General features: G+C 70.0%; 49 protein-coding genes, 1 tRNA gene and 4 pseudogenes (1 of these 54 cut by a window edge). 24 read left to right on the forward strand and 30 right to left on the reverse strand.

Annotated features, from left to right (window positions below):
- The 5 genes from ACFSKW_RS37370 to ACFSKW_RS37390 form a co-directional block, all read right to left on the reverse strand.
- On the reverse strand, window positions 1-1,940 hold the 5' portion of the coding sequence (locus ACFSKW_RS37370) for an FUSC family protein (RefSeq protein ID WP_379578083.1). 94 nt of this gene lie to the left of the window's left edge; only the first 1,940 of its 2,034 coding nucleotides appear in the window; its start codon is at window positions 1,938-1,940; its stop codon lies off the left edge, out of view.
- Between the two features lie 13 nt (window positions 1,941-1,953).
- Window positions 1,954-2,421, reverse strand: coding sequence for a SixA phosphatase family protein (locus tag ACFSKW_RS37375; protein WP_379578085.1), 468 nt, complete (start codon window positions 2,419-2,421; stop codon window positions 1,954-1,956).
- Window positions 2,422-2,800: 379 nt separating this feature from the next.
- A complete protein-coding gene (locus ACFSKW_RS37380; protein ID WP_379578087.1) occupies window positions 2,801-5,119 on the reverse strand; it encodes a sodium-translocating pyrophosphatase in 2,319 nt (772 codons plus the stop codon).
- A gap of 530 nt (window positions 5,120-5,649) precedes the next feature.
- Complete coding sequence (locus ACFSKW_RS37385; protein WP_358128899.1) at window positions 5,650-6,078, reverse strand: ATP-binding protein; 429 nt, start codon at window positions 6,076-6,078, stop codon at window positions 5,650-5,652.
- A 2-nt stretch (window positions 6,079-6,080) separates the two neighbouring features.
- On the reverse strand, window positions 6,081-6,431 hold the full coding sequence (locus tag ACFSKW_RS37390; protein ID WP_183652283.1) for an STAS domain-containing protein: 351 nt from the start codon (window positions 6,429-6,431) through the stop codon (window positions 6,081-6,083).
- 140 nt (window positions 6,432-6,571) lie between these two features.
- Between ACFSKW_RS37390 and ACFSKW_RS37395 the strand changes: the two are divergent.
- The 3 genes and pseudogenes from ACFSKW_RS37395 to ACFSKW_RS37405 all read left to right on the forward strand — a co-directional run.
- A pseudogene (locus tag ACFSKW_RS37395) lies at window positions 6,572-7,270 on the forward strand (DEAD/DEAH box helicase); the annotation flags it as partial.
- Between the two features lie 101 nt (window positions 7,271-7,371).
- Window positions 7,372-7,947, forward strand: a pseudogene (locus tag ACFSKW_RS37400) (pentapeptide repeat-containing protein); the annotation flags it as partial.
- A 196-nt stretch (window positions 7,948-8,143) separates the two neighbouring features.
- Window positions 8,144-9,553, forward strand: a complete 1,410-nt coding sequence (locus ACFSKW_RS37405) for a Zn-binding domain-containing protein (protein ID WP_379578177.1) — start codon at window positions 8,144-8,146, stop codon at window positions 9,551-9,553.
- A 429-nt stretch (window positions 9,554-9,982) separates the two neighbouring features.
- Here the strand turns inward: ACFSKW_RS37405 and ACFSKW_RS37410 are convergent, their stop codons facing one another.
- Both ACFSKW_RS37410 and ACFSKW_RS37415 read right to left on the reverse strand, forming a co-directional pair.
- Window positions 9,983-11,572 (reverse strand): fibronectin type III domain-containing protein, encoded by a 1,590-nt coding sequence (locus tag ACFSKW_RS37410; RefSeq protein WP_379578089.1) that lies wholly within the window; start codon window positions 11,570-11,572, stop codon window positions 9,983-9,985.
- Window positions 11,573-11,857: 285 nt separating this feature from the next.
- Window positions 11,858-12,571, reverse strand: coding sequence for a TIGR02569 family protein (locus ACFSKW_RS37415; RefSeq protein ID WP_379578091.1), 714 nt, complete (start codon window positions 12,569-12,571; stop codon window positions 11,858-11,860).
- 460 nt (window positions 12,572-13,031) lie between these two features.
- On the opposite strand from ACFSKW_RS37415, the gene ACFSKW_RS37420 reads away from it, so the two are divergent.
- Window positions 13,032-13,715, forward strand: a complete 684-nt coding sequence (locus ACFSKW_RS37420) for a GAP family protein (RefSeq protein ID WP_379578093.1) — start codon at window positions 13,032-13,034, stop codon at window positions 13,713-13,715.
- Window positions 13,716-14,106: 391 nt separating this feature from the next.
- On the opposite strand, the gene ACFSKW_RS37425 is transcribed toward ACFSKW_RS37420, so the two are convergent.
- The 8 genes from ACFSKW_RS37425 to ACFSKW_RS37460 all read right to left on the reverse strand — a co-directional run bounded on the left by ACFSKW_RS37425 (window position 14,107) and on the right by ACFSKW_RS37460 (window position 21,661).
- Window positions 14,107-14,670 (reverse strand): Rv3654c family TadE-like protein, encoded by a 564-nt coding sequence (locus ACFSKW_RS37425; RefSeq protein ID WP_379578095.1) that lies wholly within the window; start codon window positions 14,668-14,670, stop codon window positions 14,107-14,109.
- A 51-nt stretch (window positions 14,671-14,721) separates the two neighbouring features.
- Window positions 14,722-15,057 (reverse strand): TadE family type IV pilus minor pilin, encoded by a 336-nt coding sequence (locus ACFSKW_RS37430; protein WP_379578097.1) that lies wholly within the window; start codon window positions 15,055-15,057, stop codon window positions 14,722-14,724.
- Window positions 15,058-15,438: 381 nt separating this feature from the next.
- Complete coding sequence (locus tag ACFSKW_RS37435; RefSeq protein WP_379578099.1) at window positions 15,439-15,687, reverse strand: DUF4244 domain-containing protein; 249 nt, start codon at window positions 15,685-15,687, stop codon at window positions 15,439-15,441.
- Window positions 15,688-15,986: 299 nt separating this feature from the next.
- A complete protein-coding gene (locus ACFSKW_RS37440) occupies window positions 15,987-16,598 on the reverse strand; it encodes a type II secretion system F family protein (protein WP_379578101.1) in 612 nt (203 codons plus the stop codon).
- 296 nt (window positions 16,599-16,894) lie between these two features.
- Window positions 16,895-17,596 carry a type II secretion system F family protein gene (locus ACFSKW_RS37445; protein WP_379578103.1) on the reverse strand — a complete coding sequence of 234 codons (702 nt, stop codon included), beginning with the start codon at window positions 17,594-17,596 and terminating at the stop codon, window positions 16,895-16,897.
- A gap of 309 nt (window positions 17,597-17,905) precedes the next feature.
- Window positions 17,906-19,075 carry a TadA family conjugal transfer-associated ATPase gene (locus ACFSKW_RS37450; protein WP_379578105.1) on the reverse strand — a complete coding sequence of 390 codons (1,170 nt, stop codon included), beginning with the start codon at window positions 19,073-19,075 and terminating at the stop codon, window positions 17,906-17,908.
- Window positions 19,072-20,112, reverse strand: coding sequence for a septum site-determining protein Ssd (gene ssd / locus ACFSKW_RS37455; RefSeq protein WP_379578107.1), 1,041 nt, complete (start codon window positions 20,110-20,112; stop codon window positions 19,072-19,074). Before ssd ends, ACFSKW_RS37450 begins: the two co-directional genes overlap by 4 nt.
- Window positions 20,113-20,875: 763 nt before the next feature.
- Window positions 20,876-21,661, reverse strand: a complete 786-nt coding sequence (locus ACFSKW_RS37460; protein WP_379578109.1) for a Fic family protein — start codon at window positions 21,659-21,661, stop codon at window positions 20,876-20,878.
- Window positions 21,662-21,861: 200 nt separating this feature from the next.
- Between ACFSKW_RS37460 and acs the strand changes: the two genes are divergently transcribed.
- The 5 genes from acs to ACFSKW_RS37485 all read left to right on the forward strand — a co-directional run bounded on the left by acs (window position 21,862) and on the right by ACFSKW_RS37485 (window position 27,190).
- The gene (gene acs / locus ACFSKW_RS37465; RefSeq protein ID WP_379578111.1) at window positions 21,862-23,850 is read left to right on the forward strand and encodes an acetate--CoA ligase; all 1,989 of its coding nucleotides are present in this window, start codon (window positions 21,862-21,864) and stop codon (window positions 23,848-23,850) included.
- Between the two features lie 327 nt (window positions 23,851-24,177).
- Window positions 24,178-25,404: a Na+/H+ antiporter NhaA gene (nhaA, locus tag ACFSKW_RS37470; RefSeq protein ID WP_379578113.1), complete on the forward strand. Its 1,227-nt coding sequence runs from the start codon at window positions 24,178-24,180 to the stop codon at window positions 25,402-25,404.
- A gap of 31 nt (window positions 25,405-25,435) precedes the next feature.
- Window positions 25,436-25,846, forward strand: a complete 411-nt coding sequence (locus tag ACFSKW_RS37475; protein WP_379578115.1) for a phage holin family protein — start codon at window positions 25,436-25,438, stop codon at window positions 25,844-25,846.
- Complete coding sequence (locus ACFSKW_RS37480) at window positions 25,839-26,756, forward strand: alpha/beta fold hydrolase (protein WP_379578117.1); 918 nt, start codon at window positions 25,839-25,841, stop codon at window positions 26,754-26,756. Before ACFSKW_RS37475 ends, ACFSKW_RS37480 begins: the two co-directional genes overlap by 8 nt.
- Window positions 26,753-27,190 (forward strand): DUF309 domain-containing protein, encoded by a 438-nt coding sequence (locus ACFSKW_RS37485; protein ID WP_379578119.1) that lies wholly within the window; start codon window positions 26,753-26,755, stop codon window positions 27,188-27,190. Before ACFSKW_RS37480 ends, ACFSKW_RS37485 begins: the two co-directional genes overlap by 4 nt.
- On the opposite strand, the gene ACFSKW_RS37490 is transcribed toward ACFSKW_RS37485, so the two are convergent.
- A complete protein-coding gene (locus ACFSKW_RS37490; protein WP_379578121.1) occupies window positions 27,187-28,380 on the reverse strand; it encodes a MarP family serine protease in 1,194 nt (397 codons plus the stop codon). The genes ACFSKW_RS37485 and ACFSKW_RS37490 overlap by 4 nt on opposite strands.
- 82 nt (window positions 28,381-28,462) lie before the next feature.
- Here ACFSKW_RS37490 and ACFSKW_RS37495 point away from each other — a divergent pair, with 82 nt between their 5' ends.
- Window positions 28,463-28,975, forward strand: coding sequence for a HEAT repeat domain-containing protein (locus ACFSKW_RS37495; RefSeq protein WP_379578123.1), 513 nt, complete (start codon window positions 28,463-28,465; stop codon window positions 28,973-28,975).
- Here the strand turns inward: ACFSKW_RS37495 and ACFSKW_RS37500 are convergent.
- Both ACFSKW_RS37500 and nth read right to left on the reverse strand, forming a co-directional pair.
- Window positions 28,937-29,584 (reverse strand): NUDIX hydrolase, encoded by a 648-nt coding sequence (locus ACFSKW_RS37500; protein ID WP_379578124.1) that lies wholly within the window; start codon window positions 29,582-29,584, stop codon window positions 28,937-28,939. The two genes, ACFSKW_RS37495 and ACFSKW_RS37500, sit on opposite strands and share 39 nt — an antisense overlap.
- 197 nt (window positions 29,585-29,781) lie before the next feature.
- Entirely contained in the window at window positions 29,782-30,501 is a 720-nt protein-coding gene (gene nth, locus ACFSKW_RS37505) for an endonuclease III (protein WP_379578126.1), read from the reverse strand.
- Between the two features lie 192 nt (window positions 30,502-30,693).
- Between nth and ACFSKW_RS37510 the strand changes: the two genes are divergently transcribed.
- Window positions 30,694-31,374, forward strand: coding sequence for a Crp/Fnr family transcriptional regulator (locus ACFSKW_RS37510; protein WP_358128959.1), 681 nt, complete (start codon window positions 30,694-30,696; stop codon window positions 31,372-31,374).
- On the opposite strand, the gene ACFSKW_RS37515 is transcribed toward ACFSKW_RS37510, so the two are convergent.
- From ACFSKW_RS37515 to ACFSKW_RS37530, 4 genes are read right to left on the reverse strand one after another with little or no spacing between them, the layout of a single operon-like run.
- Entirely contained in the window at window positions 31,356-32,144 is a 789-nt protein-coding gene (locus tag ACFSKW_RS37515) for an MBL fold metallo-hydrolase (protein WP_379578128.1), read from the reverse strand. The two genes, ACFSKW_RS37510 and ACFSKW_RS37515, sit on opposite strands and share 19 nt — an antisense overlap.
- Entirely contained in the window at window positions 32,141-32,944 is an 804-nt protein-coding gene (locus ACFSKW_RS37520) for an NUDIX hydrolase (RefSeq protein WP_379578130.1), read from the reverse strand. Before ACFSKW_RS37520 ends, ACFSKW_RS37515 begins: the two co-directional genes overlap by 4 nt.
- 43 nt (window positions 32,945-32,987) lie before the next feature.
- Complete coding sequence (locus ACFSKW_RS37525) at window positions 32,988-33,443, reverse strand: RidA family protein (protein WP_379578132.1); 456 nt, start codon at window positions 33,441-33,443, stop codon at window positions 32,988-32,990.
- Window positions 33,440-33,595, reverse strand: a complete 156-nt coding sequence (locus ACFSKW_RS37530; protein WP_379578134.1) for a DUF4177 domain-containing protein — start codon at window positions 33,593-33,595, stop codon at window positions 33,440-33,442. Before ACFSKW_RS37530 ends, ACFSKW_RS37525 begins: the two co-directional genes overlap by 4 nt.
- Before the next feature lie 174 nt (window positions 33,596-33,769).
- On the opposite strand from ACFSKW_RS37530, the gene bagA reads away from it, so the two are divergent.
- The gene (bagA, locus tag ACFSKW_RS37535) at window positions 33,770-34,774 is read left to right on the forward strand and encodes an ATPase BagA (RefSeq protein WP_379578136.1); all 1,005 of its coding nucleotides are present in this window, start codon (window positions 33,770-33,772) and stop codon (window positions 34,772-34,774) included.
- A 64-nt stretch (window positions 34,775-34,838) separates the two neighbouring features.
- Window positions 34,839-35,987, forward strand: a complete 1,149-nt coding sequence (gene bagB / locus ACFSKW_RS37540; RefSeq protein WP_379578138.1) for an ATPase BagB — start codon at window positions 34,839-34,841, stop codon at window positions 35,985-35,987.
- 68 nt (window positions 35,988-36,055) lie between these two features.
- Here bagB and ACFSKW_RS37545 read toward each other — a convergent pair whose 3' ends face one another.
- Window positions 36,056-36,352, reverse strand: a complete 297-nt coding sequence (locus ACFSKW_RS37545) for a WhiB family transcriptional regulator (protein ID WP_148036282.1) — start codon at window positions 36,350-36,352, stop codon at window positions 36,056-36,058.
- Window positions 36,353-36,596: 244 nt separating this feature from the next.
- Here ACFSKW_RS37545 and ACFSKW_RS37550 point away from each other — a divergent pair, with 244 nt between their 5' ends.
- Window positions 36,597-38,852 carry a transglycosylase domain-containing protein gene (locus ACFSKW_RS37550; protein WP_379578139.1) on the forward strand — a complete coding sequence of 752 codons (2,256 nt, stop codon included), beginning with the start codon at window positions 36,597-36,599 and terminating at the stop codon, window positions 38,850-38,852.
- A gap of 232 nt (window positions 38,853-39,084) precedes the next feature.
- Here the strand turns inward: ACFSKW_RS37550 and ACFSKW_RS37555 are convergent, their stop codons facing one another.
- On the reverse strand, window positions 39,085-39,537 hold the full coding sequence (locus tag ACFSKW_RS37555) for a GatB/YqeY domain-containing protein (RefSeq protein WP_379578140.1): 453 nt from the start codon (window positions 39,535-39,537) through the stop codon (window positions 39,085-39,087).
- A gap of 30 nt (window positions 39,538-39,567) precedes the next feature.
- On the opposite strand from ACFSKW_RS37555, the gene ACFSKW_RS37560 reads away from it, so the two are divergent.
- Window positions 39,568-40,461, forward strand: a complete 894-nt coding sequence (locus tag ACFSKW_RS37560; RefSeq protein WP_379578142.1) for a metallophosphoesterase — start codon at window positions 39,568-39,570, stop codon at window positions 40,459-40,461.
- A 63-nt stretch (window positions 40,462-40,524) separates the two neighbouring features.
- A tRNA-Pro gene (locus ACFSKW_RS37565) sits at window positions 40,525-40,598 on the forward strand.
- Between the two features lie 103 nt (window positions 40,599-40,701).
- Here the strand turns inward: ACFSKW_RS37565 and ACFSKW_RS37570 are convergent.
- Both ACFSKW_RS37570 and ACFSKW_RS37575 read right to left on the reverse strand, forming a co-directional pair.
- Window positions 40,702-40,884, reverse strand: a pseudogene (locus ACFSKW_RS37570) (tyrosine-type recombinase/integrase); the annotation flags it as partial.
- A gap of 191 nt (window positions 40,885-41,075) precedes the next feature.
- Window positions 41,076-42,005: an SDR family oxidoreductase gene (locus ACFSKW_RS37575; RefSeq protein WP_379578179.1), complete on the reverse strand. Its 930-nt coding sequence runs from the start codon at window positions 42,003-42,005 to the stop codon at window positions 41,076-41,078.
- On the opposite strand from ACFSKW_RS37575, the gene ACFSKW_RS37580 reads away from it, so the two are divergent.
- Together ACFSKW_RS37580 and ACFSKW_RS37585 are read left to right on the forward strand one after the other, a co-directional pair.
- Window positions 42,004-42,954 carry an AraC family transcriptional regulator gene (locus ACFSKW_RS37580; RefSeq protein WP_379578143.1) on the forward strand — a complete coding sequence of 317 codons (951 nt, stop codon included), beginning with the start codon at window positions 42,004-42,006 and terminating at the stop codon, window positions 42,952-42,954. The two genes, ACFSKW_RS37575 and ACFSKW_RS37580, sit on opposite strands and share 2 nt — an antisense overlap.
- Window positions 42,955-43,128: 174 nt before the next feature.
- On the forward strand, window positions 43,129-43,482 hold the full coding sequence (locus ACFSKW_RS37585; RefSeq protein WP_379578145.1) for a hypothetical protein: 354 nt from the start codon (window positions 43,129-43,131) through the stop codon (window positions 43,480-43,482).
- 615 nt (window positions 43,483-44,097) lie between these two features.
- Here the strand turns inward: ACFSKW_RS37585 and ACFSKW_RS37590 are convergent.
- The gene (locus ACFSKW_RS37590; protein ID WP_379578147.1) at window positions 44,098-47,337 is read right to left on the reverse strand and encodes a BTAD domain-containing putative transcriptional regulator; all 3,240 of its coding nucleotides are present in this window, start codon (window positions 47,335-47,337) and stop codon (window positions 44,098-44,100) included.
- Window positions 47,338-47,438: 101 nt separating this feature from the next.
- Between ACFSKW_RS37590 and ACFSKW_RS37595 the strand changes: the two genes are divergently transcribed.
- From ACFSKW_RS37595 to ACFSKW_RS37605, 3 genes are all read left to right on the forward strand, one after another.
- Window positions 47,439-48,077 (forward strand): hemerythrin domain-containing protein, encoded by a 639-nt coding sequence (locus ACFSKW_RS37595; protein ID WP_379578149.1) that lies wholly within the window; start codon window positions 47,439-47,441, stop codon window positions 48,075-48,077.
- 35 nt (window positions 48,078-48,112) lie between these two features.
- Window positions 48,113-48,532: a DUF4267 domain-containing protein gene (locus tag ACFSKW_RS37600; RefSeq protein WP_379578150.1), complete on the forward strand. Its 420-nt coding sequence runs from the start codon at window positions 48,113-48,115 to the stop codon at window positions 48,530-48,532.
- Between the two features lie 69 nt (window positions 48,533-48,601).
- A complete protein-coding gene (locus tag ACFSKW_RS37605) occupies window positions 48,602-49,912 on the forward strand; it encodes an FAD-binding oxidoreductase (RefSeq protein ID WP_379578151.1) in 1,311 nt (436 codons plus the stop codon).
- Between the two features lie 386 nt (window positions 49,913-50,298).
- Here ACFSKW_RS37605 and ACFSKW_RS37610 read toward each other — a convergent pair whose 3' ends face one another.
- Entirely contained in the window at window positions 50,299-51,579 is a 1,281-nt protein-coding gene (locus ACFSKW_RS37610) for an MFS transporter (RefSeq protein ID WP_379578153.1), read from the reverse strand.
- 681 nt (window positions 51,580-52,260) lie between these two features.
- On the reverse strand, window positions 52,261-53,466 hold the full coding sequence (locus ACFSKW_RS37615; protein WP_379578154.1) for an MFS transporter: 1,206 nt from the start codon (window positions 53,464-53,466) through the stop codon (window positions 52,261-52,263).
- A 576-nt stretch (window positions 53,467-54,042) separates the two neighbouring features.
- Here ACFSKW_RS37615 and ACFSKW_RS37620 point away from each other — a divergent pair.
- Window positions 54,043-54,642: a dihydrofolate reductase family protein gene (locus tag ACFSKW_RS37620; RefSeq protein WP_379578156.1), complete on the forward strand. Its 600-nt coding sequence runs from the start codon at window positions 54,043-54,045 to the stop codon at window positions 54,640-54,642.
- Between the two features lie 163 nt (window positions 54,643-54,805).
- On the opposite strand, the gene ACFSKW_RS37625 is transcribed toward ACFSKW_RS37620, so the two are convergent.
- A complete protein-coding gene (locus ACFSKW_RS37625; protein WP_379578158.1) occupies window positions 54,806-55,447 on the reverse strand; it encodes a hypothetical protein in 642 nt (213 codons plus the stop codon).
- Between the two features lie 249 nt (window positions 55,448-55,696).
- Between ACFSKW_RS37625 and ACFSKW_RS37630 the strand changes: the two are divergent.
- A pseudogene (locus tag ACFSKW_RS37630) lies at window positions 55,697-55,807 on the forward strand (D-2-hydroxyacid dehydrogenase family protein); the annotation flags it as partial.
- A gap of 128 nt (window positions 55,808-55,935) precedes the next feature.
- Window positions 55,936-56,490, forward strand: a complete 555-nt coding sequence (locus tag ACFSKW_RS37635) for an NAD(P)-dependent oxidoreductase (protein ID WP_379578181.1) — start codon at window positions 55,936-55,938, stop codon at window positions 56,488-56,490.
- Window positions 56,491-56,648 lie beyond the last annotated feature (158 nt).

A 56,648-nucleotide genomic window follows, 5' to 3' on the forward strand; every position in this document is an offset into this window, starting at 1 on the left:
ACCGCCATGTCGTCCGTGGCGGACGCCTCCTCGATGAGCGCGTCCACCCGCTCGGCCATCTCGGCGAGGCTGGCGTCCAGCTCGTCCGTCTCCGGGGGCGCCTTCTCGTGCCGTACGGCATGAGCCACCGCCTCCATCCTGTCGGCCACGGCGTCGAGCACGGCGACGGTCGCGTCCGTACCGTCGGGGGCGCCCCTCATGACCGCCCCCAGCAGGATCGCGTCGTCCCGCAGCTTGCGGGCGTCGGTCACCGCCTGCCGTAGCCGCTCGGACGCCCGGCCGCCTGGCTCCTTGTCCACCTTGTCGAGCGACTCGTCCAGCCGGTCGGCCGCCTGGCCTGCCGCCTCCGTTCGCTGCTGCAGCTCGTCCAGGCCGCGCCCGGCCAGCGTGCGCACCATGCGCGCGTGCTCCCTCAGCAGGTCGACCACGCGGCCCCTGAGCCTGCTCTGCTCGCCCCTCGGCCACAGCAGCCTGGCCGCCAGCAGGGCGAGCACGCCACCGCCGATCGTGAGCAGCACCCTCGCCCCCGCCGCGCCCCAGTCGAGCGTGATGGAGAAGTCGGACAGCATGAGCGTGAGCGGCGTCGCGACCACCGACCAGTAGGCGTAGCTGACCTCGCGCAGCGCGAACCCCACCGTCGCGAACGCCCACACGACCACCACCAGCGTCGCGTGCCCGGGAACGGCCGCCAGCAGCAGCGCGGCCATCGAGGAGCCGATCACCGTGCCCGCCACCCGCAGGGCCACCCTGTCGATCGTGTCACCGTAGCTGGGGCGCAGCGCCACCAGCACCGTGAACACCAGCCACCTGCCGTAGTGCTCGTGCAGGCCGACCACGAGCGCCACCGAGATCGCGACGGCGATGCCCGACCTGATCGCATGAGCGGTGGCGTCGTTGCTGAGCGAGGGCGCCTGCAGGGTCAGGTGCGGCAGCGTCGTCGGCGCCCGCAGGCCCTCGGTGGCCTGCACCGACACGGCCCTGACCGCCAGCCCGACACGGTCCAGGCACTTGCGGATCTGGGCGAGGATCGCCCGCTGGACGGGGGTCAGCCGATCGCGCGCGTCCGCCACCCGCTCCGCGAAGTGCGCCACCGACGCCAGCGCCGCCTTGATGTCGGGCCTGCCTCCGGGAAGGGCCACTACCCGCAGCGCCTTGGAGAGCGCGACGACCGCCTCGTCCAGCTCCGGCGGGGTCGCCTCCGCCTCCAGTGCCTGGGCGCGCAACGACCGCAGCGCGACGCTCTCGTGGAAGATCCTGGTCAGCGACGACACGAACGCGTCGGGCGAGTGGTCGCTGTCCTCAGGACTGTGGAAGGCGGCCGCGGCGGTCTCCGCCTCCGCCAGCGCGTCCGCCGCCCGCCGGCGGAGCTGCGCCCACTCCTCCTCCGGCTCGTCGAACCCGTCCAGCAGGTCGGCCATCGCCGTACTCGCCGTCGCCAGCGCCTGCTTCAGCGGGTCGAGCCTGCGCACCGGCCACAGCGCCAGGGTGATCGCGCAGTACAGGATCCCGCCGAGCCCCATCAGCAACGGAGGGACGGCACCCGGGGCCAGGCCGCTGAAGAACCCTGCCACCACCGCCAGCACCGGCGGCAACCCGATCATCTTCCACTGCGCGCCCGCCGCCGCGGCCAGACCCACGCCCAGCACGGCGTACCACTCGTTCAGCGCCAAGAAGCAACCGAGCCAGAAGCCCACCATCAGCAGCGGCACCGTGCGGAACAGGGTCTTGGCCCGTTCCCCGTACGGCTGGCCGTACGAGTCGCCGAAGGCGGTGAAATAGGCGCCGAGCGCGACGACCGCGCCCTCGCGTGGCCGCCCGGCCAGCGCGCCCACCGCCAGCGGAAGCGCCACCGCCACGCCGCACAGCAGGCCGTACCGCCAAGGGGGCTTCGCGGGCAGCGACAGGAACCCGTCGCGCAGCGTGGCGATCGCCCCCCGCATCCGATCCCCCGGTTCAGTGCTCCTTGGGATCCCAGTGTGTGACCAGGCGTCCCTCCCCTGGCCACAGGTCTACCCACGGGGCATCGACCTCGACCACGGCGAACGCGCCCGGCTTGAAGGTGAAGTCGCCGCCGGTCAGGCTCATCGCCATCTCGTGCACGGAGGGATTGTGCCCGCACAGGACCAGCGTCTCGACGTCGGGGTCGAGGCGACGAATCAGCTCGTAGAGGTCCTCGGGGTAGGCCTCGTAGATGTCCTGCTCGAAGCTGGTCTCGACCGTGGGGAAGGCCAGCTCGGCCGTCCTGCTGGTACGGCGGGACGGCGAGCACAGGACCAGCTCGGGAGCCAGGCCGAGCGCCTTGACCGCCTCGCCCGCTCTGACGGCGTCGCGCTCACCCCTGTCGGTGAGGGGACGCTCCCGGTCGGCCAGCCCGGGGACGTGGGCGGCTTTGGCGTGCCGCAGCACGATCAGCGTGCGCACGCGCTCAGCCCCCGCTCGACGCCCACACGGCCAGACCGGCGATGACCGCGAGGATCGCCAGCATGGCGAAAAGGATGATCACCAGCGTCTTCGCGCCGGAATTGGCAGGCTCTCCCATGCCCCACAGTCTTCCACCTGGCAGCGCCGCCCCGGTAAACGCCCTTCCCCCTCATGGGCCCGTTTTCCGGCCTCTCCCTCGCGCATCCACCCGACGTTCGCGACTCGCACCAAACCCCACCATCCCCACTCGATGCCCTCCCAATGACTCAACCCCCGCCCGCACGTCCCTCCACGCGGGGTGCAGGGAGCGCATGCGACGGCGCCCGGACATGCGGACGGCCCGCGCCAACGGGTGGCGCGGGCCGTACGGGAAAGCAGGTCAGGAGGAGGTGACGGACTCGGGCGCCCTGTCGCTCTTCTCCGTGGGCGCGACGCTGACCGAGCGACGCTTGGAGACGATGATCGCCGCGACCACGACGATCACGGCGACCGCGGTGACGCCCACCCGGAGGACGGCGTTGTCCGCGTAGACGACCACGGCAGGTGCGATCAGCAGCGCCACCAGGTTCATCACCTTGATCAGCGGGTTGATCGCGGGACCGGCCGTGTCCTTGAACGGGTCGCCGACGGTGTCGCCGATGACGGTCGCCGCGTGCGCCTCGGAGCCCTTGCCGCCGTGGTGCCCGTCCTCGACCAGCTTCTTCGCGTTGTCCCACGCGCCACCGGAGTTCGCGAGGAAGACGGCCATCAGCGTGCCGCACGCGATCGCGCCCGCCAGGAACGCGCCCAGCGGCGCGTATCCGAAGGCGAAGCCGACCGCGATCGGCGTCATCACGGCGAGCAGGCCTGGCGTGGCCAGCTCACGCAGCGAGTCGCGGGTGCAGATGTCGACGACGCGGCCGTACTCGGGCTTGACCGTGCCGTCCATGATGCCCGGGTTGCTGCGGAACTGGTCGCGCACCTCGAACACCACGCGCATCGCCGCCCTGCCCACGGCCATGATCGCCAGGCCGGCGAACAGGAACACGACCGCGGCGCCGATGACCAGGCCGACGAGAACGTTCGGCTGGTCGATGCCGAGGTTGAAGGTCTGGAACGCGCCGAGCGCGCTCTTGACCGACGCGCCGGCCGACGCCAGCTCGCCCTCGACGGCGGTGCGGAACGCGCCGAACAGCGCTGTCGCCGCCAGCACGGCCGTGGCGATCGCGATGCCCTTGGTGATCGCCTTGGTGGTGTTGCCGACCGCGTCGAGGCTGGTCAGGACGCGGGCACCCTCGCCGTCCACGTCGCCGGACATCTCGGCGATGCCCTGCGCGTTGTCGGAGACGGGGCCGAAGGTGTCCATGGAGACGATGACGCCGACCGTGGTCAGCAGGCCGGTGCCCGCGAGGGCGACCGCGAACAGCGCGATCGTCACGTTCCCGAAGCCGAGCAGGAACGCGCCGTAGACCGCGCCGCCGATGATCAACGCCGAGTAGACCGCCGACTCGAGGCCGACGCTGATGCCCGACAGGATGACGGTGGCGGGGCCGGTCAGTGAGCTCTCGCCGATCTCCTTCACCGGGCGCCTGTTGGTCTCGGTGAAGTAGCCGGTGAGGATCTGGATGGCGCTGGCCAGCACGAGACCGATCAGCACGGCGCCGATGGCGATGATCCGCGGGTCGGCGGTGGACTGCACGGACGCGCCCGACAGCTCGCTGAAGCTGGCCGGCAGGTACCAGTACGCCGCGGCCGCCACCAGCACCGCGGAGATCGCCGCGGAGATGAAGAAGCTCCGGTTGATGGCCGCCATGCCGTTGCGGTCCTTGTCGCGCAGGCCGGTGACGAAGATGCCGATGATGGCGGTGACGACACCGATCATCGGGACGATGAGCGGGAAGATCAGGCCCTGCTCGCCGAAGGCGACCTTGCCCAGGATGAGGCTGGCCACCAGCATGACCGCGTAGGACTCGAACAGGTCGGCCGCCATGCCCGCGCAGTCGCCGACGTTGTCGCCCACGTTGTCGGCGATCGTCGCCGCGTTGCGCGGGTCGTCCTCGGGGATGCCCTGCTCGACCTTGCCGACCAGGTCGGCGCCGACGTCGGCGGCCTTGGTGAAGATGCCGCCGCCGACACGCATGAACATCGCCAGCAGCGCCGCGCCGAAGCCGAAGCCCTCGAGCACGCCGGGGGCGTCACCCTGGTAGATCAGGACGACGACGGCGGCGCCGAGCAGGCCCAGGCCGACGGTGAACATGCCCGCCACGCCGCCGGTGCGGAAGGCGATGCGCATCGCCCTCTTCTCACCCGACGTGCGGGCGGCGGCGGCGACGCGGACGTTTCCACGTACGGCCAGCCACATGCCCATGAAGCCGGTCAACGCGGAGAAGCCCGCGCCGACCACGAAGAAAATGGAGCGCCCGATCTTCACATCGGTCGCTCCGGGAAGGAACCACAGCACGATCGGAATCAGGATCACGAAGATCGCGAGGGTCCTGAACTGACGGGTCAGATACGCCGCCGCGCCTTCTTGTACGGCGCGTGCGATGTTCTGCATTCGTTCGGTGCCCTGGTCGGCGGCCAGGACCTCGCGCACGAGGCCGCCGGCCACGGCCAGCGCGATCAAGGCCACCGCGGCGACCACGACGACGATGGTGAGATTGTTTCCGCTCAGGGACAGCGCTGAGGCTGGCTCGGCGGCCAGATAGAGGCTAGACATCCGTTCTCCTCGGCAAGACGGGTACGTCCTGCCCGGACGGCGCTGTGATATGCGGCGGGCGGTTCCAGCGGCGTCCGGGTTATGGGCTGCCGCTTCCGGTTGAGTCCCGCTGTTGTGCCGGATCACCTTGGCCGGTGCCGGGAGTCTACGCAGGGGTTCCGCGGATATGAAGGCTCTTGGGGTCGCCAATTATCGGCGCGTCGACTAAGTCCCTGACAGTGGGCCGATTTGGTATTGACAGGGAAGAATTTCCCGCGCGTTACGGCTGCCGCAGGGTGCTAATTAAGGTCAGACCGAAATGTCGGTGCGCGGCGCGTCACGAAGCCCGGCCCCGTGCGCTGGAGCGGCGTCTCCCTGGAGGGACGCCGGCCCCGCGCGGCGGGTGGGGCCGGACCGGCTTGCCGTACGGGATGGCGGGCGCGGCGCGGTGCCGATCCGCCGCGCCAGCCCACGACGAACACCGCCCACACGGCGGTGACCTGCGGCGCGATCCTCCCGCGACGCCCGCCATCGGCGGGCGGGACGGGCGGCTAGACCAGGCGCGCGTTGGTGGGGGCGGGCCAGCTCATGCGGATGCGCATGCCCTTGGGGCTGGGAAACACCTCCACGTCGTCGGCCAGGCCCGCGATCACCGCGATGCCGAAGCCGGACATGAAGGAATCGGACAGTGCCCCGAGGTCGAGGGGCTGCTCCTGCTTGATCTCGTCACTCGGAGCCTGGTCGCTGACTGTGACCTCGAAGCGCCCCGAGTCGTCCTTGAGCTCGATCCGGATCGGCTCCCCCGGGCAGTGGGCGCGATGCGCCTCCACGGCCCGGGAACAAGCCTCTCCGACGGCGAGCCTGACCTCGTCAAGGAGCGACTCCTCCACGCCGGTGCGACGGGCGATCGCCGTGGCGACCAACCGCGCGGTCCGCACGTGCGCGGGAAGAGCGCTGAACGTCAGCTCGACGGTAGCCATGACTACTTGTCTCGGCCGTGAGCTTCCTTGGCCTCGTCGACCGAAGCGTAGATGCCGAAGACCTTGGTCAGGCCCGTGATCCTGAAGATCTTCAGGATGCGCTCCTGCGTGCACACCAGCTCGAGGGAGCCATCGTGCGCCCGAACCCGCTTGAGCCCGCCGACCAGGACGCCCAGCCCCGTCGAGTCCAGGAAGTCGACCTTCTCCATGTTCACGAGAAGGTGGTAGCTCCCCTTGTTCACCAGGTCGATCAGAAGCTCACGCAGCCTTGGCGCGGTGTAGACATCGATCTCACCCTCGACCTCAACGATGGTGAGTCGGTCGTCCTGGTGGTGATCCAACTTCAGATCCACAGATCCTCCAGCGCCTCGCCTGCGAAAGTACCCTTGCGGGCCTGGCAGTGTGGAACTGCCCGACCCCGACGCGCGGCATTCAACCACGGTCGCTGCTTGTGTCTATACGAAATCACGATTCCCGGCCACTTTGCCCATGGATGTCAGACTGGAAACCAGTGAGTTCCTCCGCTTCCTCCCCACACCGAGTCGGTCCACTCCTCCATCACCTGCTCGGCGTTCCCGCGCGCCGCGAGCGCGTCACCCACGTGGAGCACGTTCCCGCACGTCAAGCGGGTAATGTTCGCTGGCCGGAGTGGGTCCATGACCTTCTGATTACGCGCTTGGCGAACCAGGGGATCGCGGGACTTTGGTCGCACCAATATGAGGCTGCGGACCTGGCCCGGCGTGGCCGAAACGTGATCATTTCCACAGGCACGGCGTCGGGCAAGTCGCTCGCCTACCTCACTCCCGCGGTCACGGCCGCCCTCGAAGGCGGCACGATCCTCTACCTCACCCCCACCAAGGCGCTGGCGGCCGACCAGCTGCGCGGGCTGAGGGAACTGCGGATCGCCCAGCTCCGCGCGGCGACCTTCGACGGCGACACGCCGTTCGAGGAGCGCGCCTGGGTGCGCCAGCACGCCAACTACGTCCTGACCAATCCCGACATGTTGCACCGCGCCCTGCTACCTCAGCATTCACGCTGGTCGTCGTTCCTGCGGCGGCTGCGGATGGTCGTCGTGGACGAGTGCCACGGGTACCGCGGGGTCTTCGGCTCCCACGTGGCACAGATCCTGCGCAGGCTGCGCAGAGTGTGCTCCCGGTACGGCACGGCCCCGGTGTTCGTGCTGGCGTCGGCCACGGCGAGCGAGCCCGCGGCGTTCGGGATGCGGCTGACGGGGCTTGAGATGGACGAGGTGACGTCCGACGCCTCACCGAAGGGTGCGACCACCTTCGCGCTCTGGGAACCGCCCCTGACCGACCTGCGGGGCGAGAGAGGGGCGCCGGTACGGCGGACCGCCACCGCCGAGACGGCCGACCTGCTGGCGGATCTGGTGCTCGCCGAGGTCCGGACGCTCGCCTTCGTCCGGTCACGCCGGGGCGCGGAGACGGTGGCGCTGACGGCGCGGTCCCGGCTGGAGGACGTCGCCTTCAGCACCCCCCGCCACTTCGCCCACACCTTCCCCGTGCCGACTTCCTCCCTCGCACCCCCGTCACAAGACCCCGCCGCACCCGCCTCGCCCCCCGTGTCCTCGCCCAGGTCACCCGAACCCGCGCCACCCGCACCCGCGGCCGCGGCCGCCTCGCTGGGGCCCGCCGCACCCGCGCCCGTCTTGCACGAGCCCACCGTCCCCGCGCCCGCCCCGGAGGAGCCCGATGTCATCGGGCCCGCCTCGCAGGGGCCCGCCGTCCCCGCACCCGCCCCGGAGGGGCCCGATGTTCCCGGGCCCGCCCCACAGGGGCCCGATGTTCCCGGACCCGCCTCACAGGGGCCCGATGTTCCCGGACCCGCCTCACAGGGGCCCGATGTTCCCGGACCCGCCTCACAGGGGCCCGATGTTCCCGGACCCGCCTCACAGGGGCCCGATGTCCCACCGCCCGCACCGCACGAGCCCGCCGTCCCCGCACCCGAGCCGGCGGAGGAGTCGGCCGAGCTGAAGACCGGTCTCACGGATCTCGCCAACCGGATCGCCGCCTACCGGGCCGGGTACCTCTCGGAGGATCGCAGGATCCTGGAGAAGGCCCTCCGCAGTGGCGAGCTCCTCGGCCTGGCCACCACCAACGCTCTCGAACTCGGCGTCGACGTCTCCGGCCTCGACGCCGTCCTCATCGCGGGCTGGCCCGGCACCAGGGCCTCCCTCTGGCAGCAGGCCGGCAGGGCGGGACGCGCGGGCCAGGACGCGCTCGCCGTCCTCATCGCACGCGACGACCCGCTCGACACCTATCTCGTCCACCACCCCGAGGCGCTGTTCGGCCGCCCGGTGGAGGCGATCGTGCTCGACCCCGACAACCCCTACGTCTTGGGCCCGCACCTGTGCGCCGCCGCCGCCGAGATCCCCCTCACCGACGACGACCTCCCGCTCTTCGGCCCGACCGCCGATGGCCTGGCGGCCGACCTCGTGGAGCAGGGCATGCTCCGCCGGCGCCCCGCCGGATATTTCTGGACCCGCCGCGAACGCGCCACCGACCTCGCCGACATCCGCGGCTCGGGCGGCGCGCCGGTCCAGGTCGTCGAGTCGTCCACCGGCCGCCTGCTCGGCACCGTCGACGAACCCTCCGCGCACGCCACCGTCCACACCGGCGCCGTGTACCTGCACCAGGGCGAGACCTTCCTCGTCGAACTCCTCGACCTGGAGGCGGGCGTCGCCCTGGTGTCGTCCGCCGAGCCCGAATACAGCACGTTCGCCCGCGACGTCACGGACATCTCCGTGCTGTCCACCCTCCGCTCCCACGACCTCGGTACGGCCCGCCTGAACTTCGGCGAGGTCGAGGTCACCCGGCAGGTCGTCTCCTACCTCAAACGCCGTCTCCAGAGCGGTGAGATGCTCGGCGACGAACCGCTCGACCTGCCCCCGCGCACGCTGCGCACCCGCGCCGTCTGGTGGACGCTTCCGGCCTCCCAGGTGGCCCCCCTGGCCGAGGAGGGCATCGACCTCGGCGGCGCGGCACACGCGGCCGAGCACGCCTCCATCGGGCTCCTCCCGCTGTTCGCCACCTGCGACCGCTGGGACATCGGCGGCGTCTCCACCGAACTGCACGCCGACACGGGACTGCTGACGGTGTTCGTGTACGACGGGCACGAGGGTGGAGCGGGGTTCGCCGAACGCGGCTACGCCCGCGCCACCGACTGGCTCACCGCCACCCGCGAAGCGATCGCGTCGTGTGAGTGCGAGCGGGGCTGCCCCTCATGCATCCAGTCGCCCAAGTGCGGCAACGGCAACGAGCCCCTCGACAAGGCCGGCGCCATCCGCCTCCTCGACACCCTCCTCACCACCCCGCCGCCCCCCGCCTCCGCGCCCGCCCCTGCGCCCACCGCCGCGCCCTCCGCCGCACCCGCCCCCCGCTCCACATCCGGCTCCGTCTCCCCCAGCGCACCCAGCTCCACGCCGGACCCCTCGGACTCGACTCCCCCACCCCACTAGCGCATTCCCCCGCTCCCACCCTGGCGGAGACACCACAACACCGGCCTGACCATCCCAGCCGGCCCAGGTCTCCTCCCAACGCCGTTCCGCCCACCGCGCACCCCCTCAACGCGGTACGGCCCGCGTCCCACTCTGGGGACGCGGGCCGTACCGGAAGGCGGGCCGAACCAGTAGGCGGGCTAACCGGAGGCGGGCCGAACCCGGAAAGCGGGCCGAACCGGAAGGCAGGCTGAACCGGAAGGCGGGCTAACCGGAGGCGGGCCGAACCCGGAAGGCGGGCTAACTGGACGGCGGCCCGAACCCGGAAGGCAGGCTGAACCGGAAGGCAGGCTGAACCGGAAGGCGGGCCGAACCGGTAGGCGGGCTAACCGGAGGCGAGCCTAACCCGGAAGGCGGGCTAACCGGACGGCGGCCCGAACCGGAAGGAAGTCAGCTCTCGCCGCCCAGGTGCCGGCGTCCGATGTACGCGGCCTCGTCATCGTCCGCCGCCCAGAAGTCGCCCGCGCCAGGCTGCGGACGCTCCCAGAACCCGCTGTCCTCCATCGAGCGAGGCGCCGGCGGCAGGTAGTCGTCCCAGCGGTCCTCGATCCGCACCGCCGCCGGCAGTACCGGAGGGATCTCGGGCTCGGGCGCCACGGTCGTCACCGCCGAACTGGGCAGCGCGAGCCTGATCGGCTCGGGCCGTACCGCGGGCTCGGACGTCTTGGCCTCCTCCGCGCTCATGTACAGCGGCAGGCGCAGCCCCGCACTCTCAGGTCCCGGCTGCTCGGGAACGTGCGGCTGCGGCTTGCGGGTCTTGGCCACCGCCAGCACGACGGCGGGACGGCGCGGCGCGGTCGCGGTGGGCGGGATGCTGTCGCCGGGCTGCGACGTGTCGGCCGTCGGCGGCGCGGGCGCGGCGGCGGGCCCGCCACCGGCGGAGGCGAGCGCCCGCCTGCGAGCCCACGCGCCGCCGTGCGCGGCCAGCAGCAGGAGGAGAAGCCCGCCCGCCACATAGATGCCGTACTGTCCGATGTTCCCGATCGGCGACTGCGACGACTGTGCCCTGACACTGGTGTCGACGGCCTCCGCCTCGGGCTTCTTCGCCGCCTCGTCCTCGCCGGCCGGCACCAGGGTCTCGTCGTCGGACGTCTTGGGCTTGGCGGTGGGGAGCCGGTACTCGCCCTTCTTGTCCGTCTCCGTGGCGGGCAACGCCGGCATCTTGCTCACGCTCTTCGGGACGGTCTGCTGCGGTTTGACCGTCGGCGTCACCCGCTTCTTCGGCGGGATCGACGGCAACGACGCCACGCTCTTCCGCGTGTTCTTGGCCTGCTGGTCGCTCTGTGCCTGCTTGGTCTGCGCCGCCTTCGGCTGCGCGGGCGGCGCCGGCGCGGGGATCGTCACGTACGCCGCGCTCGAGTTGGCCGAGCCGAGCATCCCGCCTTCGCCGTCGCTCCTGAAGGCCTTGACCGTGAAGCCCACCTGCTGGCCTGCGGCCTTGCCCGGTACGGCGAGCGTCGCCTTGCACGAGCCGCCCGAACACGCGCTGTCGGCCGACACCTTGCCCACCGAGCCCGACTGGCTGGTGGAGATCTCGTAGGACTGGAGGTCGGGCTCGGACCCCTTGCTCCACGTCACGACGATCTTGCCATCGCCGGACAGTGCGGCGGCCACGCCCGACGGGGGCTCCGCGGGGATCGCCTGCCGTAACGTCGAGGTGTTCTCGTCCCACTTGCCGCCGAGCAGCTTGCCCTTCTGGACCAGCCGGATCTGAAAGCTGCCGTTGGCGTGCTCGGCGGGGTTCCACGTGTAGGTGACGCGCTGGTTGCCCTTGGCGACCTCGGTGCCGTCGACGTACAGGACGGCGTCGAAGGCCAGGTCGACGGTGCCCTGAATGGTGACCGGCGCGTTCGTCGTCACCCGTGACGGCATGTCGATATCCGCTCGCGCCTGCGCCGGCGTCGCCACGCCGAACACCGCGACGCCGATCACGATCGGCATCACCACGCCTGCGGCCATCAGCCTGCGAACTGCCGTCACGACGCTTCCCCTTCATCGAGAGCCTCGCACCGCCCGACCCCTCGCCCCCGACGAGCGACCAAACGGCGACCGGAAGTGCCAGTTCCTCGAATCCGCAACCGTCAGCCTCGACGGTGTCGTGCAGCCTAGCGACAAAGGTCCGCGAGATTACAGACCTCGACACCAGACGGCATGGACCGAAGTAAGCGCGACCTTATGTGAGAATTCCCGCTCTTGGACATGTCGTCTAAGAAGTCGTGATTCGATTGCGACATTGCCCTCTCAAGCCCCTTCCATCCCATAACGTCAGCCGAGGCGGTCCGTCGCGGAGACGAACCCCTCGACCTCGCGCTCAGGTACCTCCCTCCCGGATTCCTTGCACAAACCGTCCAGCGCGACCAGCCGGAAGATGAGGGCCCGTACCAGCAACTGGCGGAAGTCGTCGCCTCCGTCGGCCAAGCCGATCAGCTCCGGCCCTGCCTCCCACCACAACAACCCGTCGGCCACCGCGATGGCCTCGCCGTACGCGGCGGGTCGCCAATATGGCGAGAAATCGATGACCGCGGGATCTGACCCGTCAGCGAAAAGCACGTTGCCGGCTAAATCCCCGTGAATGATCTGATGTGGCGCGTCAACCGGCCGCCTCATCGCCGCCAACCTCGCCAACGGCTCTCTCAGTACGGCGAGCGGCTCAACCGTCACCTCCTCCCACGCCACCCGATCGGCCACGGCCCACGGATGCGAACGCCGATCGAGGAACGCCGGCCTGGGCGTCCCGCGCAGCGCCTCGTGCAGGGCTCTGCCCGCCGCGAGCAACTCGGGCCATCGGCCTATCGGACCGGCTCGCCCGCACAGGAACTCGGCGGCCGACCAGCCGTCGACCACGTGATCTCCTGAGGGGGAGGCGAGCGGACGCGGCACCCTGAACCCGTCCCCGGCCAACCGCGCGAGAACATTCGCGGACCACTCGGCCTCCTCACGGTCGTCCACAGGCTTGAGGACGGCATCCCCGACCCGCACGCTCCGCCCTTCACCCCCCGGAAGCGGGACAGGATCGCCCCCTACCCGAAGCCATCGAGGACCGAACGGGGCGGTAGAACGAGCACCATGCCAGCCTCCTGTCGATCGCGGCGGCCGACCCACCCTGCGCCAGTGGCCCATCCCACCCCGCCATCCTTCCGACCCACCATGCACAGCGGCACCCGCCGTCATGTCGAACGCGCCGACCCACGCGCCCTGCGGTGGCCGCCCCTCCCGCCACCACCGATCCCTGTGCTTGACCCCACCCCGCCATCCTGCTGAGCCACGCATCGGCACCGCATCCGCATTTCCGCCACGCCGTGCCCTTCAACCCTCCGGTAGCCCGGCGTTCTGAATCCACGGCCCCTTCGGCACGGGCGCCCGGGTGAGCACAAAGATGTATGCCGCGCTGGGTCCGCGGGAGGAGGTGATCCGAGCTGCCGGCCGGAAGAATCGAATCATGACAATCGCCCTGTTGCTGACCCTCGCCGCACTGGCGATCGTCGACAGCACGAGCTTCGGCACTCTGGGGATCCCCGTCTTCCTGCTGTTGTCCTCGCAGCGGTCGCAGGTCTCGCGCCTGATGATCTATCTCGCCACGGTCGCGATCTTCTACTTCCTGGTCGGCGTAGCGCTCATGCTGGGCCTGTCCACGCTGCTGGAGAGCTTCGGTGACGTGCTGCACAGCCGTGGCGCCTACATGGTCCAGCTCGCCCTCGGCGTCGGCCTGTTCGCGCTGAGCTTCCGGTTCGACCCCAAACGGCGCAAGAAGCTCGGCAAGCCCGAGCACCGCTTCGAACCACGCGTGGGCGGGCCCCGGGCGATGGTGACGCTGGGCCTCACCGCGGGGCTGCTCGAGGTGGCGACCATGGTGCCGTACCTCGCCGCCATCGGGATCATGACGACGTCGAAGCTGACCGCGACGCAGTGGGTGCCGTTGCTCGTGGCATATGTCCTCATCATGATCTTGCCGCCTCTGGTGCTCATCGGGCTTCGTGGCGTCGCACGAGGCTGGCTGGAGCCCAAGCTTGAGCGGTTACGCGCCTGGATGGCCAAGCACTCGGCATCGGCCGTCAGTTGGGCGCTCGCCATCGTCGGCTTCCTCCTGGCTCGCGATGCCGCGGTGTACCTGTTCTTCCGCTGAGTTCCGCAACCGCCTTCTCCCTGAGATCCCGGCCCACCCGGCTTCCTGACATCCCGGCCCACCCCGCTTCCTGACATCCCGATTCGCCCCGCGACTGATCCCAGCCACCCCACCAGCATGTAGCGCGCACCGCCGCTGAATCCCGGCCCGCCCTCCAGCGTCCGCCCCGCCCAGACTCCGACACCGACCACCCGACAGCCGGCTCACCCGACCGCTGACGTCCTGGACCGACCATCGGAATCCGGCCCGCCCAGCTGTGGCGTCCCGACCCGGCCGCTGACATCCCAGTCCGCCCTGCGGTTGGCTCCATCCCACACGAGGCAGGGTCGGCTCGGCCATGGTCGCGGCCTCAGTGCAACAGCCGTGGACTCGACAGTGTGGACGGGTCGATTCACGGACTTGAGGACGTCGGGAGACCCGGGGTGGCGATGGCCGGACCGGCGCGAGCGCGGGCATGAACGGTGCGTTCGCCGACGCCGGGGAGGGAGAGGCCGACGGAGACCGTCACGTCGACCGTGGCCTCTGTAAGCGCACACCGAACCAGCTCGGCGCCGTTCCGGGCCGCCAGGCGGGACGCCTGCGCGCAGGCCTTCTCCGGGGACGCGAGCGCCCATCTTGCAGCCGCCAAGGCGCTCAGGTCCGCAGCGCTCTGGGCGCGATGGTGGGCGACTCTGACCATTCCGACCAACGCGAAGGCCATCGCGACCGTGAACAGCACGGCCGACAGGGCCACACACCACAACGTCGCCGAGCCTCTCTCACGTGACACAGCGACTTTCTGGCCACCACGCGGTGCGACTGGCCGTTGAAGATCTCTCGACAGTGGAGGATGCCGTGGATCGCGCGGCGTGGGCGGCCGTTCGAGGTCACATCGCACGGTTGTCCGGCGAGCGTCGCATGACGTCCTTCGTCTGGCTTCCGCAGTGCTGGCGACGGGTGGCTGGGGGCCTTTCATGGCGACTCCTGAGCTGGTGAGGGGTACGGCGGTTGGCGGGCGTCGGCAGGGTCAGGGTTGGGCGGCGCCGGGTTCCGTGGCCGTGGTGGCCGAGGCTCTGACTTCCACGGGAGGAAGGGCGGAGGCCCAGGGCGGTCGAGCCTGGGTGGTGATGTCGACGCGGGTGACGTCGGCCCCTCTCGTGATGTCCACCCGGGCGCCGCGGGGAGCGATGGCCTTGGTTCGTTCGCGTACCTGGGCGAGGGGTTCTCCGCGGGCGGCTGCTCGGGCGCCCGTGCGTGCGGCGTCGACGCAGCGCAGGTGGGTGTTGACCACGGTGACCGCCCACAGGGCCGCGGCCAGGACGACCATGAGGGCCGGGAGTACGGCGGCGGTCTCCGCTGTCACGGAGCCCCTCGATCGGCACGCCGGTAGGGGTGTCGACCCACCTGACAGGCCAAAGCGAACGGTCGTCGGCCGACCCAGCGGGTCGAGGCGAACGGTCGTCGGCCGACCTGGCGGGTCGAGGCGAACCGTCGCCGGCCGACCCGGCGGATCGGGGGGAGGGTGCAGCGGCCGAAGGCTTGGGTCGTTGGTCATGGGGTGGCCGGGTTGGGCGAGGGGACGGGGCCTGGGGATCGATCGTGGCTGGCGTGGCCATTGGCCGGGAAGCGAGGCATCGGGGGCTCCGCGGTGGATGGGGAGGGGGTCTCGGGGGCCGGGTACGGGCCGTGGCCCCCGAGGTGGCAGGCGTGAGGTCGGAACGTGTCAGGTGAGGGTCTGCGAGGTTCAGCCGGCGGTGTTGAGGGCGCGGTTGACCAAGGTGGTGAGCATCTCCTGGACTTCGGTGCTGGTGACGACCTTGAAGAGCAGGGCCGCGAAGCCGCATGCGGCGATGGTGCCGACGGCGTACTCGGCGGTCGACATGCCCCGGTCGAGGCCGAGGCGGGCGGCCTGGGCGGTCCGGGTGGTCCACAGCCTGTGGACGGTGGCACGGACGCGCAGGGTGATCGGGGTGATGGTGCGGGGGTGTCGCATCGTTGCCTCCCAGGGGTGGGCCGGGCGGTGTCCGGCGCTCGGGGTCCAGGTTCGCTGGGCGGCGGGAGGTGAGGAGGAGCCGAGTGCGGTTCTGTGGATGAGCGGGGGACGGGCGGAGGGGTTGTGGACAACGCGTTCTCGCACTTCAGAGAGGTTGTGGAAAACGTGGTCTCGATCCTTCAGGAGAGAACGTGGTCTCGATCCTTCAAGGGAGAACGTGGTCTCGGTCCTACAACCGTGGTCTCGGCGCTTCAAGGGACACCGTGGTCTCGGCGCAGGGACAACGGGTCCTCGGCGCTTCAAGGGATGAGGACGCCGGTGGCGAGACCTGCGACGACGGGGATGATGCCCAGCAGGACGAAGGCGGGAAGGAAGCACAGGCCCAAGGGGGCGACGGCCTGCACGCCGACCTTGCGGGCGGCAGCGAGGCAGGCCGTACGAGAGGCTTGGCGGGCGTCGTCCGCGAGGCGGGTGAGCACGTCGGCGATGGGCGCGCCGCTCTGGGCCGCACGGGACATGGCGCGGGCGAGCGGACCCATGGAGGGCTCCCGCGCGAGAACCATCCAGGCAGGTTCAGGGTCGGCGCCGAGGCGGAGCTGACCGCTCACCCAGGCGAGGCGCTGTCCTAGAGGGCCGCCGACGGCCGCTGCGGCGATCTCGGTGGCGGCGCTGACGGGCTGGCCCGCCTGGAGGCAGGCGACCATCAGGTCCGTCGCGAACGGCAGGTCGGCGGCGATGCGCTCGCGGTCCCCGCGTGACTGATGGGCGGCTTTCCTGTGGACGAGTACGGTGGCCGCGCTCCCCACGACCAGGCCTGCCATGACGCCTGAGAGACCGCCGAGGAGGAGCGCGACGATGACGGCGATCCCGCAGCCGGACATGACCGCACGACGGTCCGGGCCTCGTCCCATACCCGCGACATGACGAGGTCCCCCGGCACCGACATGACGAGAGCCACCGGCGGCGGCGGGAGGAGAGCCATCGGTACCGACGGAACGATGGCCACCGGTGCCGACGGGACGCGGTCCGTTGGCAGCGGCGGGACGCGGTCCACTGACGGCGACGGGATGAGGGAACCAGTCGGCGGGCGAGGGCCGTTCCCCGTCGTCGGGCGGGACGGTGGGGCGCAGGGCGCGGAGGCGGTCCGTGGGGCTCCGCGAGGGAAACCAGAGCCAGACGGCAAGGAACGCGCAGCCGATCGCGATGATCATGCGGACTCCGCTCGGGACGACATCCGGTGGGTCCACCACAGGCCGCAGGCGTCGAGGGCCACCCCCACGACGAGACAGCCCAACCCTGGCAGGCTGCCGAACAGGAACCCCAGCGGGTTCATGCCGAGGCCTGCGGCCATGAGCAGGCCGAGAGCGGGCAGGGCGGCGAGCATTCTGGCCGTGGCTCTGGGGCCCGCGAGCTGGGCGGACACCTCGCCTCGATGGGACTGGGCGACGCGCAGGGAGTTGCCGACCCGATCGACCAGCACCGCGAGACCCGCGCCCACGGACACGCTGACCTCCCAGCAGGCCGCGAGCCGTCGCAGCCCTTCGCCGCCCTGCGCGGGGGCGGCCTCACGCAGGGCCGCCGCCACGTCGCCGCCGTCCCTGGCGGCTGCCGCCAAGGAGTCCAGCGGGCCGGGGAGGTCGACGGCGGCCAGGGCCCTGGTGAGCGCCTCTCCTGGGGTACGGCCGGCGGCCAGCTCGGCCGAGAGCGCCTGGCACAGCTCGATCGAGGCGACGTGCCAGGACTCGGCTCGGCGCGCGGCGGACGGGCGTGTCAGCGTGTCCCAGAGAGACGACGACCACGGGAGTGGTGGTGGGGCGCCGAAGAGGCGGTCGAGGCGGAGGCGAGCGTGGGTGGGTCCGGTCCACAGCCAGAGGGCGAGCGCTCCGCAGAGCGCGGCGATGACGGTCATGGGTGCTCCTGTGAATCGATGGGCGACGAGCTCGACGACCTGCTGTCCGAGGCGTGGCGCGTCCAAGGCGCGATCTCTCCAAGCGCGACGTGTCCAAGGGCGAGACCTCTCCAAGGCGCGGCGCGTCCAGTGCACGACCCCTCCAAGACGCGGCGCGTCCAAGACGTGACCTCTCCCTGTCGCGGCCCGCCCAAGGCACGACGGCCTCTCCGAGGCGCGCGCTCCCTAAGGCGCGATGCATCCGAGACGCGACACGTTCGAGGGGTGAGGCGGTGGCGGGGTTCGGTGACTGCTCGTGAGGTGGCGGGGTCAGGGGGAGGCGGCGCAGGGGGCTCTGGTGGTCAGCGCCGTGTAGGCGGGGCCGATGCGTGGGCGTCCCTGTTCGTCGAACGTCAAGGCAGGATCCGCCTCGACGAACCCTGACGTCCTGCGCGACAGCAGGCAGATCTCCGAGACCCGCCGCCGTCCGTCGGACCGCCGCCTGGACAGGTGGATCACCACGTCGAGCGCCGCGGCGAGCTGGCTGTGCACCGCCTCCCGGCTGAGCCCCGCCGCGCAGGCCAGCGCCTCCAGCCGGGGCGGCACGTCGGCCGCCGTGTTCGCATGGAGGGTGCCGCAGCCGCCCTCGTGGCCGGTGTTGAGGGCGGCCAACAGGTCCACGACCTCGGAGCCGCGTACCTCACCGACCACCAGCCGGTCGGGTCGCATGCGCAGCGCCTGCCGTACGAGATCGCGCAGGCCGACGCCACCGGCTCCCTCCAGATTGGCGGGACGGGTCTCGAGGCGGACCACGTGGGGGTGGAGGGGGCGGAGTTCGGCGGAGTCCTCGACGAGGAGCAGGCGTTCTCCGGGGTCGGCCAGGGAGAGCAGGGCGCTGAGCAGGGTGGTCTTGCCGGTGCCCGTGCCGCCTGTGACGAGGAAGGCGAGCCGGGCCTCGACGACGGCCGTCAGGACGGCGACCGCCTCGGGCGGGATGGTTCCGGCAGCGACCAGGTCGGTGAGCGTGAAGGTACGGCGGGGCGGCAGGCGAAGCGACACGCACGTGCCCTCGGAGGCGATCGGCGGCAGGATCGCGTGGAGGCGAACACCTCCCGCGAGACGGGCGTCGACGTGCGGCGACGCGTCGTCGAGGCGGCGTCCTGCCGCGGCGGCCAGTCGTTGGGCGAGGCGGCGGACCGCGCCGTCGTCGGGGAAGGTGACGGCGGTGCGCCGCAGCCCGCGGCCGTCGTCGATCCACACCTCGCGCGGCCCGTTGACCAGCACGTCTGTGACGTCCGGCGCGGCCAGCAGCGGCTCCAGCGGCCCGGCGCCGATGAGGTCGGCGCACAGCGCGCGGGCCACGGCCAGGATCTCGGCGTCGCCGTACACGGACTTCTCGGCACGCAGGGCGACGGCGACCTGCGCGGCGCTCGGCTCGACTCCCGCGCGGGCGAGGCGGACTCTGACCGCCTCGACCAGTTCTTTGGAGACGCCGTTCATGCGGCCATGAGGTCGGTCAGGAGGGTGGCGCAGAAGTGCCCGAGCACCGAGCGGCCGTCGATGAGGCTCAGGTCGCCCTTGTTGAGCGCGCCCGCCAGGCGCGGCTGGTCGGCGAGGTGACCCGCGCACGGCAGGCCGAGTGAGGTGGCCACGACCGCCTCCTCGAGCACTCCCGGTCGCAGCACCATGCTCACCTCTCCGGTGTGGCGCCTGACCTCGCCGAGCACCTGGGCGGCCGCGAGCACCCCTCTGACGTCGGCCGTGACCAGCAGCAGGGTGGCCGAGGCCCTGCTGAGCGCCTCGGCCGAGGCGGGATCGAGGTGGCGTGGCAGGTCGACGACCACGAGGTCGAAGCCGCGCCCGCCCGCCTCCAGCACCGATCGCATCGCCTCGGCGGGGATGGCGGCGACCTCGCCCCTGTGGAAGGCGAGCACGGTCAGGTCGCCGAAGGCGGGCAGGGCGGCTCGCAGCGCCGCGGAGCTCACGCGGCCCTCGCGGGAGACGAAGTCGGCCCACCGCGCGCCCTGCGCCTCCTCCTGGCCGAGCAGGACGTCGATGCCGCCGCCGAGGGGGTCGGCGTCGACGAGCAGCGTGCGGAGCTTGCGGCGCGCGGCCGCGAGCGCGAGGCAGGCCGACAGCAGGCTGGCGCCCGAGCCGCCGCTGCCGCCCACGACGCACACGACGACCCCGGCCCTCGGTGAAGGATCGAGCGCGTCGGCGAACTCCTCCACCAGTCGCAGCTCGCCCTCGGGCAGTTCGACCACCGCCTGGGCGCCCACGGCGACGCATCTGCGCCAGCTTTCGGGTTCGCCGGGCTTCCGCGTGGCCAGGAACACCCTGGACCTTCGGGGCGGGCCCGTCTCTGCGACCGGGTCGGCCAGGTCGTCGCCGACCACCACGATCGGCGCGTGCGCCCAGAAGGGGCGGGCGAGCGCGGCGGCGTGGGCGACGTCGAGCTGGGCGCCTGCCGCGGCGGCGACGCGCACCAGGTCGTCGAGCAGATCGCGGTCCTCGGTGATGACGAGGGGTCGGGTCATGGGTGCCTCCTGACGAGCGGAGGCACAGGACGAAGGGTCGGGCCGTGGTGCCTCCTGACGAGCGGAGGCACAGCATGTGTGAGGGACGGGTCGGCGCGCGGGACAGAACGAGGTTCTGTGGATAAAAAGCGGCGACCCCCGCCGGGGGGGAGAGCGGGGGTCGCCTGACCGGTCCGGCTCCGGGGGGGTAGAGCCGGTCCCGTTTCAGAAGAAAGCTTTCAACACTTAACCAGAGCATGGCAAGGGACTTGCAAAGCTATCCCATGCACAGTCGCTCCAGTTTCGGGAGATACCCCCGTATGCTGCCCGATCGACTCGAGTTTCGTCGAGGAGCAATCTCCAATTTTCGCTAGTTTTTTTGGGGCGTAGTTGAACGACTACAGACCGCTAGATCACGCTCCGTGATCCATGGACCCGAGTAAAGGTCTTGGTCCAAGGGGTTCCCATCGACCCCGATTCGACGTAGAAAGGTGACACGGACGACATGTCCGGGTGCGTCTGCCGGGTACCCACGCGCGACCAGCCGCGGGAGGCGCGTCGAGACGGGCTTGACCCGCTCCGACGAATGAAAGTTGCACGCTTGGTAACCCGGTGTGACGCGCCGGCGGACGGCGTCTCTTCATGGGGCGCCGTCAGCTATGCGGGCACCGACCCACCACCCACCCCACAGCCGCCGGCGCGCGAGCCGCATCACCAGGCCACCACCCTCACAGCCGCCGGCGCGCGCGCCACACCACCAGGCCACCACCCTCGCAGCCCTCGGCTATGCGCGCTGCATCGCCTCGCAGATCGCCGTGGTCTCCTTGACGCCCCAGGTGACCGCGGCGGCGGCCTGCCGTACCCATGCCGCGACGCCCTCGGCCGTGCCCGACAGGTAGGAGCGAAGTCCCTCCGCGTAGGGCAGTTCCAGGTGGCCGACCTCCGCGGGGACCAGCGACTTGGGGTCCAGGCCGAACTCCACGAGCGTCAGCCGCTCGGCCGCGCGCGCGACCACGCCGTCGGCCACCCCGAAGGGGCGCAGTACGGCCAGTTCCGCGTGCACGATCGCGGCCAGGACGAGTGCGGGCGCCTTGGACGGGCTGCCGACGAGCGAGGCGAGCGCGTCCATCCTGACGGCGGTCTCCTCAGCGCCGGGGACAGGACCGAGACCCAGCGGGTCGGGCGCGAAGTCGCCGGAGCCGTGGCGGGGACGGCCGAGGTCCTCCTGCGCGGCCAAGCCGACGGCGGCCAGCGTGTGCAGCCTGGCGAGGACCTGCCGCGGAGCGCTTCTCCAGGTGGAGCCCAGCCTTCCCAGCTCCGCCGACGCCCTCAGCGCGCCCTGCACGACGGGCGAGGACGCCTCTCCCCTGCGCAGCACGTCCAGCGGCACGTCGTGGCCCGCCAGCGCGGCCGACGCCCGCGCGCCGCGCAGCGCCGCCTCGGCCGACACCTCGGGGCTGCGGCGGCGCAGAACGCGGTGCCGGTACAACCGGTCGACGGCCTCGCGCGCCTCTTCAACGGCTTCGGGAACTCCGGGAAGGTCGGCAATGACTGCCAATGGGTCACTCACAGGATCCGACCTTACCCGCCAGTAGCTAGCAATTCGCCGCGACCCATTCCGTAATTCTCAGATTTCAGGATTACAACGGTTTAATAGCACTTGTCAGCGGCCCTGGTCAGCGGCAAGCTCTCGGTACAGACCTGTCTAGACCTCTTGTGGTGCCCCCAGGCGGCCTGGTGAAGTGGGACAGCAACACTCAATCTGGCCATATGAAGGAGCATGAAGTGGCCCCGGAGACCCCTGGCACCGAGCCTCAGGCGCTGTCCAACCTGCTGCAGGAGAACCGCCGGTTCGCACCACCAGCGGACCTGGCCGCGGCCGCCAACGTCACCGCCGCCGCCTACACGGAGGCCGAGGCGGACCGGCTGGCGTTTTGGGAGAGTGCAGCCGAACGGTTGACCTGGGCCAAACGATGGGACTCCACCCTCGAATGGAACCCGCCGTTCGCCAAGTGGTTCGTCGGCGGCGAGCTCAACATCGCCTACAACTGCGTCGACAGGCACGTCGAGGCGGGCAACGGCGACAAGGTCGCCTACTACTGGGAGGGCGAGCCGGAGGGCGACAGCCGTACCATCACGTACGCCGACCTTCAGCGCGAGGTCAACAAGGCCGCCAACGCCCTCACCGAGCTGGGCGTGACCAAGGGTGACCGTGTGGCGATCTACATGCCCATGATCCCCGAACTGCCGGTCGCGATGCTGGCGTGCGCCCGCGTCGGCGCGATCCACTCGGTGGTGTTCGGCGGCTTCTCCGCCAGCGCGTTGCAGAGCCGCATCGAGGACGCCGACGCCAAGCTCGTCATCACCGCCGACGGCGGATACCGCCGCGGCGCTCCCTCCGCGCTCAAGCCGACCGTCGACGAGGCCGTCGCGCAGACCCCCGGCGTCGAGCACGTCCTCGTGGTCCGCCGCACCGGCCAGGAGGTCGCCGCGCAGGAGCGCGACATCTGGTGGCACGACCTGGTCGAGCGGCAGAGCGACCAGCACGAGGCGCAGCCGCACGACGCCGAGGACCCGCTGTACATCCTCTACACCAGCGGCACCACGGGGAAGCCGAAGGGCATCCTGCACACCACGGGCGGCTACCTGACGCAGACCGCGTGGACCCACCACGCCGTCTTCGACCTCAAGCCCGACACCGACATCTACTGGTGCACCGCCGACATCGGGTGGGTGACCGGACACTCCTACATCGTGTACGGCCCGCTCGCCAACGGCGCGACCAGCGTCATGTACGAGGGCACGCCCGACACCCCGCACCGCGGCCGCTTCTGGGAGATCATCCAGAAGTACAAGATCACGATTCTCTACACCGCGCCCACGGCGATCCGGACGTTCATGAAGTGGGGCGACGACATCCCCGCCAAGTTCGACATGTCGTCCCTGCGCATCCTGGGCTCGGTCGGCGAGCCGATCAACCCCGAGGCGTACGTCTGGTACCGCGAGCACATCGGCGGCGAGCGCTGCCCCGTCGTCGACACCTGGTGGCAGACCGAGACCGGCGCCATAATGATCAGCCCGCTGCCCGGGCTGACCGCAGGCAAGCCGGGCGCCGCGATGCGCCCGCTGCCCGGCATCAGCGCGGACGTCGTCGACGACCAGGGCCACAGCGTCCCGAACGGCGGCGGCGGCTTCCTCGTCGTGCGCGAGCCGTGGCCCTCGATGCTCCGGACGATCTGGGGCGACGACCAGCGGTACATCGACACGTACTGGTCGCGGTTCGAGGGCATGTACTTCCCCGGCGACGGCGCGAAGAGGGACGAGGACGGCGACCTGTGGCTACTCGGCCGGGTCGACGACGTCATGCTCGTGTCGGGGCACAACATCTCGACGACCGAGGTGGAGTCGGCACTGGTGTCGCACCCCAAGGTCGCGGAGGCGGCGGTCGTGGGCGCGACCGACCCGGTCACGGGACAGGCGATCGTGTCGTTCGTCATCCTGCGCGGAAGCGCGGAGGAGAGCGACGACATCGCGGCCGAACTGCGGGCCCACGTGGCGAAGACGCTCGGGCCCATCGCCAAGCCGCGGCAGATCCTGGTGGTGCCCGAGCTGCCGAAGACGCGGTCGGGGAAGATCATGCGGCGCCTGCTGCGTGACGTGGCGGAGAACAGGAGCATCGGGGACGTCACGACGCTGGCGGACAGCACGGTCATGAACCTGATCTCCGACAAGCTGCCCAGCGCGAAGTCGGAGGACTGAGCGCGCCCCTTCGCTCGGGGACCTCTGAGAGACCCCGGTCACCGGCCCGTCCTGGGCGCGGGGCCGGGGTCTTTTCTGTTCCACCGGCCCCGCGAGGCCGAGTTTCCGGCAGCTCTGCTCTGATGGCGAGACCGAGCTTCCAGCCGAGCGGGACTCGAGAGGCGGGCGGGCCTTCCTCACCAGCGGGCCGGAGGTCGAGGGGCGGGCCGGCCTTCCCCGTGGAGGGCCAAGGTGATGGGTCTGGGTAGGATCATGCCCAGGTGTGCCGGGAAGTCTGGTCGGCGGGGAACACGACCTGTTCGCACCCGAACACCAAGGGGGAAGACCGTGCGCCGAGCCGCCGAAGTGTGGCCGCTCCGACCGACCGTCCGCTACGCCCGCACACTCGCCGAAGCGTTGCGCGCGGAGACCATCGGCGGCGTCATCATGCTGCTCGCCACCGTCGCCGCCCTCGTCTGGGCGAACGTCTCGTACGACTCCTACGAGGCACTCCGCACGACCACCGTCGGCCCCTCAGGCCTCCATCTCGACATGGAGCTCTACAAGTGGGCACAGAACGGCCTGCTGACGGTCTTCTTCTTCGTCGCGGGCCTGGAGGTGAAGGAGGAGTTCGTTCACGGCGAGCTCGCCAACCTCCGCAAAGCCGCCCTCCCCATCATCGCCGCCATCTCCGGCATGGTCGTCCCCGCGATCGTCTATCTCGCCGTGAGCTGGGGCGAGGAGAACGCCGCCAAGGGGTGGGCGATCCCGACCGCCACCGACATCGCCTTCGCCCTCGCGGTGCTCGCGGTGACGGCCAGCGCGATGCCCGCCGCGTTGCGCGCGTTCCTTCTCACCTGTGCCGTCGTCGACGACCTCGGCGCCATCACGATCATCGCGATCTTCTACACCGACCATCTCGACGTGGTCATGCTGCTGGTCGGCGCCGCCCTGCTCGCCGCGTACGGCCTGCTGCAGCGCAGACGCGTCAGAAGCCTCTGGATCCTGCTGCCGCTCGCCGTACTGGCCTGGTACTTCGTCGAGGTCAGCGGCGTGCACGCGACGGTGGCGGGGGTCGCGCTCGGCCTGCTGACCAGGGTCACGGCCGACGGCGACGAGGAGAGCTCGCCCGCCGAGCTGGCCGACCACTACGTCAGGCCGTTCTCCGCGGGGTTCGCGGTGCCGGTTTTCGCGTTCCTGTCGGCCGGTGTACGGCTCGACGGGAACAGCCTGAGCATGATCTTCAGTGATCGGGTAGTCCTGGGAGTGATGGCCGGACTGGTCATCGGTAAGTTCCTTGGCGTGTTCGGCGGTTCGTGGCTGTCGGTACGGCTGGGCATGGCCAGGCTGTCGGAGGAGCTGCGATGGCGGGACATGGCGGCGGTCTCGTTGCTGGGCGGCATCGGGTTCACGGTGTCGCTGCTCATCGGCGACCTCGCGTTCGGCGCGGACCAGTCGCGGGCCACGGCCGTGACGACGGGGATCCTCGCCGCCAGCCTCGTGGCATCGGTGCTGGCGGCTGTGCTTCTCCACGTCCGCGTGCGCAGGCGTCGCAATGGACTGGATGATGTTTGACACGGGCACCTGGCCCCGATAGGAGACGTTCATGCCGCAGACTTCCGAGGAAGAATCCCTGGGCGCGCTGGTCGCTCAGGCGAGCGATCACATCTCGACCCTGGTCCGCTCGGAGATCGAGCTCGCCAAGGCCGAGCTCAGGTTCGACGCCAAGCGGGTCGGCACGGCCGCCGGGCTGTTCGCGGCTGCCGCCTTCATGGCGCACCTGTGCCTGATCCTGGCCTCCTTCGCGATCGCGTACGTGCTCGTGGAGGTCGGGTTGCCGACGTGGCTGGCCTTCACCATCGTCACGGTGTTCTACCTGCTGGTGGCCGGCGTGCTGGTGCTCGTCGGCGTCCGCAGGCTGAAGGGCCTCGCCGGGATGAGGCGGACCACCCGATCGCTGAAGGGCCTGAAGGAGATCGCCACGCCGGAGGGCGAGATGGTGAAACCTGATGCCTGACGAGAGTTACGTCCAGTTGGAAGGGCCGTGGACGCACCGGGCGGTGCACGCGGGCGGCACCCGCTTCCACATCGTGGAGGCGGGCGAGGGGCCGCTCGTGCTGCTGCTGCACGGTTTCCCGCAGTTCTGGTGGACGTGGCGACACCAGTTGACGAGCCTGGCGCGCGCCGGCTACCGCGCCGTCGCCGTCGACCTGCGCGGCTACGGCGGCAGTGACAAGCCTCCGCGCGGCTACGACCTGCCGACGCTGGCCGGTGACGCCACGGGCCTGATCCGGGCGCTCGGCGAGACGGGCGCGATCGTGGTCGGCCACGACTGGGGCGGCCTGCTGGCCTGGACGATGGCGGTGACCGACCCCAAGTCCGTGCATCGCCTGGTCGCCGTGTCCGCTCCGCATCCGGTCCGGCTGCGCAGCGCCCTGCGGACCGACCCGTTCGGCCAGCTCAAGGTCAGCGGCTACGCCTTCGGCTTCCAGCTGCCCTTCCTGCCGGAGCGGCGGCTGACCCGCCGCGAGGGCGAGCTGGTGGGCCGGCTGCTCGACGACTGGTCGCGGCCGGGCTGGCCCGACGCCGACACCGCGCGCGTCTACCGCGAGGCGTTCGGCATCCCGGCCGTCGCCCACTGCGCGCTGGAGTACCACCGCTGGTTCGGCCGTTCCCAGCTGCGCCCGGACGGCATGCGTTACGCCCGCGCCATGCGCACCGAGGTCGAGGCGCCCACCCTGCAGCTGCACGGCGCGCTCGACACCTGCGTCCTGCCGCGCACCGCGAACGGCTCCGGCCGCTACGTCGCCGCGCCGTACCGGTGGCGGGTGGTGGAGGGGGCCGGGCACTTCCCGCACGAGGAGACGCCCGAGGCGTTCGACGCCGAGCTGCTGTCCTGGCTGGCCGACCCGGAGCCGGTCCGATGAGGGACAGGGACCCGCAGGGGCGGCCGCGCAACGCGAGGCCCCGAGACGAGTACGGCAGGCCGCTCCCCCACGGCGCGGAGGGCGTTCCCCGGGTTCCCGACGACTACGCGCCCACGACCGAGCAGGCGCTCGCCGACGCCCGCGCCTTCCTGGCCGACGGACGTCCCTTCCACGCCCACGAGGTCTTCGAGGGCCGCTGGAAGTGCGCTCCCGACGACGAGAGGGAGCTGTGGCAGGGCCTCGCGCAGATCTGCGTCGGGCTCACCCACCTGCAGCGAGGCAACGGGCGCGGCGCCGTCACGCTGCTCTCCCGCGGCGCGGCCCGCGTCCAGCGGTACGGCATGCCGTACGACGGGGTGGCCAGGCTGGCGCTGTCGCTGGAGGAGAGCAGCGACCCGGCGGCGGCGATCCGCGCCGTCCTCGACGCGCTCTAGTCGCAGTCCATGGTGTCGGCGGGCGTGGTGTCGTGCTCGCCCTTGACCGCGTCCGGCCTGACCTCGCCCGCGGTCAGCACGTAGCCGGTCTCGGCCTGGTTGGTCGCGGCGGCGAAGATGACGCCGAACACCTTGCCCTCGACGGTCAGCAGCGGGCCGCCCGAGTTGCCTGGCAGGACCTTGCCGCGGATCGCGTAGACCTCGCGTTCGACCTCGCTGGCCCGGTAGATGTCGGGCCCCTTGGCCATCTGCTTGATCCTGATGCGGGCCGACTCGGCGGTGAACCCCTGCCCCTTCGGGAAGCCCGCGACGATCGCGTTGTCGCCCTTCTCGGCGGAGCTGTCGAAGGCGAGCGGCTGGATGCCCAGGTTCGGCACGTGGAGGATGGCGATGTCGCGCTTGGGGTTGTAGACCACGACCTCGGCGTCGCGCGACCTGCCTTCCTGGTCGGTGACCCTGAGGTCTCTGGTGACGCCCGCGACCACGTGCGCGTTGGTCATGATGCGGTCGGGGGCGTAGACGAACCCCGTGCCCTCGATGCGCTTGCTGCAGCTCGGGGCGGTGCCCTGCACCTTGACGATCGCCTTCTGCGCCTTCTGCAGCCTGGGCCCCTGCAGCTGGCTGCGCGGCGCGGGCGGCGGCACCTCGACGAACGGCCCGTTGGCGATGGCGTCGAAGACGGGAGGGAACTCGGACCTGTCGATGAAGTCCTTGAACGGCTGCTGCCAGTTGCGCGCGGCGTCGGGCACGGCCTCGTCGACGGTGCTGAGCAGCAGGGAGTCCTTCACCTGGGTGCTGAGCACGGTGAAGGACGTGGAGACGACGAGCGATCCGATGAGCCAGGCGATGACGAGCACCGACAGCGCGCTGGCGAACGTGCCGCCCACGGCGTCGGCCACCCGCGCCGGCTCCCAGGTGACGTGGCTGCGCACCACCGCCCCGATCGTGGAGGAGGCGAACTGGCCGATCGTCGCCGCCAGGAAGACGATCACGATCGCGAGCAGTGCCTGCTCGGTCTCGCCGTCGACCACGGCCTTGGCGATGGGCGGCGCGATGTAGACGCCGAGCACGGCTCCGCCCACGAATCCCACGAAGCTCATCGCGCCGATGATGAAGCCCTGACGGTACCCCGAGATGCCGAAGGCGATCACGAGGCCGATCAGTATGAGGTCGAGCAGATCACCGCGCACGCTTCAAAGGTATCCAGCGATACGGTCAAGCGTGAACGTCTTCCGCTAGGACCCGCCCTGCGTGGGCAATACCCTGCCCATGATGCGCGAGCTCATCGAGGCGGCACTCGACGACACCGATCCTGACGGACCGGTGCGCTGGCACGTGATCTCCACGCTGCAGGAGCGCGGTGACCTCGAGACGTTCACGGAGGCGCGCCGGCTGTGCGCGGGCGACGACGTCGCGGAACGCCTGCTGGGCGTCGACATCATGGGCCAGCTGGTCAGCTTCAAGGACAGGGCGCTTCCCGTGCTGCGCTTCCTCGCCGCCAGCGAGGACGACCCCATGGTGCTGTTCTCCGTGCTGATCGCCTTCGGCCATCTCGGGGATCCCCGCTCGCTCCCGTCGGTGATCGAGCTGGCCGCCCACCTCGACGCCAGAGTCAGGTACGGCGCGGCCTACGCGCTGCCGAACGTGCTGGGCCGGCCACCGGACGCGGCGGGTCTCGCGGCGCTGCGCAGGCTCACGCGCGACGGCGACGACGACGTGGCCGACTGGGCGACGCTCGGGCTCGCGCTAGCCACGGGCGGCCAGGTCGAGGACCTCGGGCGGTAGGTCCTCCACCCGGGCGGAGTCCCACGGCCGCTCCAGGCCGCCCTCGCGCAGTACCGCGTCGAGCACCATCGCGGTGAACCCCCACACCAGCATCCCTCGCACCCTGAACGCGGGGCCCGCGTGCCCGCTCGGCGTGCGCATCGTGACCCTGTTGGCCGGGTCGACCAGCTCGGCGAGCGGGACCCGCTCCACGGACTCCACCTCGTCGGGAGCCGCGGCGTACACCGCGCACGGGGTGTGCCACCAGCCGATCACCGGGGTGACCCTGTTGTCGCTGTGCCAGACGAACAGCTCGGGCAGCGTGCACAGCACCTTCACGCCCTCGGGGTCGACGCCGGTCTCCTCCACGGTCTCCCTGAGCGCGGCGCCCACGGGCCCGTCGTCCTCGGGGTCGACGCCGCCGCCGGGGAAGGCGGGCTGGCCTGCGTGCCTGCGGCCACGGGAGCTGCGCTGGATGAGAAGGAGGTCGGGGCCGTCGGGGCCCTCCCCGAACAGCATCAGCACCGCGGCCGGGCGGCCGCCTCTGGCGGGCGGGCGCAGGCCCTGGGGGACGGGGGTGTGGACGGCTCGGGCGGCCAGCCTGTCCAACCAGTCGGGGACGTCGGTCACGCATACCTCCAACGCGTCGCGCCTGCGCGGGCTTCCCTGCCGTTCGAGGCCACCTTTCCAGCCGGTGGCCTCGGTCTCCGGCGAAACGCCGATCTTCGCAGGTCAGCACGGCGGGAGCCGCCGGCCTCGACCTCTTCAAGGGGTCTGACGGAGCTTTTCACAGGGGTCCGAGGGGTCTGTTCAAGGGGTCTGACGGGCTACGAGAAGGGGCCCGAGCGGACCAGCTTGGCGGCCTGCTCGGGGTCCGTGGGCCCGGTGCCGTACGACGGGCAGAGAGCGGCCAGTGGGCACACCCCGCACGCCGGCTTGCGGGCGTGGCAGATGCGCCGCCCGTGCCAGATCACCCGATGCGAGAACACGGTCCACTCCCGTTTGGGGATCAGCTCCCCCACCACGTGCTCGATCTTCACCGGGTCCGTCTCCTCGGTCCACCCGAAGCGCCGCACCAGCCGCTGGAAGTGCGTGTCCACGGTCAGACCCGGGACTCCGAAGGCGTTCCCGAGGACCACGTTCGCCGTCTTGCGCCCCACTCCCGGCAGCTTGACCAGGTCCGCGAGCCGTCCGGGCACCACGCCGCCGTGCTCGGCGCACACGGCCTGGGCCATCCCGATGATGCTGTTGGTCTTGGCCCTGAAGAACCCGGTGGACTTGATGATCCCTTCCATCTCGGCGGGGTCCGCGGCCGCGTAGTCCTCGACGGTGGGATATTTCGCGAACAGGGTGGGAGTGACCATGTTGACCCGCTTGTCCGTGCACTGGGCCGACAGGATCGTGGCGACGAGCAGCTCGAGCGGGTTGGTGAAGTCGAGCTCGCAATGGGCGTCAGGGTAGGTCTCGGCGAGGATCCTGTTCATCCGCCGCGCCCGCCGTACCCGCCCCAGCTGGGTCTCCGACCCCCACTTACGGTTCGTCGCCATCCCGCAAGCGTATGGCCAGCCGGTTCATGCCGGGCAACGATCCATTGAGTAACGCTTTGGAGTGTTCAGTCCGTAAACTCCGTCCTGGGTACTTCGTGGCGACCAGCAGGTGGCATCCCCTCAAGCCATTGCGCATGGGTCACTCCTGACCTCTGCAGTGGGGTACGTCACAATGGCTGCTGAGGAGGCAGAGTGAACACCGAAGACGTGCTGGGCAAGGCCCCCCTGTTCGCCGCGCTCGACCGCGAGAGCGCGGCTGCGCTGCGCACGAGCATCACCGAGGTTCAGCTGTCCAAGGGACAGACCCTGTTCAGCGAGAACGAGACGGGCGACAGGCTCTATGTCGTTCTCGAGGGCAAGATCAAGCTGTCGCGCACAGCTCCCGACGGCCGCGAGAACCTGCTGAGCGTGCTCGGGCCGAGCGAGATGTTCGGCGAGTTGTCCCTGTTCGACCCCCGACCTCGTACGGCCACCGCCTCCGCGCTGACCGATGTGCGGCTGGCGGGGCTCGGCCACGACGACCTGCGCCCCTGGCTCACCGGCCGCCCCGAGGTTGCGCTCCACCTGCTGCGCGCGCTGGCCCAGCGGCTCCGGCGCACCAACGACGTGCTGGCCGACCTGGTCTTCACCGACGTGCCAGGACGCGTGGCCAAGGCGCTGCTCGACCTGGCCGAGCGGTTCGGCACCAAGACCGACGACGGCCTGCGCGTCCACCACGACCTCACTCAGGAGGAGCTGGCCCAGCTGGTCGGCGCCTCACGTGAGACGGTCAACAAGGCGCTGGCCGACTTCGCCCAGCGCGGCTGGCTCCGCATCGAGGCCAAGGCCGTGGTCATCCTCGACATGGAGCGCCTCTACAACCGGTCCAGATAGTCCACCTGGGCGCGCACCGACATCTCGGCCGCGGGCCACAGCGCCGTGTCGACGTCCGCGTAGACGATCTCCACGATCTCGCGCGGCGTCCTCGCGCCGGAGGCGCGCGCGGCCCTGATCTGGTCGAGGCGCTCGCGCCGGTGCACGATGTAGCCGTCGAGCGCGAAGACGGGGTCGGCCAGCGCGGGCCCGTGACCGGGCAGCAGGGTCTCCGCTTCGAGCTCCTCGGCCGTCGCGCGCAGCAGGTCGAGCGTTCTCAGGTAGTCGGCCAGGTTCCCGTCGTGCGCGATGACCGTGGTGCCCCTGCCGAGGACGGTGTCGCCGGTCAGCATGGCCCTGTCGGCGGGCAGCCAGAAGCACAGGGAGTCGAAGGAGTGCCCCGGCGTGCCGTACACCCTCAGCTCCAGGCCGCCGACCTCGATCACGTCGCCGTCGGACAGCCCCTCGTCGCCGAGCCTGTGCCGCGGGTCGAGTGCCCGCACGGGCGCGCCGACCAGCTCGGCGAAGCGCTTGGCGCCGCCGCTGTGGTCGTGGTGGCCGTGGGTGAGCAGGATCGCGGTGACCCTGCGCCTGCCCACGTGCTCGGCGACCCTGCGCAGGTGCGCCTCGTCGTCGGGACCCGGGTCGACGACGACCACGTCGGTGGTGCCGATGACCCAGGTGTTGGTCCCCTCGAGCGTCATCTCCGAGGGGTTGGGCGCGAGGACGTTCTCCGCGTGGTCGGTGCGCGTCCCGTCGGGTCCTGCCAGCGGGACGTAGAGGCCGCTCATGTCGTCAACCACACCTTGCCGTCGCGTTCGACGGCCCTCGGCATGATGGTGACGATCTCCCGCTCGGCCGCGAGGATCGACTCGACGTCGTCGTGTCCTGACAGCTCGGCGAGCGTCCGGTAGGTGGGTGGCATGAGAAAGATCTCCCCTTTGTGCGCCAGCTCGATCGCCTCGGCCGGCCGCTGCCAGACGACCTTGTCCGCCTCTCCTCCCACATCGCGGGTGCGCTGCCCCTCGGGGAGGGCGGCGACGAAGAAGCGGGTGTCGAACCTCTTGTGCTCGACCTCGGGCGTGATCCAGTGCGCCCACGGCTTGAGCAGGTCGGAGCGGAGCACCAGGCCCCGCCGGTCGAGGAAGTCGGCGAAGGCCAGGCTCCTGTCGATCAGCGCGATCCTGTCGGCCTCCCAGTCGTCGCCCGTGGTGTCGGCGACGACCGTGTCGGGACCGGGACCGGCGAGCAGCACGCCCGACTCCTCGAAGGTCTCCCGTACGGCGGCGCAGACCAGCCCCCTGGCGGTCTTCTCCTCGGCGTGGAACACCTCGCCCCACTCCTTGGGCGAGGGACCGGCCCACGCGACGGAGTGGTCGGTGTCGCGCGGGTCGACCGAGCCGCCGGGGAAGACGTAGGCGCCCGCGGCGAAGGCCATGGTCGCCTTGCGTCTGAGGAGGTAGACCTGCGGCCCCTCGCGCAGGATCACCACCGTGGCGGCGTCCCGCGCTGGGACCGGCTGGACACGTCCTGCCAGGATGTCTCGTGCTCGCTCGCCGAACTCGCCGGGGAGCGGGATCCCGTTGTCCACATGACCTCCTCTAGAACATCACTCGGTCATGATGGACTTTCTACTAAACTTCCGCGATCAGTTCGACCTCGACCGGGGCGTCCAGCGGCAGGACGGCCACGCCCACCGCGCTGCGGGCGTGCACGCCGAGGTCGCCGAACACGTCCCTCAGCAGCTCGCTGGCGCCGTTGCCCACCTGCGGCTGGGCGGTGAAGTCCGGCGCGCTGGCGACGAACACGACCACCTTCACGATCCGCTTCACCTTGGACAGGTCGCCGATCTGGGACTTGACCGCGGCCAGGGCGTTGAGCGCGCAGATCCTCGCCAGGTCGCGGCCCTCCTCGACGCTCACCTCGGCGCCGACCTTGCCGGTCTGGGGCAGCTTGCCCTCGACCATCGGGACCTGCCCCGAGGTGTAGACGTGGTCGCCCGTGCGCACGGCGGGAACGTAGGCCGCCAGAGGCGCGACGACCTCGGGCAGGGTCAGGCCCAGCTCGGCCAGCTTCTCCTCGGGGGTCATGCCTTCTCCCTCTTGAAGTAGGCGACCAGACCCTGGCCGTCGGGACCCTGCACGATCTGGACCAACTCCCAGCCGTCCGCGCCGAAGTTGTCGAGGATCATCTTGGTGCTGTGGATCAGCACCGGAGCGGTGAGATACTCCCATTTCTTCATGGAGGCAAGCGTAGTGACCCGCCTGCCCTCCGGCCGTGCGCGGGCACCCGAACCACCGTCCGATCCACCGGACGCCACGTATGGGTTCCCTGTGGCAGGGGAGACCCGTGGGGCCCGCCAGTGTGAGGAATATCAAAGGCGGACAGCAAGTAACCGTTCGGTAGCCTGGCAGGTGTGACTGCTAGGGACACCGATTGGGACGGCGTGCGACTCCACGTCGTGACCGGTAAGGGCGGCACCGGCAAGACGACAGTGGCCGCCTCGCTCGCCCTGGCCCTTGCCTCAGGCGGTCGCAAGGTTCTTCTCGTCGAGGTCGAGGGCCGTCAGGGCATCGCGCAGATCTTCGACCTGCCGCCGCTGCCGTACGAGGAGCGCAAGATCGCCGTCGCCCCCGGAGGGGGCGACGTCCACGCGCTGGCCGTCGACCCCGAAGAGGCCATGCTCGACTACCTCGAGATGTTCTACGGCATGCGCCGCGCCGGCCGCGCGCTCACCAAGATGGGCATCGTCGACTTCGCCACCACCGTCGCTCCCGGCTTCCGCGACGTGCTGGTCACCGGCAAGACCACCGAGGCGGTACGGCGGCGCGGCAAGGACGGCAGGCGCGTCTACGACGCCGTTGTGCTCGACGCCCCGCCCACGGGCCGCGTCAGCCGCTTCCTCAACGTGACCCAGGAGGTCGCCGGCCTGGCGAGGGTCGGCCCGATCAAGAACCATTCGGATCTCGTGAGCGGCGTGGTGAAATCTCCCGAGACAGCTGTCCACTTCGTGACGGTTCTAGAGGAGATGCCGGTTCAGGAAACGCTCGATGGCATTGCCGAATTGCGTTCGGCCGGTCTTCCCGTCGGTGGAATCTTCATCAACATGGTGCGTGAATCACTGCTCCCCAAGGCCGTTCTTGACTCGGCTGTCAAGGGCGGATTCGACGCCGCGGAGATCGCGCTGGGCCTCAAGGCGGCCGGACTGGCCGACGGATCGAGCGACGCCACCGCGGTGGCGGAGGCTCTGGCCGAGGAGGTCGTGGAGCACGCCCGCCGTACCGAGCTGGAGAAGACCGAGCGGGCGGCGCTGCAGGAGACCGGCATCCCACGCTACGAGCTGCCGCTGCTGGCAGACGGCGTCGACCTGGCGGGGCTGTACGAGCTGGCCGAGACCATCTGCACCAAGGGAGTGGCGTGATCGAGCGACGCGAGGTCACCAACGGACGCGGCACCTCGGTCACGAGGCCGACGGAGGAGGGTTAGTGACCAGGATCCCCCCGGTTCTGGACGTCGACGCGATCCTCGACGATCGCGGCACGCGCATCGTGGTCTGCTGCGGCTCCGGTGGCGTGGGCAAGACCACCACCGCCGCCGCGCTGGGGCTGCGCGCCGCCGAGCGGGGCCGCAGGGCCGTCGTGCTGACCGTCGACCCCGCGCGCAGGCTGGCCCAGTCGATGGGCCTGACCGAGCTGGACAACACCCCCCGCCTGGTCCACACGGCCGGCGAGGGCCAGCTGTTCGCCATGATGCTCGACATGAAGCGGACCTTCGACGAGATCATCGAGGCCCACGCCGACCCCGAGCGGGCCCGCCAGATCCTGACGAACCCCTTCTACCAGTCGCTCAGCTCCAGCTTCGCGGGCACGCAGGAGTACATGGCGATGGAGAAACTCGGCCAGCTGCGCCGCTCGGACGAGTGGGATCTGATCATCGTCGACACGCCGCCCTCCCGCTCCGCGCTCGACTTCCTCGACGCGCCCGAACGGCTGGGCCGCTTCCTCGACGGGCGCTTCATCAGGCTGCTGATGGCCCCGGCCAAGGCCGGAGGGCGCAGCGCGTTCAAACTGCTCAACGCCGGGTTCGGGCTCGTCGCCGGAGCGATGACGAAGCTCCTCGGCGCCCAGGTGATCAAGGATCTGCAGACGTTCGTCTCCGCGCTCGACGCGGTCTTCGGCGGGTTCAGGCAGCGCGCCGAGATGACCTACAAGCTGCTGCAGGCGCCCGGCACGGCCTTCGTGGTCGTGGCGGCGCCCGAGCGTGACGCGATGCGCGAGGCGTCCTACTTCGTGGAGAGGCTCGCCGAGGAGCGCATGCCGCTGGCCGGACTGGTGATCAACCGCGTGCACCTGTCGCCCGCCGCGGGGCTCTCCGCAGCCCGCAGCGCGGCCGCGGCCGAGGACCTGGAGACCAGAGGCGAGCACGAGCTGACCGCCGCCGTGCTGCGCCTGCACGCCGGCCGGATGCAGCTGGCCGCCCGCGAGCACCGCGAGCGCGAGCACTTCGTCTCCGCCCACCCCACTGTGCCCGTCGTCGAGGTCGCCGCGATGCCGCAGGACGTCCACGACCTGGAGGGTCTTCACGAGATCGGGCGGCTGCTGGCGGGGGACGCCGCCGTCTCACGCAGCGCCTAGCGGAGTCGCCCACCACGAGAACGCGACTGTACGGCCGGCGATGATCCGCCGGCCGTACAGTCGTGACGTCAGCCGGCGATCAGCTCGTTCGTCCGCTCGTACTCCTCCTTCGCGGACTCAAGCAGCTCGCGCCATGAGTCCACGTCGGGCCGCCGCCGGAGCAGCGCACGCCGTTCCCGTTCCGTCATACCGCCCCACACCCCGAACTCGATGCGGTTGTCCAGTGCATCAGCGAGGCATTCGGTACGGACCGGGCATCCTCGGCAGATGAGCTTCGCCCTGTTCTGAGCGGCACCCTGGACGAACAGCGCGTCCGGGTCCGCACCCCGACAGGCGGCACGGGAGGTCCAATCCGTGATCCACATGTTTCGACCCCACTCCCCTTAGGTGGTCAGTCGTCATTTGGGGCCGACGGGCGCGGGCGCCGAGCCTCCGTATTCTGTTGCCGCAGAGGAGAACGTACGCAACCAGACCTTCGGGCCGACAGACCCCGGCAGGACCAATTTCTCGCTAGGGCCTTGACCGGGAATGACTAGTCACCTCGCCGAGTCAAGGCGAAATGAGGTCCGGTTACCGATTACGCCTCGCTTTCGACGTAGTCTTGGTTCCGTGCAAGCTCAGGGCAAAGATCAGTCGAACCCGTTCGTGAACGTCGTGCGGCTTCTCGCCGCCGGCACGGCCGCGGGAGTGCTGGCCGCCGCCGTCGCCCTGCCCGCCGTGGGCGGAGTGGGCCTGACCGCCAAGTCGACCACCGAGACCTTGGCCCTCAGACCCGAGAAGCTCGACGAACCGCCGCTTCCTGAGCGCACCGAGATCTACGACTCCACCGGCAAGCAGGTCGCGCAGTTCTACTACCAGAACCGCGAGTCGGTGAAGATCGACCAGATCGCCCCCGTGATGCGCACCGCGATCATCTCGATCGAGGACTTCCGCTTCTACGAGCACGGCGCCATCGACCTGGAGGGCACGGCCAGGGCCCTGGCCAAGAACCTCACCGGCGGCGGCGTGGTCCAGGGTGGCTCCTCGATCACCCAGCAGTACGTCAAGCTGGTGCAGTTCAACAAGGCCAAGACGAAGAAGGAAGCGATGGCGGCCATCGCGCCGACCGTCAACCGCAAGCTCAACGAGCTGCGCTACGCCATGGCCATCGAGGAGAAGTACACCAAGGACGAGATCCTTCAGAAGTACCTCAACATCTCCTACTTCGGCGCCGGCGCCTACGGCATCCAGGCCGCGGCCAAGCGCTTCTTCGGCAAGTCGGCGGCCGAACTCGACCTTTCCGAGGCGGCGACGCTGGCCGGAGCCGTGCAGAACCCGGTGCGTACCGACCCGACGCTGGGCAAGACCGCCAGGGACTACCTCCTCAACCGTCGCAACACCGTCCTCGACCGGATGGCCGAGCTCCAGAAGATCACTGTGGCGGAGGCGGCCGCGGCCAAGAAGGAGAAGCTGGGCTTCAAGGGCACCCAGATCCCCGGCGGCTGCGAGGAGAGCAAGTACCCGTACTTCTGCCTCTACGTCAAGCACGAGATCCTCACCAACCCCGACTTCGGCGCCACCCCAGAGGACCGCGAGAAGCTGCTCCAGCAGGGCGGCCTGCGCATCAAGACCACGCTCGACCCGAAGATGCAGGCGGCCTCCGAACAGGCGATCAAGAAGTACGTCTTCGCCAAGGACAAGCCCGCCGCCGCGCAGGCCATCGTCGTGCCCGGCACCGGCGAGATCAAGGCACTGGCCGCCAGCCGCAAGTTCGGTGACAACAAGAAGAAGAACGAGACCCTGATCAACCTGGCCGCCGACAGCAAGCACGGCGGCGGCGTCGGCTTCCAGCAGGGCTCGACCGCCAAGGCCTTCACGCTGGCGGCCGCGCTCGAGAACGGCTGGAAGATCGACGACGGCAACTCGACCGGCAAGACCTACAACGTCCCGGCGGTGGAGAACACCCCGTTCCGCGACTGCAAGGGCCTGCGGGTCGGATCCTCGCACCAGGTCTTCAACTCCAGCGAGGGCGGCGGCGGCTTCAAGACCCTGAGGACCGGCACGCTGGGCTCGGTCAACACGTTCTTCATGAAGCTCGAGGAGCAGGTCGGCCTCTGCAAGGTCGTCAAGATGGCCGAGAAGCTCGGCATCAAGCGCGCCGACGGCGGCAAGCTCCAGCAGGTCCCCACCTTCACGCTGGGCGTCAACGAGATGGACCCCGTGACCGTCTCCAGCGCCTTCGCCGTCTTCGCCAGCCGCGGCCAGTACTGCAGGCCGATGGCCATCACCGAGGTCCGCGACAGGAACGGGAAGGTCACCGCCGCCAAGCCCAAGTGCAAGCAGGTCGTCGACGAGGGCGTGGCCGACGCGGTGAGCGAGGTCATGTCGGGCGTCTTCACCAGGGGCACCATGACCGAGGTCGGCGGCATCGGCCGTGACGCGGCGGGCAAGACCGGCACCACCGACGGCTACACCGCAGCGTGGTTCGCCGGCTACACCCCCAACCTGGCCTCCGCCGTCAGCCTCGGCGACCCGCGCGGCGCCTTCAACCACGACCTGACCGGCGTCACCATCGGCGGCCGCTACTACGCCTACGTGTACGGCGCCTCGATCTCCGGGCGGATCTGGAAGGACTCGATGATGAAGGCCCTCAAGGGCATCGAGGCCGCCTCGTTCCACCCGTACGACAGCGACACGTACGGCGGGTGCACCAAGAGCTGCGCGCCGAAGCCGCCGAAGAAGGACAAGGACAGGGACCGCGGCGACAGCCCGTTCGGCAACGCCGACGACGAGGAGAGCCCGCTCGACATCTGGGACAACGGCGCGGACAACGGCGGCAACGGCAACGGCCGGGACAAGCCCATCACTCCCGGACGGCGCGGCTGACCCCTGCACCCCCGGACGGCGCGGCCTGACCCTGCCGCGCGCCGGAGGCTCCACGGGGCCTCCGGCGGCCTGCCGTACGGGCTGGAGGCACTCCCGTCCGCAGTGGCGCCGCCGTCCTGCCGTTACGGGCTGGAGGCGCTGCCGTCCGCAGTGGCGCCGCCGTCCAGCCGTATGGACGAGGAGGTCGGGAAGGCGCGCCCGTCCGCGGTGGCGCGCCCCCGCCCGCAGAGGTCTAGGAGAGACGCGCGCGCACGATCTGCGCCACGCGCCCGCCTTCGGCGCGCCCCGCGATCTTCGGGTTGACGACCTTCATCACCTGGCCCATCGCCTGCGGCCCCGACACCCCGAGCTCGGCGACGGCCTCGTCCACGATGCGGCCGAGCTCCTCGTCCGACAACTGCGCCGGCAGGTACTCGTCCAGCACCGCCTGCTCGTCGAGCTCCGCCTTGGCCTGCTCCTCACGGCCCGCGTTGCCGAACGCCTCCGCGGCCTCACGACGCTTCTTGGCCTCCTTGGTGAGGACCTTGATGATCTCGTCGTCGGACAGCTCCCTGGCCTCCTTGCCCGCGACCTCCTCCACGTTGATCGCGGCCAGGGCCATGCGGATCGTCCGCAGGCGTACCTCGTCCCTGCTCTTCAGCGAGGCCGACAGGTCGGCCTTCAGCTTGTCCTTCAATGCGCTCATGCGCTCCATCCTTTCAGGCATGATGAAGAGATGAGGAAAGCTGTCGCAATCCCCCTGTCCCTGATGGGCCTCGGCCTGGCCGGCCTCGGTTACGCCTCGGTCGTCGAGCGCAACAGCTTCCGCCTCAGGCGCTTCGACGTGCCCGTCCTGGAGCGCGGCCAGCGGCCCGTGCGCATCCTGCACCTGTCGGACCTGCACCTGACGCCAGGGCGCCGCATGCTCATCAACTGGGTGCGCTCCCTCGGCTCCCTCGAACCCGACCTCGTCGTCAACACCGGCGACTCCATCGCCCACGTCGACGCCGTCCCCTCCCTGCTCCACGCGCTGGAGCCGCTGCTGTCGCGTCCCGGCCTGTTCGTGTACGGCTCGAACGACCTCTACGCGCCCAAGCCCAAGAACCCCGCCCGCTACCTCTGGCGGACCTCCAAGAACGACCGCCGCCAGCACGTCCCCTCCCTGCCGTGGCGCGAGCTAGGCGAGGGCATGGCCGCCGAGGGCTGGCTCGACATGAACAACACCACCGCCCGCATCAAGGTCGGCGACCTCGACGTCGCCGTCGCGGGCATCCACGACTCCCACATCGACCGCGACCGCTACGACCTCGTCGCCGGCCCCGCCCCCCGCGACGCCGACCTCCGCCTCGGCGTCATGCACTCTCCCGAGCCGCGCAACCTGAGCCGCTTCGCCGCCGACGGCTACCAGCTCCTGCTCGCCGGCCACACGCACGGCGGCCAGCTCTGCATCCCGTTCTACGGGGCGCTGGTCACCAACTGCGGCATCGACAGGGCGCGCGTGAAGGGCCTGAACCGGCATTCGTCCGCCTGGCTCCACGTGTCGGCGGGGCTCGGGACGTCGCCTTACGCGCCTGTTAGGTTCGCGTGCTTCCCCGAGGCCTCGTTGCTGACGTTGGTCCCGCGGCGCTGACGGGTCACATGTACTGCTGAAGTCCGCTAGACTCATGCAGGCACGCACAAGACGGGCGTGCACCGGGGTGTAGCGCAGCTTGGCAGCGCGCTTCGTTCGGGACGAAGAGGCCGTGGGTTCAAATCCCGCCACCCCGACCCAGCACAAAGGCCAGTTTCCTTGATCGGAAACTGGCCTTTCGCGCGTCTGGGTGACTATCTGCGTGACTATGCTTCCCGATCTGTTGCTTCTTGCCCGGCGCTACTCCTCCGTGAAGATACGGTCCATGGTCACGGCCCCGGCTTGTAGAACGGGGCGGATCTGCTTTCGGTAGACAGCTTCCGTAACAGCCGTGCTGCTGTGGCCGACGAGACGGGAGATCTCCTCCAGCGGGATGCCGTTGTCGGAGAGCAGCGAGACGAAGCTGTGCCGAAGCTCGCGTGGCGCCCACTCTTTGGATCAACGCATGTCCTTGTAGGCGGACTCGTAGAAGGACCACATGTCATTGCAGCGAGCCTGTACAAACACCGAACCAACCAACGTGATACGAGCGGTGATCAGTGCCGCTTCACCGTCCTGCGCGCGGGGGCGAGGTGCAGGCTGGTACGGGTAAACCTGCAGAGGCTATGCAGTCATCAGTCCAGCCATGCTCCGGCGGCGGCCGCGTCTGTCACGAAGCGGGCGAAGTCGCGAGGTGGACGGCCGAGGGCGCGCTGTACTCCGTCAGACAGATGCTCGTCCATGCCGCGCCGGATAGGGGCGATCGCGTCGGCATAGGCTTGGGCATCGATCTTCGGCCAGCCCTCGTCTTCCAACTGGATGATGAACTCCTCGACGGTCAACGGCACGTAGCGCACCATGCGGCCGGTGGCCTCTGAGATCAACGCGAGGGCCTCGGCGATGGACAACGCGCGGGGCCCGGACAGCTCGTACGTCTGTCCTTCATGCCCGTCCTCGGTCAGCGCGGCGACCGCCACCGCGGCGATGTCTTCTGCGTCGACGAAGCTCACCGCGCCGTCACCGGCAGGCAGGCGTACCTCGCCGGCCAGCACCTCGTCGCGGAAGAAGCCTTCGCTGAAGTTCTGCGCGAACCATCCGGGCCGGAGAATCGTCCAGGCCAGGCCGCAGGAGCGCACCGCGTCCTCGCCGTCGATGTGAGTCTTGCCCGCCGCGCTGTTGTCACCCGCGTAGCCGGGCACGTCCACTCCGCGCCCCGACAGCAGCACGATGCGTTCGACGCCGAGGTCCTTCGCCCGCTGGACGAACGGTCGTGTCAGCAGTTCGCCGTCGTGCGGCACGATAAAGACGGTCCGTGAGCCGTGCAGGGCGGCGTCCCAGGTGTGCTGGTCCGTCCAGTCGAAGCGAGGGGTGCCGGAGCGAGACCCCGCGCGGACGGCCACGTCCTTGCGCCGAAGGTGGGACACGATCCGCGTGCCGACCTTGCCGGTACCGCCGGTGATCAGAATCGGTTGTTGCGTCATGGGACTACTCAACCCTGGTGGAGTGAGCGGTGCGATGGCCGTGACGCTCAGTTCGATGTTCGAGCGTCTAACCTTGTGGCTCATGGACACGCTGACGGATCTGCTGGAGGGAGTGCAGGCACGAGCGGCCCTCATCCATCGGTCGATCATGACTTCGCCGTGGTCTCTGCGTTTCGCCAGCGGCGCCCCACTGACCCTCCTTACCATGCTGGAGGGACAGGCCTGGATCATCCCGCCCGACGGTGAGGCGGTGGCGATCGGCCCCGGCGACGTCGCGGTCGTCCGCGGGCCCGCCTCGTACACCGTTGCCGACGACCCCGCCACTCCACCTCAGCACGTGATCACCAGCGCCTCATACTGCGCAGCAACCGCGCGGGCGATCGAGGATCGCGAACCGGCCATGGATCCGCGTTCCTGTGGCATCGCGGAAAGCGGCTCGGCCGTCCTGCTCAGCGGCGCCTATCAGGGCCGGGCCGGCATCAGTGACCGCCTGCTCAACGCCCTGCCCGACGTGGTCGTCGTCACCGACGACGAAGGGTGTTCTCCCCTGCTCACGCTGGTGGCGGCGGAAGTCGTACGGAACAGGCCGGGGCAGCAGGCCGTGTTGGACCGGCTGCTCGACCTGCTGCTCGTCACCACGTTGCGCGCCTGGTTCGACCGTGCGCAGACGCACGCCCCGGTCTGGTACCGCGTCAAGGACGACTCCATCGTGGGCACAGCCCTTCGCCTCATACACGGCAACCCGGCCCACCCATGGACAGTGGAAAATCTCGCCGCCAAGGTCGGCGTCTCCCGAGCCGCCCTGGCACGCCGGTTCACCGTCGAGGTCGGCGAGCCACCCATCACCTACCTGGCCAATTGGCGTATCGCCCTGGCGGCCGACCTCCTCCGCAACACCGAGGCCACCGTCGGCTCCATCGCGCACAAGGTCGGATATTCCGGCACCTTCGCGCTCAGCGTCGCGTTCAAACGCCGGCTTGGGACCGCCCCAAGCCGATACCGCGCCACCCTGCCGGGCCAGCGCAGCAGTTGATCGTCTCTGCACATTTACATGTACGTGGCTCTGCGGTCGAGGCCGTACGCCCTAGCCGGGCTCTTCGCGATCGGGGGAACCCTATTGGGTTCCGTCGTCACATACCTCTTCCAGCAGCGAACCGCCCAAAGAGCCGAACAGTTCACAATCTCCGCGCGCCTCCGCGAGGAGCGAATGGCGGTCTACAGCGGGTTTGCCGGGACCGTCCTTGAATTCCGCTCCGCCCAGTACAACCGCGCCTTGCAGGCGTTCGAGGGCAAAGAGGACACAGCCTATGACGAGGCCAAAGCGACGTCGTACAGGCTCCGCGCTGCATCATGGCACTCTCTCTATCGCGTGCGCCTCCTTGCCGATGATCCCGAGATCACACGCCTTGCCGAGAGCGCGATGGCCCTCACTGCTGACATGCACGATTCCAAGGACAGGGCCGCTCTGACTCAACGAGGCGACGGCGTGCGTGAGGCCGTCGAAGAATTCGTCACCAGAGCGTCAGCGGAGGTCACAAGAGCAAAGCCCTTGCCGAAGTAGGAGGCTGCAGCCTGGCCCGGAAGGCGTGTGAACAGCCTTATAAGACCCTCGGGTGAGTGACGAACTGAGTGACAACGACTGAAGACGATCACGGTCGTAGGCGGACATCCGTGGACGCTTCCATACTGGGCAAACCGCTTCCGCGAAGCAGTCGAATATGTATTCGATTTGCTTCGGGGTGAAGAGGCCGTGGGTTCAAATCCCGCCACCCCGACCCAGCACAAAGGTCAGTTTCCTTGATCGGAAACTGGCCTTTCGCGTTAGGCCGTTCCAGGTCGCGTGCGCCGACGACGCTGAGGCGTCCGCGCGCAGGAGCTCGCCCGGTACTCCGACGACGAGCCTGACGCTGACGATGATCAGGTGCTGCTGGTGCGCGAGTCCTCCTGATCGCGTTCGCTCCAGCACGTGGGGGGAGGTCAGCGGGGACGGCGGCGCTGGGCGGGGTCGGCTTCGGCGCCGGGGAAGGACACGACGGACACGGGCGTCCTTCGGGTAGGCGATGTGACACATGATGTGGCCGAGTCGCCGTCGTGGCGGCGGACGCCGAGCTGGGCGGACAGGGCCCGAAGGCCGCCTATGTGACAGACAATGCACGTTCTGTGTCACAGATGTGCGCTAGGTGGTTGTTCGCGACCGGGCCTCGGCGGCCCAATGGGGTGCGTTCCACCGATCGGCGATGGCGGCAGCCTGGGTGAAGTGGGCGGCGGCCTCGGTGCGGCCAAGGAAGACGGCCAGTTCACCGAGGGTGTGGGCGACCGGACGCAGCGCCACCGACAGGCTCGCGGCGCCCGCAGGGGGACCGTCGCGGTGCGGAAGCAGCGTCGCGTAGATCTCCTCGGCGGCGTCGCGGTCGTTCAAGGCGACGATGGCCATCGCGCGCAACGTGGTGAGGAAGGTGAAGAAGAAGTCGGGGCGGATCGGGCTGGGTGACGCGCGGACCTCGCGGGCTTCGGCGTCCAGGCCGTTGGCGTGGAGGGCGAGCGCGAGCAGGTCGGAGGTCATGGGGCCGAGCGCGGCGTGGAGGGCGCGAACGTCGTCCAGGTGCGCGCCGAGCGTGCCGTCGTTCAGCCAGATCGTGGCCAGGGCGAGTTGGAGAAAGCCCGTGTGCACCGATCCGGCGCGCCGCATGCCCTCGTCGGCCTTGATGTAGAGGAGTTCGGCGTCGCTGAATCGGCCTTCGATGAGCGCCAGGCCCGCCAGCGTGATCTCGGCGACGGCGATCGCCTCACGCATTCGGTAGGCGCGCGCGAGTTCCAGGGCCTCGGTGATCACCTGGTGCATGGTCACCGGGTCGTTGGCGGCGGCGGCGACGGCGGCATGGTTGAGCAGCCCGGTGACGCGGTAGACCGGCAGGTCGTGCTCGGTGCCGATCTCCACGAGCTCCCGGCAGAGCTCGGCGTCGCCGTGGACTTCGGCCAGGATCTCGAGTGCCGCGGCCCGCAGCCGGGGTCCGGTGGCGAGGTCGAGTGCCTCCTGCGCTGCCTCCACAACGGTCGGGTCGTCCTCGCCGACCAGTTCGTGCGCGTACGCCGTCAGGAGCCGGGACCGCACCGAAGGGGTCAGTTCGCGCTTCAGCAGGCGGCTCAGGCGGTCGACGATGAGCCGGTCCACCGTGCCGTAGGTACGGGCCTGCCAGGCGGTCGGCTCTGTCCACGCGGTGAATGCGGCGATCATCAGGTCGTCGCGGCCCAGGGACTCTGCGTACTCCACGGCTTCACGGCGTGTCTCGCGGGCGGCTGCGACGGCCCCGGCCCGGATCTGCGCGCGCAGCAGCCTGCCGAGCAATTCGACGCGTTCGTCCGGTCCGGTCGAGTTGGTGACGGCGTCGGTGAGGAGGTCGGCCGCCACGGCGTGGGCGTAGCGGGCCTCGGCAAACTCGGCGGCCTGGACGCAGTAGCCGACGGCCTTCGGTGAGCCGGCGCGCGCGTAGTGATGGGCCAGCGCCGCGATGTCGTCGGTGCCTTCAAGAGCGGCGGCGATTCGGGCGTGCATCCGGGTAGCACGCAATCTGCTGACGTCGGCGATGAGCGTGTCCCTGACGAGGGCGTGGACGAAGCGGATGAGGCCTGGGCCGGGCTCGTCGAGGAGCCCGGCGATGACGCCCGCGTCCAGGGCGTCCATCACCCCGTCCTCGTCGGTGTCGGCGGCCTTGACGAGGACGTCCACTGAGCTTTCCCGGCCTGCGACCGCGGCGAGCCGGAGGACGGACACGCCTCCCTCGGGCAGGCGCGCGAGCCGGCGGCGCAGGACGTCCCGTACGCCTTCGGGGACCTCGGAGAGGGCGACCAGCGCGCCTTCGCCGTTCAGCAGCCGGGCGCTTTCGCGCACGTAGAACGGGTTGCCGCCGGTGCGCTCCGCGATCCCTGCGATGGTCTCCTCGTCGGCCTCGCATTCGGCCCGTACGAGCTCCGCGACGGCCTCGTCGTTCAGCCCCGGCAGCGCCAGGCGGAGGGGCGTGGCACGCGCGAGGGAGGCCAGCGTTTCGGTGAGGTGTCCGCTCTCGTCCGCGCGGTACGCGGCGACGACCAGGATCGGGGCCCGCATGCCGAGGACGCCGCCGAGCAGTTCCAGCGTGGTGGCGTCCGCCCAGTGCAGGTCGTCCAGCACGACGGCTACCGGGCGTTCCGCGGCGACCGCCGCGAGCCACTTCCACACGGCTTGGCGCAGGCGGAACCGTCCAGCGGTGGCGTCGGCGTTCACCGGCTCGGTGTCGGTGAGCAGCGGCGCGAGGTCGTCCGCGAACTCGCCCGGGGACGTGGACGCGGCGACGGCGCTCAGCGCCTCAGTCCAGGCCCACGCGGGCGGCGCGCTGTCGACCTCGGGGCAGCGGCCGACGGCGACCAGCCACCCGTCACGTTCGAGCCGCTTGCCGAGGTGTTCCAGCAGCGTCGACTTGCCGAGCCCGGCCTCGCCGGTGACAAGGGCGATACGGGCTCCGTCGGTGGCGGCCCCGGTGGCGGCCGTGACCAGTGCCGACAGCTGTGCCTCGCGTCCGACGAACGGCGCCTCGACGATCGGAGCCGTCCCCGGGAGAGGGGCCACCTGCGGCAGCGGGGCGGTCAGCGGGGGCGGAGGCGGGGGCGGGGGCACAGTCGCGCGTAGGACGTCTGTGCGCTGGGTGAGGATCGCCTCCTCCAACGCCGTCAGGTCCGGGCCAGGGTCGAGCCCGAGCTCCTCGGCGAGGATGCCGCGGGCGCGGCGGAGCGTCGCCAGCGCGTCGGCTTGGCGGCCGCTGCTCCACAGTGCCAAGGCGTGCAACCGCCAGCCTTCCTCGCGGAGGGGCTCGTCGCGGGTGAGCCGCTCGGCCTCGGGAACTACCGCGGCGGGGTCGCCGATGCGCAGACCCGCCGCGACGTGCAGCTCGGTGGCGACCAGGCGTAGCTCGTTCAGCCGGGCCGTCTCGGCGGCGGCCCACGGCTCGTCGGCGACCTCGGCGAACGCCGGTCCCTGCCACAGCCCCAGCGCCTCGGCGAGCCGAGCCTGCGCGGCGCGTAGGTCGGTGTCCGTACGCGCTTGGCCCAGCAGGCCCTCGAACCGCCACGCGTCCACGGCCTCCGGTGGCAGCCGCAGCGCATAACCCGGCGCCGCGCTGACCAGCAGCCGGGCCGGCGTGCGCGGCGGACGTCCGGGCTCCAGCATCCGACGCAGGTTGGACACATACGCCTGCAGGGACATCAGCGCCCGCGCGGGCGGCTCCCCGCGCCACAGATCCTCGATCATCCGGTCGACCGGCACGACCTGCCCACGCGCCGCCACCAGCAACGCCAGCACGCCCCGCTGCCGGGGCCCGCCGAGGTGAACGGGGGCACCGTCTACCTCCGCTGCGAACGCGCCCAGCACCCGGATGAAGACCATGATCTGCACATCGTAAGTGGACGTTCCAAATCGGCTCCAAGCCCCCTCCAAATACCCGGGAGCAGCCTGAACACATCGCAACCGGCCGAGGGCAGGAACAGATGAGCGTCAACACCCAGGACATGGAGATCGTCCACCGCGTGCTCCGCCGTGAGTCACGGCTGCTGATGGAGCTCGTCGCGGCCGTCACCCCAGGTGACACCGCTCGCGCCAAGGTGATCGCCGACCACTTCCGCGTCTACCGGCTGGGCCTGCACAACCATCACGAGGGCGAGGACGAGCTGCTGTGGCCGCCGCTGCTTTCCCGGGTGGACCTAGAGGCCGACATCGTCCTGCGCATGGAGGCCCAGCACGAACGCGTCGCGGCCACCCTGACCAGGCTGGACGCCACGGTCCCCGCCTGGGAGGCCACCGCGGGCGCCGACGAACGCGACACCCTCGTGGCCGCCCTCTCCGAGCACCGCGCGGTCCTGCTGGAACACCTCGACGACGAGGAGGCCACCCTCCTCCCGCTCGCGGCCAAGCACATCACACAACAGGAGTGGGCCTCCCTGGGCGATCACCTGGTGAACAACACTCCCAAGCTCACCCTGCTCACGCTCTTCGGCGCCATCCTGGAAGACGCGAACCCGGCCGAGCGCGCCATCGTCCTCAGCGGCCTCGCCACCCCGGTCCGCCTCATCTGGCACGTCATCGGCCGCCCCCGCTACGCCCGCCACATCCGCCGTGTCCGCGGCTGAACCCTGCCCGGTCTGAACATCAAAGGAGAACAACCATGTCGCTGAAGAAGCTCAACACCGTCCTGGCCACCGCCGTCGTCCTGTTCACCCTCTACCTCGGGTTGTCCTTCGTCCTGCCCCTCGAGACGTCCTTCCCGGGTCTGCCGAACTGGCCCTCTGGCGACAGCGGCTTCCCCATCGTGAAGGGCAGCCGCGAAATCGCGATGGGTCTGACCATGGGCGTCCTGCTGGTGACGGCCCACCGCCGCGCCCTGGGCTGGGTCCTGCTGATGGTGGCCGTCGCCCCGTTCGGCGACATGGTCAACGTCATGGCCCACCACGGCTCCGCTGCCGCCGCGTTCGGCATCCACGGCCTGACCTCGGCGGTGATCGCGATCACGGGGTTGCTGATCCTCCGCGAGACCAGCAAGGCCCGCAAGGCCACTGCCCCAGCACCCACCGCGCAGCCCGCCTGACGTCTGCACGCCCCGAAGGGGTGCACGGTATTCCTTCGCATTTTCTGAGAACTCGAAAAGGAGACGACGATGACGATCAACGATCTGCGCGGTGTCCTGAAGGGGCGCGTGCTCCTGGCCGGTGACGACGGCTTCGAACAGGCGGCCACCGCGTGGAATCTGACCGTCAAGCAGCCGGTGGCGGCCGTGGTGGAGGCCGCGGATGCCGATGACGTGGCGGCCCTCGTGCGTTACGCGCGGCGGGCGGGTATGACGGTGACCGCGCAGCCGAGCGGGCATGGCGCCTCGGGTGATGTGGAAGGCCTGATCCTGTTGCGTACCGGCCTCCTGAACGAGGTGGAGGTACGCGCGCAGGAGCGCATTGTCCGGGTGGGCGCGGGCGCGAAGTGGGGGCAGGTGCTGGCGGCGGCCGGTCCGCTGGGTCTGACCGGCCTGGCCGGCAGCGCGCCGGGAGTCAGCGTGACCGGCTACACCCTGGGCGGTGGGGTCGGCTGGTTCAGCCGCAAGTACGGCTTCGCCTCCGACAGCGTGCGGGCTGTCGACATCGTGGACGCCCATGGCGAGCCGGGCCGGGTGACCGCCGAGTCCGATCCCGAGCTGTTCTGGGCGCTGCGCGGCGGTGGCGGGGACTTCGCGGTGGTGACCGCCCTCGAACTCGAACTGTATCCCGTGCCAGTCCTGTACGGCGGGCGCGTGATCTGGCCGGAGCACCGGACCAGGGAGGTGTACGACGCGTTCCTGGAGATCACCGCCGAGGCGCCGCGTGAACTCAGTGTCTGGATCAACCGGCTCCAGCCACCCGGCGCGTCGCCGATGGTGACGCTGGATCTGGCCTACCTCGGTGAGGCGGCTCAGGGGGAGGACCTGCTGGGGCGCATCGACAAGATCGAGGGCGCGATCTCCGACAGCCGCGGCGTCGTCCCGGTCGCCGACCTGGGTGACATCGCCGCCGAGCCCACCGATCCGGCCCCGTCCATCGCTCGTGCGGAGCTACTCACCGGCCTGGACGCGGACGCGGTGGAGCGCCTGCTGGCCAAGCCGGTCGAACCGCTCATCAACGTGCAGATCAGGCACCTGGGCGGAGCGCTCGCCGAGCTGGACGGCGGGGCCGGTGCGAGTGGCGCGGTGGCTGAGCCGTACCTGCTCGGCTTGGTGGGTCTCGGCCTGCCGCACGCGGCCGATGCGACGCGCGCCAAGCAGGCTGAGGTCGTGGCCGACCTGGAGGCCTACATCAGCGGCCGCAAGCCGTACACCGTGCTGTCCCCCGGTGACACGGCGGCGCAGTCCTTCTCCGGCGCCACGCTGGCGCGGCTGCGGGAGATCAAGCGGGCCCGTGACCCGCACAACGTGTTCCGCGCGAACTACCCGGTGCTCGGATAGATCGATTCCCAGCAGGTCTTGGCCCCTCCACCCACCGGGACGGCGGGGCCGCACCGAACCCGCGTGACAGATGTCGCCGCGAGCAGGCTAAGCAACAGTTCTTGAGTTAAGGGCGCCGAACCCTCCTCACCCTGCACGCGAGTGGTGTTAGCCCTGCCACTCAGTTGATCGCGGCCCACTCAGTCGGACTTGGCTGCCATGACTCGATCCTCTCAAGGGACGAGTCTCCAACGAAGCCGGAGCGCTTCATGGGGAGCCACCGCAGTCTGTCGTGCCGGAGTGCCCGACGAGATCGGCGACGGCCTCGACAGGCGCCATGGTCACTCATGATCGAAACGAACGAGTGACGGAGTGCGCGGCCCCGTTCAGGTTGAGGACCCGATCCGTCATCGGGCGGCCGTTGGCTCCGGGGTGGTGCCAGCCACGAGGTGTCGTGCTCTCAGCAGCGGGACGGCGGCGGCGAGCGCGACCACCGTAGCCAGGGCCGGTCCGGGGAGCAGGGCCAGCGGCGTGGACGAGGAGCCGTTGAGGTCGGTGAACCACTCGACTGGCGTCTCCAGCAGTTCCCCCAGAGCGCCCGCCAGGCTGGTGACCACGAGCAGCAGGCCGCACACCCTGCCGAGCAGCCGGTCGGGTGTGATCGCCTGGCGGTGGCTGAGCAGCGCGATGGCCGCGACGATCGTCCCGAGCAGCGGGACGAACCTTCCGATCATGTACCAGATATGCCCATGGCCCGTACCTGACAACGCGAGCAGCAGGGTGAACGGCTGGCTCACCAGCACGGCAGACCAGGCCAGCCTGAAGGCGCCAAGCCTCCGGTGGAGCAGGACGGCCAGCACCGCTCCCAGAAGGGTCACACCGTAGATCGACACCATGCTCGACAACCAGATGTACTCACCCAACGGCATGTTCATCGCGGACACGTCGATCGCCGCGTTCAGCGCCTTTCCCGTCACCTCGTCGACGAGTTCCGCGAACAGCGCCGACGCCAGCAGGTAGACAGCGATCGCCCGGAGCACCGGTTGCTTCACGGTGAAGCCAATCCCCTCCACCATCTCTCGCCATATCCCCGCTCTGGGCGGCGGTGGCTCCTCGATGACGTCGACGCTGCGGAACAGCAACGCCGCCACCGCCACCGCCACGGTGACGATGACCAGAAAAGCGAACTCGTCCCGTTCCAGCGCGGAGGGCAGCACCAACCCCAGACCGAGGAACAGCGCCTGTGGCAACACGGACAGCAAGGCGTTCGCCGGTATCAGGTGCTCACGCCCGACGACCGACGGCAGGATGGCGTCCTGACCGACCGGCGCCACCGCCTTCAGGGCGGCCGTCACCGTGACGATCGCGATGACGTGCGGCCCGCCAGGCGTACCCAGGGCGTCGGCCGCCGTAACAGAGGCCACCGCCACCGTCCCCAGCAGAGCCATCACCACCATGACGGACCGGCGGCGCCGCACCCGGTCGATCAGCACCCCGAACGGCAATCCCAGGAGGACGGATACGAGAGTTCCCCCGACCCCGCTGAGAACGCCCAAGTCGAGTCGGTGCGGCCCCGAGGTGCTTGCCGACAGACTCGGACCGGCGAACATGAGGGAGCCGGAGAGCGCGGCGGCGGCCAGGCCGAAGATCAGGAGCCGCCACGATACTAATGGGCGGGGGGAGGTCATCCGGACATCATTTCCATGATCGTCCGACCACCGCAAACCGCAGTGAAGATTGCCGAACGCGGCCCGCACCAGTGATCATCTGCCCACCGGCGTCCGCCATCTCTGAGCGGGTCGGGGATGGCGCCCCTTCGCTGGAAGGACCCGACAGCTCATCGGGCACCAACCGGCCCCTGAGGGCCGCCACGACCGTTTCAGTAGGCGATCAGTAAACGGAGGGTACTCGGGTGAGTGACGACTGAGTGACAACGGCCACGGACAAGCTTCGCACCCGGCTGCCATATCCCGCTCGGCAGAGCCATCCCGAGCCCACCCCTCCGACATCCTCCCGATCACCGACTTTTCGCGGGTCAGTCGGCGCGACTTGCGCGTCTTGGTGTCGCCTCACACTCGATCAGCTCGCCACACGGAGATGGCGAACCGCTCGTGAGCGAACCCCGCCTCGGTTACCGGACGCCAGGATCTCCGAGACTTCACCCAGGCGACTACGTGATCCCAACGCAGCGCGCGGGCTTCCTCGGTACGGATGCCCGTCGTGAGACTGAGCACCACGTACGCGTGGAGGTCCGACGGCTCTGCGGCATTGAGCACCGCTTCGGCTTGTTGCTGCGCGAGCGGGTGCGCGAGCGATTTGGTCTTCGTTGGCCGAAACGATGAAGGAGGTCCTTGGATGATCGAGGGTGTTCAGTGTGCCCGGCTGGGCGGGGGCTCGGTGGGCAGCCGGCTGTGGCGGAAGATCCGCCACAGGGCGAGGTCGTAGCCGATCTTCGTGACCCCGGCGAACAGGAACGGCGCGGCCAGGCTGACCGATTGCAGCACGCCTGCCAGCGCCGGTCCCAGGGGCCTGGTGAGGTAGCGGGCGGTGTTGGTGATCGCGGCGGCGGCGGTGCGTTCCTCGGGCGGGACCATCGCCATCACGTACGCCTGCCGGGTGGGCACGTCCATCGACGACAGGCATGCACGCCCGAGCAGAAGGGCGATCGCCAGCGGGAGAGAGGGAGCAAACGGCACTGCGGCCAGCATGACGTTGGCGGGCAGGTGGGTGAAGACCATCGTGGGCAGCAGCCCGATCCGGTTGGCCACCCACGGCGCGGCCAGCAACGAGGCGGTCTGGAGGATCCCGGCCACGGCGAAGGTGATCCCGATCGTGTGGGTGGTGGCCTCGAAGCGGACGGCGAGCCAGTAGCCGACATAGGCCTGGATGACGAACCCGCCGGCGAGGCTGTCGGTGGCGAACAGGCCCGCCAGGCGGGCCACCGGGCCGCGGGAGCGGGCCAGTATGCGCGATTGCGGTAGTCCGTGTGCCGGAGTCGGTGCCGGAGCTTCGACGGTGGCCGGCAGCCGGAGGGTGAGGAGCATTCCGCCGGCGGCCGTGCCGGCCAGGATGCCGCCGAGCAGTCCCCGGTCGGCGGGCAGGCTCCCCAGGAGCGCGCCGAGCGTCCCGGCGACGGCGGCGACCGCGTTGTAGAGGCCGAATCCCCGCACGACCTGCTTCTGGGGGCGGCCGGTGCCGGCCAGCATGACCTGTTCCAGCGTGGTGAACGGCCCGGACTCGATGACCTCGACTGACATCGCTCCGCTGAAGGCGGCCACGGCCAGCATCCACCAGGGCAGGCCGGTGGCGATGACCAGGCCGCACAGGAGCAGGGCGGCGTACAGGCCCGCGTAGGCACGGCGGCGGCCGAGGCGGTCGCCCCACCGAGCCAGGACCAGACTGGCGAGGAAGCTGCCGCCCAGAATCGCCGCCAGCACCAGACCGACCTCGGTGGCCGACAGCCCATCGCTGCCCATGAGAGCGCCGAGCTGGACGGCGGCCACGCCGTACCCGAGACCGCGAAACGCCTGCGACGTCAGCAGCACGCCCATGGTGCGGTCGTGGGCGGCGCTCATACCGGTTCGCTAGCCGACATGCTGGAGGACGAGAGGATGTACGGGAAGGTCCATGATTCCGATCATGTACCGGAACCCGTGCCTGTGGCGGCTGTTCATGTCATTGATTCCGGACGAGGTTCTGGATCAGGCCTTCCTCGTCATGGCGCGAACAAGACCCGAGATTCGAGATCGAGACGGGTGGTTGGCTCGGCTGTCGGCGGGCTGAGGTTGAGGATCCGGTTGCCGAACCGGCGGATGACGTGAGTGATGTACAGGGAGATGGTCGCGGCCAGTAGGTGCAGGTGAGAAGGGGCTTCGGAGGGATCCCGGGCCTCTTTTTCGTTCTCCCCGCGCCCAGCGGTCATCTGCGTCTCTGAACGGGTCGGGGATGGCGGCGCGCCGCGCGGGTACGCGCGCGGACCCGCCGAGGGGCAGACGTCAGGTCCGGTCAACGCCGTGGACATGGTGTTCGCCGTCCTGCGACCCGCATGGCTGAAAAGGATTCCGGCCGGCATGTAGAGAACAGGCGGACAGCTCCGACCTCCCTCTGAAGGCGGCGCCAGACGAGCGTCCGGAAACGCGGGAGGTAGCGAGATGAGCAAGGTCACCTGTGACATGGCGATGTCCCTCGACGGCTTCGTGGCAGGACCGCACCAGAGCCTGGAGAAGCCGCTCGGCGAGGGCGTGGGCGATCGCCTGCACCAGTGGATGTTCGACGAGCCCGAGCAGCACGCCGCGGTGATCGAGGGCATCACCGCGGCCGGAGCCTTCATCATGGGCCGCAACATGTTCGGCCCCGGCCGCGGCGTCTGGGACCTGGAGTGGAACGGCTGGTGGGGCGACGAGCCGCCGTACCACGCACCGGTCTTCGTCCTCACGCACCACCCGCGTGAGCAGGTGACGATGAAGGGTGGCACGACGTTCACCTTCGTCACCGACGGGATCGAGGCGGCGATGGCGCAGGCGCGCGAGGCCGCCGGCGATCGCGACGTCGCCATCGCCGGCGGCGCCGAGACGGTGAACCAGTACCTGGCGGCAGGGCTCGTCGACGAGCTGCGCCTGCACGTCGCGCCCGTGATCCTCGGCAGCGGCGAGCGGCTGCTCGACAACGTCGGGGACATCGCCCTCGAACCCCTCGGCGACCCCTGGGGCACCAGCCTCGTCACCCATCTGACGTACCGGGTGATCCGGTAGAAGGGTCGCGGTCCGGGTCACAACCCGTCGATTCCGGCCGCGCGCAGCGTGTCCGAAGTGTTGGGACGGAGACCGCAGGGCCGGCGTCGCGGGGAGTCACATGCGGGAGCCACGGACCTTCGGCGTGCCGACGGCCGTTCGCCGCTCCCCGCGGGCCGGCCCGTCACGCGACCTTGGCGGACGAGGCCTTCCACGTGTTGCAGGCGCTCGGCCCGCCAGCCTTGTAGCCCCGGTCGAACCAGGCCAGCTCGTTGCCCTTCAGCAGCGACTTCCAGCTCTTGGCCGGGCGGCCGAGCGCCCTGGCGGCGGCTCCGGCGAAGCACGACTGCTGGTAGGCGTAGCGGCGCTCCTGCTCGTCGAGTTCCTTCTGGTCGCCGTGGAAGTCGAGTGTCTTGGCCGCCTTGGCGATTCCGGTCTGCACCTGGACGACCTCGCCGTAGACGGAGGCCAGTTCGTGGAAGACGCGCAGGTCGTTCTTGGCCTTGATCCAGTCGTCGGCGAGACCGACGTAGATCCCGTCGAGGGTGACGAAGGGCCAGGACTTGTACTTCTTCTTGCCGTCGCGCTGGTAGTGGATCTCGACCTTGATCCCGGGCCTGTCCCAGGCCTTGCCCAGGCAGACGACCAGCGACCGCACGTACTTCTCGGTGGCGGACCTGGTCATGCCCTTCTTCAGGGCGCACGACGTCTTGGTGAGCTTGCCCTCCTCGTAGAGGGGGTTGGCGGTCAGGTCGGGGGCGCCGTTGATGGGGTAGGCGGCAGCCGTACCGGAGAAAAGAAACAGGCCAGCCGCAGTGGCCGCCAATGCTCGAATCATCACAAAGCCGGATATTAGGGCGTGACACCGCCAACATCATCTTTGCCCGCTCTCACCTTGATAACGTCCGCTTGGTAGGGTCCGGCCATGCCGAGCTGCGCCATCCTCGACGACTACCAGAACGTCGCTCTCACCCTGGCCGGCTGGACCGCCGTCGAGGCGAGGAGCATCCAGGAGCACATCGCCTCGATCGACGACCTCGTCGCGGCGATCGCCGACGACGAGATCGTGGTGATCATGAGGGAGCGCACGCCGTTCCCCGCCGAGGTGTTCGCCCGGCTGCCCAAGCTGCGGCTGCTGATCACCTCCGGCATGCGCAACGCCTCCATCGACCTCGAGGCCGCCAGAGCCCACGGCGTGACCGTCTGCGGGACCGGCAGCTTCTCCTCGCCGCCCGTCGAGCTGACGTGGGCGCTCATCCTGGGCCTGGCCAGGCACCTGGTCCCCGAGTCCGCCGCCATGCGCGCCGACGGGCCGTGGCTGACCACCGGGGCACGGACCTGCACGGCGCCACACTCGGTCTGGTCGGCCTCGGCAAGATCGGCTCCCAGGTCGCGAAGGTCGCCCAGGCCTTCGGCATGGACGTCGTGGCCTGGAGCGAGAACCTCACCCGCGCGCGTGCCGACGAGGCCGGCGTACGGCTGGCGCCCTCGCTGGAGGCACTGCTGTCCGAATCCGCCTTCGTCTCCATCCACCTCGTCCTGAGCGAGCGCACCCGCGGCCTGATCGGCGCCAAGGACCTGGCGGCGATGCGTTCGGACGCCTACCTGGTGAACACCTCACGCGCGGCCATCGTCGACCAGCCGGCACTCGTCCAGGCGCTGGAGAGTCGCGCGATCGCAGGCGCGGGCCTCGACGTCTTCGACATCGAGCCGCTGCCCGCCGGCCACCCCTTCAGAGTGCTTCCCAACGTGCTGGCCACCCCGCACCTCGGCTACGTCACCATGACCAACTACCGCACGTACTTCCGCGAGGCCGCCGAGAACGTCACCGCCTTCCTCTCCGGCACCCCGCTCCGCGTCCTGACCTGAGCGGGATCGTCGGCCGTCAGCGAGGGGGCTACTGCCGGGTCATGATCCGCTGGTGCCGGCGGTCGTCGCTCTCCAGATCGCTGTGGTCGTCGTGGAAGCGGCTGGGAAGGTCCGCACTCCGGCTGTGGACGAACGTTGGCACTTCTTTGAACCGGGCC

Origin of the sequence: Nonomuraea mangrovi, assembly GCF_042681425.1 — a bacterium.
Taxonomy (GTDB): Bacteria; Actinomycetota; Actinomycetes; order Streptosporangiales; family Streptosporangiaceae; genus Nonomuraea; species Nonomuraea mangrovi.

What these genes read in the sequence shown, in the direction of transcription:
- ACFSKW_RS37450 (WP_379578105.1), bottom strand. Translation starts at nt 19,075, where the DNA reads ATGAACGGCGTCTCCAAAGAACTGGTCGAGGCGGTCAGAGTCCGCCTC.
- ACFSKW_RS37555 (WP_379578140.1), bottom strand. Translation starts at nt 39,537, where the DNA reads ATGAGCGCATTGAAGGACAAGCTGAAGGCCGACCTGTCGGCCTCGCTG.
- ACFSKW_RS37615 (WP_379578154.1), bottom strand. Translation starts at nt 53,466, where the DNA reads ATGAGCGCCGCCCACGACCGCACCATGGGCGTGCTGCTGACGTCGCAG.
- ACFSKW_RS37380 (WP_379578087.1), bottom strand. Translation starts at nt 5,119, where the DNA reads ATGTCTAGCCTCTATCTGGCCGCCGAGCCAGCCTCAGCGCTGTCCCTG.
- nth (WP_379578126.1), bottom strand. Translation starts at nt 30,501, where the DNA reads ATGGCGACGAACCGTAAGTGGGGGTCGGAGACCCAGCTGGGGCGGGTA.
- ACFSKW_RS37595 (WP_379578149.1), top strand. Translation starts at nt 47,439, where the DNA reads ATGAGCGTCAACACCCAGGACATGGAGATCGTCCACCGCGTGCTCCGC.
- ACFSKW_RS37480 (WP_379578117.1), top strand. Translation starts at nt 25,839, where the DNA reads ATGCCTGACGAGAGTTACGTCCAGTTGGAAGGGCCGTGGACGCACCGG.
- ACFSKW_RS37620 (WP_379578156.1), top strand. Translation starts at nt 54,043, where the DNA reads ATGAGCAAGGTCACCTGTGACATGGCGATGTCCCTCGACGGCTTCGTG.
- acs (WP_379578111.1), top strand. Translation starts at nt 21,862, where the DNA reads ATGAAGGAGCATGAAGTGGCCCCGGAGACCCCTGGCACCGAGCCTCAG.
- ACFSKW_RS37525 (WP_379578132.1), bottom strand. Translation starts at nt 33,443, where the DNA reads ATGACCCCCGAGGAGAAGCTGGCCGAGCTGGGCCTGACCCTGCCCGAG.
- ACFSKW_RS37385 (WP_358128899.1), bottom strand. Translation starts at nt 6,078, where the DNA reads ATGGCTACCGTCGAGCTGACGTTCAGCGCTCTTCCCGCGCACGTGCGG.
- ACFSKW_RS37420 (WP_379578093.1), top strand. Translation starts at nt 13,032, where the DNA reads ATGACAATCGCCCTGTTGCTGACCCTCGCCGCACTGGCGATCGTCGAC.
- ssd (WP_379578107.1), bottom strand. Translation starts at nt 20,112, where the DNA reads ATGACCCGACCCCTCGTCATCACCGAGGACCGCGATCTGCTCGACGAC.
- ACFSKW_RS37605 (WP_379578151.1), top strand. Translation starts at nt 48,602, where the DNA reads ATGACGATCAACGATCTGCGCGGTGTCCTGAAGGGGCGCGTGCTCCTG.
- ACFSKW_RS37590 (WP_379578147.1), bottom strand. Translation starts at nt 47,337, where the DNA reads ATGGTCTTCATCCGGGTGCTGGGCGCGTTCGCAGCGGAGGTAGACGGT.
- ACFSKW_RS37530 (WP_379578134.1), bottom strand. Translation starts at nt 33,595, where the DNA reads ATGAAGAAATGGGAGTATCTCACCGCTCCGGTGCTGATCCACAGCACC.
- ACFSKW_RS37435 (WP_379578099.1), bottom strand. Translation starts at nt 15,687, where the DNA reads ATGCGACACCCCCGCACCATCACCCCGATCACCCTGCGCGTCCGTGCC.
- ACFSKW_RS37600 (WP_379578150.1), top strand. Translation starts at nt 48,113, where the DNA reads ATGTCGCTGAAGAAGCTCAACACCGTCCTGGCCACCGCCGTCGTCCTG.
- ACFSKW_RS37580 (WP_379578143.1), top strand. Translation starts at nt 42,004, where the DNA reads ATGGACACGCTGACGGATCTGCTGGAGGGAGTGCAGGCACGAGCGGCC.
- ACFSKW_RS37585 (WP_379578145.1), top strand. Translation starts at nt 43,129, where the DNA reads ATGGCGGTCTACAGCGGGTTTGCCGGGACCGTCCTTGAATTCCGCTCC.
- ACFSKW_RS37425 (WP_379578095.1), bottom strand. Translation starts at nt 14,670, where the DNA reads ATGAAAGGCCCCCAGCCACCCGTCGCCAGCACTGCGGAAGCCAGACGA.
- ACFSKW_RS37575 (WP_379578179.1), bottom strand. Translation starts at nt 42,005, where the DNA reads ATGAGCCACAAGGTTAGACGCTCGAACATCGAACTGAGCGTCACGGCC.
- ACFSKW_RS37560 (WP_379578142.1), top strand. Translation starts at nt 39,568, where the DNA reads ATGAGGAAAGCTGTCGCAATCCCCCTGTCCCTGATGGGCCTCGGCCTG.
- ACFSKW_RS37440 (WP_379578101.1), bottom strand. Translation starts at nt 16,598, where the DNA reads ATGGGACGAGGCCCGGACCGTCGTGCGGTCATGTCCGGCTGCGGGATC.
- ACFSKW_RS37445 (WP_379578103.1), bottom strand. Translation starts at nt 17,596, where the DNA reads ATGACCGTCATCGCCGCGCTCTGCGGAGCGCTCGCCCTCTGGCTGTGG.
- ACFSKW_RS37545 (WP_148036282.1), bottom strand. Translation starts at nt 36,352, where the DNA reads ATGTGGATCACGGATTGGACCTCCCGTGCCGCCTGTCGGGGTGCGGAC.
- ACFSKW_RS37610 (WP_379578153.1), bottom strand. Translation starts at nt 51,579, where the DNA reads ATGACCTCCCCCCGCCCATTAGTATCGTGGCGGCTCCTGATCTTCGGC.
- ACFSKW_RS37485 (WP_379578119.1), top strand. Translation starts at nt 26,753, where the DNA reads ATGAGGGACAGGGACCCGCAGGGGCGGCCGCGCAACGCGAGGCCCCGA.
- ACFSKW_RS37475 (WP_379578115.1), top strand. Translation starts at nt 25,436, where the DNA reads ATGCCGCAGACTTCCGAGGAAGAATCCCTGGGCGCGCTGGTCGCTCAG.
- ACFSKW_RS37495 (WP_379578123.1), top strand. Translation starts at nt 28,463, where the DNA reads ATGCGCGAGCTCATCGAGGCGGCACTCGACGACACCGATCCTGACGGA.
- ACFSKW_RS37515 (WP_379578128.1), bottom strand. Translation starts at nt 32,144, where the DNA reads ATGAGCGGCCTCTACGTCCCGCTGGCAGGACCCGACGGGACGCGCACC.